Origin of the sequence: Aedoeadaptatus coli (assembly GCF_900343085.1) — a bacterium.
Classification (GTDB): domain Bacteria; phylum Bacillota; class Clostridia; order Tissierellales; family Peptoniphilaceae; genus Aedoeadaptatus; species Aedoeadaptatus coli.
The window spans coordinates 1-57,106 of sequence record NZ_OPYI01000008.1; the positions used below are offsets into that span (position 1 = coordinate 1).

General features: G+C 35.3%; 68 protein-coding genes (1 of these 68 cut by a window edge). 59 read left to right on the forward strand and 9 right to left on the reverse strand.

What is annotated here, in order from left to right:
- The first annotated feature begins 250 nt into the window (after positions 1-250).
- Positions 251-892 carry a hypothetical protein gene (locus tag DG046_RS05205; RefSeq protein ID WP_108831499.1) on the forward strand — a complete coding sequence of 214 codons (642 nt, stop codon included), beginning with the start codon at positions 251-253 and terminating at the stop codon, positions 890-892.
- Between the two features lie 60 nt (positions 893-952).
- Here the strand turns inward: DG046_RS05205 and DG046_RS05210 are convergent, their stop codons facing one another.
- The 3 genes from DG046_RS05210 to DG046_RS05220 form a co-directional block, all read right to left on the reverse strand.
- The gene (locus DG046_RS05210; protein WP_234411462.1) at positions 953-2,164 is read right to left on the reverse strand and encodes a carboxylate--amine ligase; all 1,212 of its coding nucleotides are present in this window, start codon (positions 2,162-2,164) and stop codon (positions 953-955) included.
- Positions 2,164-2,841 carry an aspartate/glutamate racemase family protein gene (locus tag DG046_RS05215; RefSeq protein ID WP_108831501.1) on the reverse strand — a complete coding sequence of 226 codons (678 nt, stop codon included), beginning with the start codon at positions 2,839-2,841 and terminating at the stop codon, positions 2,164-2,166. The genes DG046_RS05210 and DG046_RS05215 overlap by 1 nt, the downstream gene beginning before the upstream one ends.
- An 84-nt stretch (positions 2,842-2,925) precedes the next feature.
- The gene (locus tag DG046_RS05220) at positions 2,926-4,326 is read right to left on the reverse strand and encodes a protein adenylyltransferase SelO (protein WP_108831502.1); all 1,401 of its coding nucleotides are present in this window, start codon (positions 4,324-4,326) and stop codon (positions 2,926-2,928) included.
- An 81-nt stretch (positions 4,327-4,407) separates the two neighbouring features.
- Here DG046_RS05220 and rlmD point away from each other — a divergent pair, with 81 nt between their 5' ends.
- From rlmD to DG046_RS05305, 19 genes are all read left to right on the forward strand, one after another.
- A complete protein-coding gene (gene rlmD / locus DG046_RS05225) occupies positions 4,408-5,736 on the forward strand; it encodes a 23S rRNA (uracil(1939)-C(5))-methyltransferase RlmD (RefSeq protein WP_108831503.1) in 1,329 nt (442 codons plus the stop codon).
- A 250-nt stretch (positions 5,737-5,986) separates the two neighbouring features.
- Positions 5,987-6,358 (forward strand): helix-turn-helix domain-containing protein, encoded by a 372-nt coding sequence (locus DG046_RS05230; protein WP_002834913.1) that lies wholly within the window; start codon positions 5,987-5,989, stop codon positions 6,356-6,358.
- Between the two features lie 2 nt (positions 6,359-6,360).
- Positions 6,361-7,146 (forward strand): ImmA/IrrE family metallo-endopeptidase, encoded by a 786-nt coding sequence (locus tag DG046_RS05235; RefSeq protein ID WP_044565537.1) that lies wholly within the window; start codon positions 6,361-6,363, stop codon positions 7,144-7,146.
- A 72-nt stretch (positions 7,147-7,218) separates the two neighbouring features.
- Positions 7,219-7,383, forward strand: a complete 165-nt coding sequence (locus DG046_RS09720; RefSeq protein WP_002834910.1) for a hypothetical protein — start codon at positions 7,219-7,221, stop codon at positions 7,381-7,383.
- 335 nt (positions 7,384-7,718) lie between these two features.
- The gene (locus DG046_RS05240) at positions 7,719-8,204 is read left to right on the forward strand and encodes a sigma factor-like helix-turn-helix DNA-binding protein (protein ID WP_108831504.1); all 486 of its coding nucleotides are present in this window, start codon (positions 7,719-7,721) and stop codon (positions 8,202-8,204) included.
- A gap of 20 nt (positions 8,205-8,224) precedes the next feature.
- Positions 8,225-8,596 (forward strand): hypothetical protein, encoded by a 372-nt coding sequence (locus tag DG046_RS09645; protein WP_044565540.1) that lies wholly within the window; start codon positions 8,225-8,227, stop codon positions 8,594-8,596.
- Positions 8,538-8,834 (forward strand): hypothetical protein, encoded by a 297-nt coding sequence (locus tag DG046_RS05245; protein ID WP_026074035.1) that lies wholly within the window; start codon positions 8,538-8,540, stop codon positions 8,832-8,834. Before DG046_RS09645 ends, DG046_RS05245 begins: the two co-directional genes overlap by 59 nt.
- A complete protein-coding gene (locus DG046_RS05250) occupies positions 8,834-9,952 on the forward strand; it encodes a DUF2800 domain-containing protein (RefSeq protein ID WP_108831505.1) in 1,119 nt (372 codons plus the stop codon). Before DG046_RS05245 ends, DG046_RS05250 begins: the two co-directional genes overlap by 1 nt.
- Positions 9,949-10,446, forward strand: coding sequence for an HNH endonuclease (locus DG046_RS05255; protein ID WP_049944435.1), 498 nt, complete (start codon positions 9,949-9,951; stop codon positions 10,444-10,446). Before DG046_RS05250 ends, DG046_RS05255 begins: the two co-directional genes overlap by 4 nt.
- Positions 10,436-10,981, forward strand: a complete 546-nt coding sequence (locus DG046_RS05260; RefSeq protein ID WP_044565544.1) for a DUF2815 family protein — start codon at positions 10,436-10,438, stop codon at positions 10,979-10,981. The genes DG046_RS05255 and DG046_RS05260 overlap by 11 nt, the downstream gene beginning before the upstream one ends.
- 9 nt (positions 10,982-10,990) lie before the next feature.
- Complete coding sequence (locus DG046_RS05265) at positions 10,991-11,191, forward strand: hypothetical protein (protein ID WP_002834902.1); 201 nt, start codon at positions 10,991-10,993, stop codon at positions 11,189-11,191.
- Entirely contained in the window at positions 11,166-14,024 is a 2,859-nt protein-coding gene (locus DG046_RS05270) for a DNA polymerase (RefSeq protein ID WP_108831506.1), read from the forward strand. The genes DG046_RS05265 and DG046_RS05270 overlap by 26 nt, the downstream gene beginning before the upstream one ends.
- Positions 14,025-14,037: 13 nt before the next feature.
- Positions 14,038-14,238, forward strand: coding sequence for a hypothetical protein (locus DG046_RS05275; RefSeq protein ID WP_044565546.1), 201 nt, complete (start codon positions 14,038-14,040; stop codon positions 14,236-14,238).
- Complete coding sequence (locus DG046_RS05280; protein ID WP_044565547.1) at positions 14,231-14,617, forward strand: DUF7768 domain-containing protein; 387 nt, start codon at positions 14,231-14,233, stop codon at positions 14,615-14,617. Before DG046_RS05275 ends, DG046_RS05280 begins: the two co-directional genes overlap by 8 nt.
- Positions 14,618-16,819, forward strand: coding sequence for a phage/plasmid primase, P4 family (locus DG046_RS05285; protein WP_044565548.1), 2,202 nt, complete (start codon positions 14,618-14,620; stop codon positions 16,817-16,819).
- Between the two features lie 264 nt (positions 16,820-17,083).
- Entirely contained in the window at positions 17,084-17,341 is a 258-nt protein-coding gene (locus DG046_RS05290) for a sterile alpha motif-like domain-containing protein (protein ID WP_019131836.1), read from the forward strand.
- Complete coding sequence (locus DG046_RS05295; RefSeq protein WP_044565549.1) at positions 17,299-17,580, forward strand: VRR-NUC domain-containing protein; 282 nt, start codon at positions 17,299-17,301, stop codon at positions 17,578-17,580. The genes DG046_RS05290 and DG046_RS05295 overlap by 43 nt, the downstream gene beginning before the upstream one ends.
- Positions 17,581-18,927 carry a DEAD/DEAH box helicase gene (locus DG046_RS05300; RefSeq protein WP_044565550.1) on the forward strand — a complete coding sequence of 449 codons (1,347 nt, stop codon included), beginning with the start codon at positions 17,581-17,583 and terminating at the stop codon, positions 18,925-18,927. It begins immediately after the preceding gene.
- 93 nt (positions 18,928-19,020) lie between these two features.
- A complete protein-coding gene (locus DG046_RS05305) occupies positions 19,021-19,422 on the forward strand; it encodes a DUF1492 domain-containing protein (RefSeq protein WP_044565551.1) in 402 nt (133 codons plus the stop codon).
- Between the two features lie 74 nt (positions 19,423-19,496).
- On the opposite strand, the gene DG046_RS05310 is transcribed toward DG046_RS05305, so the two are convergent.
- Positions 19,497-19,763 (reverse strand): type II toxin-antitoxin system RelE/ParE family toxin, encoded by a 267-nt coding sequence (locus DG046_RS05310; protein ID WP_044565552.1) that lies wholly within the window; start codon positions 19,761-19,763, stop codon positions 19,497-19,499.
- Positions 19,763-20,020 carry an AbrB/MazE/SpoVT family DNA-binding domain-containing protein gene (locus DG046_RS05315; RefSeq protein ID WP_002834889.1) on the reverse strand — a complete coding sequence of 86 codons (258 nt, stop codon included), beginning with the start codon at positions 20,018-20,020 and terminating at the stop codon, positions 19,763-19,765. Before DG046_RS05315 ends, DG046_RS05310 begins: the two co-directional genes overlap by 1 nt.
- Positions 20,021-20,167: 147 nt before the next feature.
- Here DG046_RS05315 and DG046_RS05320 point away from each other — a divergent pair, with 147 nt between their 5' ends.
- From DG046_RS05320 to DG046_RS05355, 8 genes are all read left to right on the forward strand, one after another.
- Positions 20,168-20,569: an HNH endonuclease gene (locus tag DG046_RS05320; RefSeq protein WP_470207166.1), complete on the forward strand. Its 402-nt coding sequence runs from the start codon at positions 20,168-20,170 to the stop codon at positions 20,567-20,569.
- A gap of 50 nt (positions 20,570-20,619) precedes the next feature.
- Positions 20,620-21,267, forward strand: a complete 648-nt coding sequence (locus DG046_RS05325; protein ID WP_044565554.1) for a P27 family phage terminase small subunit — start codon at positions 20,620-20,622, stop codon at positions 21,265-21,267.
- A gap of 5 nt (positions 21,268-21,272) precedes the next feature.
- Complete coding sequence (locus tag DG046_RS05330; RefSeq protein WP_044565555.1) at positions 21,273-22,055, forward strand: S-adenosylmethionine synthetase N-terminal domain-containing protein; 783 nt, start codon at positions 21,273-21,275, stop codon at positions 22,053-22,055.
- Positions 22,055-23,305 (forward strand): site-specific DNA-methyltransferase, encoded by a 1,251-nt coding sequence (locus DG046_RS05335; protein WP_044565557.1) that lies wholly within the window; start codon positions 22,055-22,057, stop codon positions 23,303-23,305. Before DG046_RS05330 ends, DG046_RS05335 begins: the two co-directional genes overlap by 1 nt.
- 43 nt (positions 23,306-23,348) lie before the next feature.
- The gene (locus DG046_RS05340; protein WP_044565558.1) at positions 23,349-23,564 is read left to right on the forward strand and encodes a DUF4314 domain-containing protein; all 216 of its coding nucleotides are present in this window, start codon (positions 23,349-23,351) and stop codon (positions 23,562-23,564) included.
- Between the two features lie 72 nt (positions 23,565-23,636).
- Positions 23,637-24,005, forward strand: coding sequence for a DUF7698 family protein (locus DG046_RS05345; RefSeq protein WP_044565559.1), 369 nt, complete (start codon positions 23,637-23,639; stop codon positions 24,003-24,005).
- Between the two features lie 93 nt (positions 24,006-24,098).
- Positions 24,099-24,386 (forward strand): hypothetical protein, encoded by a 288-nt coding sequence (locus DG046_RS05350; protein WP_044565560.1) that lies wholly within the window; start codon positions 24,099-24,101, stop codon positions 24,384-24,386.
- Positions 24,387-24,483: 97 nt separating this feature from the next.
- On the forward strand, positions 24,484-26,073 hold the full coding sequence (locus DG046_RS05355; RefSeq protein ID WP_044565562.1) for a terminase large subunit: 1,590 nt from the start codon (positions 24,484-24,486) through the stop codon (positions 26,071-26,073).
- A gap of 220 nt (positions 26,074-26,293) precedes the next feature.
- On the opposite strand, the gene DG046_RS10010 is transcribed toward DG046_RS05355, so the two are convergent.
- Positions 26,294-26,611, reverse strand: coding sequence for a DUF3800 domain-containing protein (locus tag DG046_RS10010; RefSeq protein ID WP_417878319.1), 318 nt, complete (start codon positions 26,609-26,611; stop codon positions 26,294-26,296).
- Between the two features lie 21 nt (positions 26,612-26,632).
- The gene (locus DG046_RS09725; protein WP_199909587.1) at positions 26,633-26,965 is read right to left on the reverse strand and encodes a DUF3800 domain-containing protein; all 333 of its coding nucleotides are present in this window, start codon (positions 26,963-26,965) and stop codon (positions 26,633-26,635) included.
- Positions 26,966-27,005: 40 nt separating this feature from the next.
- Between DG046_RS09725 and DG046_RS05365 the strand changes: the two genes are divergently transcribed.
- From DG046_RS05365 to DG046_RS05405, 9 genes are read left to right on the forward strand one after another with little or no spacing between them, the layout of a single operon-like run.
- On the forward strand, positions 27,006-28,274 hold the full coding sequence (locus DG046_RS05365; RefSeq protein ID WP_044566351.1) for a phage portal protein: 1,269 nt from the start codon (positions 27,006-27,008) through the stop codon (positions 28,272-28,274).
- Complete coding sequence (locus DG046_RS05370) at positions 28,261-28,947, forward strand: head maturation protease, ClpP-related (RefSeq protein WP_071027567.1); 687 nt, start codon at positions 28,261-28,263, stop codon at positions 28,945-28,947. Before DG046_RS05365 ends, DG046_RS05370 begins: the two co-directional genes overlap by 14 nt.
- Positions 28,948-28,951: 4 nt before the next feature.
- Positions 28,952-30,142 carry a phage major capsid protein gene (locus DG046_RS05375; protein WP_108831507.1) on the forward strand — a complete coding sequence of 397 codons (1,191 nt, stop codon included), beginning with the start codon at positions 28,952-28,954 and terminating at the stop codon, positions 30,140-30,142.
- Between the two features lie 10 nt (positions 30,143-30,152).
- Positions 30,153-30,425: a head-tail connector protein gene (locus DG046_RS05380; RefSeq protein ID WP_008901308.1), complete on the forward strand. Its 273-nt coding sequence runs from the start codon at positions 30,153-30,155 to the stop codon at positions 30,423-30,425.
- The gene (locus tag DG046_RS05385; RefSeq protein ID WP_108831508.1) at positions 30,425-30,757 is read left to right on the forward strand and encodes a phage head closure protein; all 333 of its coding nucleotides are present in this window, start codon (positions 30,425-30,427) and stop codon (positions 30,755-30,757) included. Before DG046_RS05380 ends, DG046_RS05385 begins: the two co-directional genes overlap by 1 nt.
- On the forward strand, positions 30,754-31,134 hold the full coding sequence (locus tag DG046_RS05390) for an HK97 gp10 family phage protein (RefSeq protein ID WP_002834872.1): 381 nt from the start codon (positions 30,754-30,756) through the stop codon (positions 31,132-31,134). The genes DG046_RS05385 and DG046_RS05390 overlap by 4 nt, the downstream gene beginning before the upstream one ends.
- Positions 31,127-31,453: a hypothetical protein gene (locus DG046_RS05395; protein ID WP_108831509.1), complete on the forward strand. Its 327-nt coding sequence runs from the start codon at positions 31,127-31,129 to the stop codon at positions 31,451-31,453. The genes DG046_RS05390 and DG046_RS05395 overlap by 8 nt, the downstream gene beginning before the upstream one ends.
- Positions 31,446-32,042 (forward strand): major tail protein, encoded by a 597-nt coding sequence (locus DG046_RS05400; RefSeq protein WP_019125124.1) that lies wholly within the window; start codon positions 31,446-31,448, stop codon positions 32,040-32,042. Before DG046_RS05395 ends, DG046_RS05400 begins: the two co-directional genes overlap by 8 nt.
- Before the next feature lie 2 nt (positions 32,043-32,044).
- Positions 32,045-32,401 (forward strand): hypothetical protein, encoded by a 357-nt coding sequence (locus DG046_RS05405; RefSeq protein ID WP_002834869.1) that lies wholly within the window; start codon positions 32,045-32,047, stop codon positions 32,399-32,401.
- 178 nt (positions 32,402-32,579) lie between these two features.
- On the opposite strand, the gene DG046_RS05410 is transcribed toward DG046_RS05405, so the two are convergent.
- The gene (locus DG046_RS05410; RefSeq protein WP_049690779.1) at positions 32,580-32,909 is read right to left on the reverse strand and encodes a type II toxin-antitoxin system RelE family toxin; all 330 of its coding nucleotides are present in this window, start codon (positions 32,907-32,909) and stop codon (positions 32,580-32,582) included.
- Entirely contained in the window at positions 32,906-33,229 is a 324-nt protein-coding gene (locus DG046_RS05415) for a type II toxin-antitoxin system Phd/YefM family antitoxin (RefSeq protein ID WP_108831510.1), read from the reverse strand. The genes DG046_RS05410 and DG046_RS05415 overlap by 4 nt, the downstream gene beginning before the upstream one ends.
- Positions 33,230-33,318: 89 nt before the next feature.
- Here DG046_RS05415 and DG046_RS05420 point away from each other — a divergent pair, with 89 nt between their 5' ends.
- The 22 genes from DG046_RS05420 to sat4 form a co-directional block, all read left to right on the forward strand.
- Complete coding sequence (locus DG046_RS05420; RefSeq protein ID WP_108831511.1) at positions 33,319-36,384, forward strand: phage tail tape measure protein; 3,066 nt, start codon at positions 33,319-33,321, stop codon at positions 36,382-36,384.
- Positions 36,385-36,485: 101 nt separating this feature from the next.
- Positions 36,486-36,848 carry a hypothetical protein gene (locus DG046_RS05425; protein WP_108831512.1) on the forward strand — a complete coding sequence of 121 codons (363 nt, stop codon included), beginning with the start codon at positions 36,486-36,488 and terminating at the stop codon, positions 36,846-36,848.
- Positions 36,848-38,719 (forward strand): hypothetical protein, encoded by a 1,872-nt coding sequence (locus DG046_RS05430; protein WP_108831513.1) that lies wholly within the window; start codon positions 36,848-36,850, stop codon positions 38,717-38,719. Before DG046_RS05425 ends, DG046_RS05430 begins: the two co-directional genes overlap by 1 nt.
- Positions 38,706-40,091 (forward strand): hypothetical protein, encoded by a 1,386-nt coding sequence (locus DG046_RS05435; protein WP_108831514.1) that lies wholly within the window; start codon positions 38,706-38,708, stop codon positions 40,089-40,091. Before DG046_RS05430 ends, DG046_RS05435 begins: the two co-directional genes overlap by 14 nt.
- Before the next feature lies 1 nt (position 40,092).
- The gene (locus tag DG046_RS05440) at positions 40,093-40,494 is read left to right on the forward strand and encodes a phage holin family protein (protein ID WP_108831515.1); all 402 of its coding nucleotides are present in this window, start codon (positions 40,093-40,095) and stop codon (positions 40,492-40,494) included.
- Complete coding sequence (locus tag DG046_RS05445; protein WP_108831516.1) at positions 40,495-41,304, forward strand: N-acetylmuramoyl-L-alanine amidase; 810 nt, start codon at positions 40,495-40,497, stop codon at positions 41,302-41,304.
- A gap of 123 nt (positions 41,305-41,427) precedes the next feature.
- Positions 41,428-41,622, forward strand: coding sequence for a helix-turn-helix transcriptional regulator (locus tag DG046_RS05450; RefSeq protein WP_108831517.1), 195 nt, complete (start codon positions 41,428-41,430; stop codon positions 41,620-41,622).
- A 358-nt stretch (positions 41,623-41,980) separates the two neighbouring features.
- Positions 41,981-43,561, forward strand: a complete 1,581-nt coding sequence (locus DG046_RS05455) for a radical SAM/SPASM domain-containing protein (protein WP_070611510.1) — start codon at positions 41,981-41,983, stop codon at positions 43,559-43,561.
- 45 nt (positions 43,562-43,606) lie between these two features.
- Positions 43,607-43,804, forward strand: a complete 198-nt coding sequence (locus DG046_RS09650; RefSeq protein WP_019131803.1) for a hypothetical protein — start codon at positions 43,607-43,609, stop codon at positions 43,802-43,804.
- A gap of 93 nt (positions 43,805-43,897) precedes the next feature.
- On the forward strand, positions 43,898-44,788 hold the full coding sequence (locus DG046_RS05460) for an ATP-binding cassette domain-containing protein (RefSeq protein WP_159082071.1): 891 nt from the start codon (positions 43,898-43,900) through the stop codon (positions 44,786-44,788).
- The gene (locus DG046_RS05465; protein ID WP_108831519.1) at positions 44,778-46,016 is read left to right on the forward strand and encodes a hypothetical protein; all 1,239 of its coding nucleotides are present in this window, start codon (positions 44,778-44,780) and stop codon (positions 46,014-46,016) included. Before DG046_RS05460 ends, DG046_RS05465 begins: the two co-directional genes overlap by 11 nt.
- A 76-nt stretch (positions 46,017-46,092) precedes the next feature.
- On the forward strand, positions 46,093-46,629 hold the full coding sequence (locus DG046_RS05470) for a hypothetical protein (RefSeq protein WP_148130089.1): 537 nt from the start codon (positions 46,093-46,095) through the stop codon (positions 46,627-46,629).
- On the forward strand, positions 46,616-47,170 hold the full coding sequence (locus tag DG046_RS05475; protein WP_019131799.1) for a hypothetical protein: 555 nt from the start codon (positions 46,616-46,618) through the stop codon (positions 47,168-47,170). The genes DG046_RS05470 and DG046_RS05475 overlap by 14 nt, the downstream gene beginning before the upstream one ends.
- A gap of 20 nt (positions 47,171-47,190) precedes the next feature.
- Positions 47,191-49,008, forward strand: a complete 1,818-nt coding sequence (locus tag DG046_RS05480) for an ATP-binding cassette domain-containing protein (protein WP_108831520.1) — start codon at positions 47,191-47,193, stop codon at positions 49,006-49,008.
- Between the two features lie 540 nt (positions 49,009-49,548).
- Positions 49,549-49,758 (forward strand): SHOCT domain-containing protein, encoded by a 210-nt coding sequence (locus DG046_RS05485; protein WP_108831521.1) that lies wholly within the window; start codon positions 49,549-49,551, stop codon positions 49,756-49,758.
- 59 nt (positions 49,759-49,817) lie between these two features.
- A complete protein-coding gene (locus DG046_RS05490) occupies positions 49,818-51,380 on the forward strand; it encodes a recombinase family protein (RefSeq protein ID WP_108831522.1) in 1,563 nt (520 codons plus the stop codon).
- On the forward strand, positions 51,373-51,789 hold the full coding sequence (locus DG046_RS05495) for a recombinase family protein (protein ID WP_108831523.1): 417 nt from the start codon (positions 51,373-51,375) through the stop codon (positions 51,787-51,789). The genes DG046_RS05490 and DG046_RS05495 overlap by 8 nt, the downstream gene beginning before the upstream one ends.
- On the forward strand, positions 51,782-53,344 hold the full coding sequence (locus DG046_RS05500) for a recombinase family protein (RefSeq protein ID WP_108831524.1): 1,563 nt from the start codon (positions 51,782-51,784) through the stop codon (positions 53,342-53,344). The genes DG046_RS05495 and DG046_RS05500 overlap by 8 nt, the downstream gene beginning before the upstream one ends.
- A gap of 719 nt (positions 53,345-54,063) precedes the next feature.
- The gene (locus DG046_RS05505) at positions 54,064-54,933 is read left to right on the forward strand and encodes a nucleotidyltransferase domain-containing protein (RefSeq protein ID WP_019131793.1); all 870 of its coding nucleotides are present in this window, start codon (positions 54,064-54,066) and stop codon (positions 54,931-54,933) included.
- Complete coding sequence (locus DG046_RS05510) at positions 54,914-55,648, forward strand: class I SAM-dependent methyltransferase (protein ID WP_019131792.1); 735 nt, start codon at positions 54,914-54,916, stop codon at positions 55,646-55,648. The genes DG046_RS05505 and DG046_RS05510 overlap by 20 nt, the downstream gene beginning before the upstream one ends.
- 32 nt (positions 55,649-55,680) lie before the next feature.
- Complete coding sequence (locus tag DG046_RS05515) at positions 55,681-56,589, forward strand: aminoglycoside nucleotidyltransferase ANT(6)-Ia (protein WP_001255866.1); 909 nt, start codon at positions 55,681-55,683, stop codon at positions 56,587-56,589.
- Positions 56,586-57,106 carry the 5' portion of a streptothricin N-acetyltransferase Sat4 gene (sat4, locus tag DG046_RS05520; RefSeq protein WP_000627290.1) on the forward strand. Its footprint extends 22 nt past the window's final position, so only the first 521 of its 543 coding nucleotides appear in the window; it begins with the start codon at positions 56,586-56,588; the stop codon falls past the right edge of the window. Before DG046_RS05515 ends, sat4 begins: the two co-directional genes overlap by 4 nt.

Consider the following 57,106-nt stretch of genomic DNA (forward strand, 5'->3'; position numbering starts at 1 on the left):
GCAAAACTTTCATCATTTCCGAACAAAACTGCTTTTTGTCTGTTCAAAAGATCGGTGATAGATGGCATTTGGGAAAACAAAAAGGAGCCTAGTTTTCACTAGACTCCCCAATGGTTGACATAGAACCTTTTTTTGTGCAAATTTGTAAAAAAATCGGCCGTCTCACACCTTTGGGCGATGTCTCCCGCGAGGGGACGTGGTAATTTATTGATAAGAAAAATTCCCTTGCACAAAAAGAAGGAGGCAGTACATGAAAAAGAAATTACTATGGATCGCCATGGCACTGATGCTTCTCGTGGCGCTTGGCGCCTGCAACAAAAAATCCGACACGGACATGGCGAAGGAATCCGTCGAAGGCTTTATGACCGCCCTCGGCCAATTGAAAATTGACGATGCGCAAAAATACGTCTTGGAAAAGGACAAAGATGCCTTAAAAGACGACGAATTCATGAAGGAAATGGACAAGCCGGAAAACAAATTCTTCATCGACATTCTTAAAAGCGCCAAGTTCGAATTTAAGTCCGGCGAAATTAAAGACGGCGCCGAAGAAGGCAAATTGGTTTATGCCATTACGGCGAAGGATATGATGAGCATCATTTCCCAATCCATGGATGACATTCTGGCAGGCAAGTCGGAAGAAGAAATCATGGCCGGCATCGACGTATCGAAGATGGAAGAAAAGACCAAAGATGTGGAAATCGAAGTGAAGAAAGAAGGCGACAGCTGGAAAGTTGCCGATCCCGAAAAGATTATGATGGAAATGGCCGGTATCGGCGATTTCGCAGGCCTTTTGGACGAAGATATGGGCGACGAAGATGCGAGCGAAGCAAATACGGGTAACGCAAATATGGCCAACGAAAATACGGCTAACGAAAATACGAGCGAAGAGTAAATTTCATCTCCTGCAACAAAAAAACCGAGGTGCGTCCTCGGTTTTTTTGCGTGTGTGAAATCAGTCATTTTGCCTTTGGGGCTCGTAGTGGGGATAGTATTTCCGCGTGGAGATGCGGCGGCGCATGTAGTCGAGCCAGCGGGGAAGGGAGCGGTCTTTTTCGTACCACTGGGTGAAGGTGAAGCCTTTTTTCAGGGAGGCCTCGATTAAATCCTTGTCTCTATCGCTGCCGTATTTTCTCAGCACGGCGGGATCCACAAAGAGCCACAGGCCACGCGCGTCGTGGTAATGGCAGGGCGGCGTTTCCCCGGCGATGAGATCCGTGACGGGATAAGTCATAAAATTGCAGCCGCCGGCGGTCATGTAGTAGGACGAGCGGCCCTGGCGAATGTTGATTTCGAAGACTTTGTAGGAATCGTCCCGCACGTCGTATTTCAAATCGAAATTGGCGAAGCCCCGGTAGTCGATGGCCTTTAAAAAGGCCTCGTACTGATCGTAAAGGGCCTGATCCCCCATGGTCAAAAGGGCATTGTAATTGCCGATTTCATAGGGCAGGCATTCGTCCAAAAGGCATTTACCCAGGCACATCATGGTCACTTCGCCTCGCGTGTCCACGTAGGCGTTTAAAACGTACATGGCCGAGGAGTTGCCGGGAATAAAGTCCTGGGCGATGAGATCGCCTTTGTAGCCGGCAGCGTAAATGTCATCCACCACCCGAGCCAGTTCCTCGGCGTCTTCGATTTTGTAAAACTTCTTTTTCCCCTCGAAGTGCAGGTGCACGAAGGCGATGCTGTCGTTGGCCTTGAGACCGATGGGGTAGGTAAGGCCAAGGTCCAAATCGTGTTTGTTTTCTTCCGTAATGATCACGGTCTTCGGGTAATGAAGGCCGTATTCTTCGCAAATGGCGTAGAAATCTTCTTTGTTTTCCAGCTTTTGCTGCAGATCGTAGTCGATGTAGTTGAAGCGGAAGCGGTCCTTGAGCTCCTCCTTGTGCTTGGCGATAAGGGCCGTGTAGCCGTCGGAGCAGGAGGTGAGGAGCAGGGGCAGATTTTCCCCCTTGAAGCGATCGTAAATGGCCTCCATGATAGGCATAAAGCCCGCCTCCGTGTCGAAGCCCTCGTGCACTTCCACGTCCACGATTTTCGATTTCCGCGTAAAGCGCAGGGGCTTCACGCCGTAGGCATAGGAATGCACGCCGTAGGCCTCGTGAAGGGAGCGGGCCACGCCGTAGGCGTTGTTGTCTGTGCCTAAAACAATTGAAATAAATTCCATTATACCCTCTTTCTGCCGCAGCGTTCGATGATCACATCGCCTAAGACTTGGGTGGTGTCCACCACTTTTTCGTGGTGGATGCCGATGGTGGAAAGTTCCGTGCAGGCGAGGATCACCACGGCGTCTTTCGTGTATTTACGGATGATTTCGTCCATGACGGGGAAGCGGGTTTGGCCCAGTTCCTTTACATCGTAGATCACCCGGGTAATCTGCGCCTGTTCCTCGGCGTCGGGATAGACCACGGCGAGGTCGCGAGCTTTTGCGTAGCGATCGTAAAGCTTCGCCGAGGTGGTGCCTTCCGTGGCGAAGACCGCCACCTTATCGGCTCCCATGGATTTGCAGCGGGCCAGGGTTTCGTCGATCATATTAATGATTTTTCCGTCGGCCATGGCTTCCATGGCGTCGAAAAAGTAGTGACCCGTGTTGCAGGGAAAGGCGATGAGGGGCACGTTCAGTGCGTTTAAAATTTCGTAGTCGCCCTTCACGGCGTCGAGAAAATCCTCGTCTTTTCCGTGGAGAATCACGTCCGTGCGGTCGGGCAGAGTGGAGTGATTTAATATCAGAGCGTTAATGTGGTCTTGGTCTTTATTGGCGGTGGTGTGGCGGACGATGTAGTCGAAGAGGACGGAAGTGGCCAAGGGCCCCATGCCGCCGACGATGCCTAATTCATAGTTCATAGTCTCAGATCCTTTATCCTGTTTTCTTTATTGTACCACAGAGGCGGTGCCGCGCCGGTGAAGCGAGACAATCTTAGGCAAAGCTTAAGTCCCGCAAAAGGTCTTGTACATAGGAATGGCCGGGGCGTCACGAAGGGCCATTTGCTCCTCGTTGTGGGCGTAGGGCTCTTCCAAAAGCTTCATAAAATGCAAGAGGAACGTTTTATCTCCCGCCTCCGCTTCCTGAATGGCTCGCTCCACGAGGTAATTGCGGGGGAAAATGGCGGGATTGTTTGCGCGACGAAGGCGATCACCTTCATCCCCTGTGGCGGCGATGATTTTTTCGTAGAGTGCGGCGAAGGAATCGGACCAATGCTCGCGCCTGTCGCCGTAGGTGAGGCGAAGGAAGGATTCGTTGTAGTCCAGCTCCTCTTTCATCAAAAGATCCAGCCATTCGTTGATCAGACCGTAGACCGATTCGTCGGCATCGTCAAAGCCCAGGCGACGGGCCATGTAGCGGAAGTAAGCTTTTTGGAAAGTGTCGCTGTAGGTTTTAAGGGCAGCCGTGATTTTTTCCTCCCGCGCCTTTTCGTCGCCGAGAATATCCCCCAGAGACTCGCCCAGTTTTGAGAGATTATACACGCCGATCTGCCCCTGATTTTCGAAGCGGTAGCGGCCGAAGTGGTCGATGGAGCTGAACACCGTCTTGGGATTGAAGGTATCCAAAAAGGCGCAGGGGCCGTAGTCGATGGTTTCTCCGGAAATGGTCATATTGTCCGTGTTCATGACCCCGTGGACGAAGCCCAGGGCCATCCAGCGGGAGATGAGATCCGCCTGGCGCTCGGCCACGCGGACGAGCCACTTGGCTCCGCGGTTCGGTGCGTGGAGGAGATCCGGATCGTGGCGATTGATGGCGTAGTCCAAAAGCACGGCCACGTCGCCGCCGATGTCGGCGAGCCACTCGAAGGTGCCCACGCGCAAATGGCTATCGGCCACGCGGGTTAAAATGGCGCCCTGCTCCCGCTCCGTGCGCTGCACGAATTGCCCTGTCGTGACCACAGCCAGGGCCCGGGTCGTGGGCACGCCCAAATGGTACATGGCTTCGCTTAAAATGTATTCCCGGAGCATGGGGCCCAGAGCCGCCCTGCCGTCGCCCATGCGGGAAAATGGCGTCTGCCCCGCGCCCTTCAGCTGAATGTCTACGCGGCGTCCGTCGGGCGCGATCTGCTCGCCGAGGAGAATGGCCCGCCCGTCGCCCAACATGGCCGGGTAGCCGAACTGATGGCCCATGTAGGCCATGGCGAGAGAGGCGGCTCTCTCGGGCAGGGCGTTGCCGCTTAAATAAGCCAAGCCTTCCTCGGAGAAAAGGGCCTCGTCGCTTATGCCCAACTCCCGGGCCAAAGCATTGTTCGTAATAAAAAAAGCGGGATCCGCCACCGGTGTGGGCTCCACCTTTCGGTAAAACCGCCGCGGCAGCCGCGCATAAGAATTGTCAAAATTAAACATAATATCACCGGTAAATATATACCCAAAGACGGGGAAATTACAGGATTGTGGTATAATGCCATAGACAGAAAAGGAGGCATTATGGCGAAAAAATATGTAGAAGGCGAGATCATTCGGCGGCATTTCCCCAACAAATCCGTGGTGGAAGCGGAAGACGGCTCTCGGGTCGTGGTGAAAGGCGGCCTGCCCGGGCAAAAGGTGGGCGTGCGCATTACGCGAAATCGAAAAGACAACAAAAAGGGAAAGATCGTGGAGCTTTTGGCCCCGTCTCCCATGGAAGAGGCGGCGGATTGCCCCCACGCGGTGATTTGCGGCGGCTGCACTTACCAGAGCCTGAGCTACGAAAAGGAATCGGCCCTGAAAAAAGCCATGATCGACGATCTTTACGGCAGGGACGTGCCCTACACCCCGGCGCCGCGGGAATACCACTACCGCAACAAAATGGAATACACCTTCGGCGATGCCCAAAAAGGCGGCCCCCTCACCCTGGGTCTGCACCACAAAAAAGGCTTTTACGACATCGTCTCCACCACGGGCTGCCTCCTGGTGCCGGAAGACATGGAGGCCATTCGCGCCGCCGTGGAAGGCTACTTCCGCGAACTGAACACGCCCTTTTACCACCGCATGAAGCACGAAGGCACCCTGCGCTTTCTCGTCGTGCGCCACGCCCGGGCCACGGACAGCTACTTGGTGAACCTGGTTACCTCGTCAGATGAAGTGGACGAGGCGGCCTTCGTGGGTTTTTTGCGCTCTTTGAAGCTAAAGGGCAAAGTGGCGAGCATTTACCGCACCATCACCGACGACTGGGCCGACGCCATTAAGCCCGAGGAAGTGCGCCACCTCTTCGGCGAAGAAGTCATCGGCGAAGAACTCCTGGATCTGCACTTCGACATCGGGCCCTTTTCCTTCTTTCAGCCCAATCCCGACACGGCACAAATAATTTACGAAAAAGCCCGGGCCCTGGCGGCGGAGGAAAAAGGCGTGGTCTTCGATCTCTACTCCGGCACAGGAACCATCGGCCAAGTGCTGGCCAAGGCGGCGAAAAAAGTGGTGGGCATCGAAATCGTGGAATCCGCTGTGGAGGATGCCAATCGCTCGGCCGCGCGCAACGGCATCGACAACGCCCACTTCATCGCCGGCGACGTGCTGGAGATGATCGACACTGTGGATGAAACATGCGACCTCCTCGTCGTGGATCCCCCTCGCGACGGCATCCACCCGAAAGCCATCGGAAAACTCGCCGCTCTCGGCGCGGGACGCATCCTCTACATCAGCTGCAACCCCGTAACCCAAGTCCGGGATATTGAGCTACTGGAAAGAGAGGGGTATAAAGTGGAACACCTTGAGGCTGTGGACCAATTCCCCAGGACGGCGCACGTGGAGAGTGTAGTATTGATGTCAAGAAAATAGAATAACAAGCTATAAAACTGTTGAAACCAATGGCTTTTAGGATTTTAAAAGAAATCTTAAAAGCCATTTTTTTATTTGAAAAATACCTTGCGGGAACATATTAATAGTAAAAATCGTAGGGGTGTGTAGACAGGATAGATATTTATAGGGAGAGTGAACAGAATAGATATTAGGACTTGACACATCAATTAATAAGCTGTAAAATATAAACAAGTTAGCAGATTAGCTAATAATGTAATAGGAGGTAATCATGAACAATCACGAACTGACTTTTGGGGATTTTATTTCTCAGAAGAGAAAGGATTTAAGAATCACCTTAAAGGATATGGCGGACAGGCTTAATATTTCCTCACCGTATCTAAGCGATGTAGAGAAAGGAAAAAGAGATTCTTTTGACTTAGATAGGTTGAACCAAATTGCTAAAATATTAAACTTGGATGAAGAAGAATCATCCATTATGATGGATTTAGCTGGAAAGCAAAGAAATACGGTGGCACCTGATTTGCCAGAGTATATTTTAAAGACTAAAGGCTTAAGCGTAGCTTTGAGAAAGGCTAGAGACTTAGATGTCAAAGAAGAAGAGTGGATAAAATTCATTGAAGAAATTGAAAAAGAGAGGTAGGCATGTATCAATATAACTTCAACAAATCAAGTACAGGTGCTCCATTTATCACTTTAGATCAAATTGAATCACTGACCGAGCAAATTCTCAATAAATATTGTCCTTCTGCAATTGAAAATTTTGAAGCAGTAGATATTGAGGGGCTTGCAGAATTTGATTTAGGGTTTAATGTTGAGTATGCCTACTTATCTCATAACGGATGCTATGCAGGGATGATGGTCTTTAATGATGACCAAGTAATACGAACAATGAAAAGCCTAATGCCAAATATTGAAACTGGACAATGGGAACTAGAATATCTTACAGATAGAGCTAATACTATTCTAATAGATAAGCAATTAGATAATCCAAGAGATAAAGGATTTAGAAGATTTACCCTAGCTCATGAATGTGGACATGGTGTAATTCATCCGTGTGTATTCTATAGAGATCCAAACCAACTATCTTTTTTTAATGAAGAAGAAAAGCCTGCATCACTAGCTTGTAGAACTGGCGATGTTAATAAGAAGAAAAATAAACGCTGGGGATTTATGGATACAATAGAATGGCAGGCGAATACATTTGCTTCTTGTCTTTTGATGAATAAAAAAGCGATTATAAAGTATTTATACTATCTAGGTTATGATAAGCATATTAAGGATGAGACTTATCTATTTGATTTCATCATGAAAGTATCAGAGCAATTCCAAGTATCAAAAACAGCAGCATTAGTTCGATTAAAAGTATTAGGCTATGCACCTAATGACTTTGAATTAACAAAAGAACTATATAACGAATTTAGTTTTTAAAATATAGCTTAGCTATATTTTTTTAAGAAAGAAATTAGCAAAGAAGCTAACAAGGAAAGACAAGGAGGTATTATGGAACAAATGGCATGTCCAGTCTGTAAAAAGAGATTTTTTGATGTATCAAGAATTCCCTTAGAGAAAATAGAGATAGCAGCAAAATGTCCACACTGTGGGAAAATCTCAACACTGGAAATATCAAACAAAAATAAGAAAAAACCATACCGAGCAAAGAAGTAAATGTAACTATCAAATAGCCGGATGAGTATTCAAAAGGAAACTCATCTGGCTATTTTTATATTAAGGAGGTGATCCTATAGAAATAAGAAACAAAGAAGGAAAAAGAGTCTGTGATATTAGCGAAGACAAGAAAAAGCTAACTATCAGGCGAGGTAAAAGTACAACCATAGCCTATGTAGTTAAAGGCGAAATTAAAATTTTAAATAAGTAAAAGAGATATCCGCAAGAACGCTAGACGGCAGTCGGAAAACCAAACCATGGTTTTCTATTGCCGTCTTTTTTGTTTTTACGGATGGCCTTCTTGCGGATCTAGATATTTTGCAAGGAGGCAAAAGATGGCAAAGAAAAGATATTTAGAAATAAATGGCAAAGAAATCGAAGTTAGTGAAGAAGTCTACAAAGAATATATGAAACCAATCTGGAGAGAAAAAAAGAGAATCCAAAGAGCCTACAAGAATTTAGAAGAACTACAAGATAAAGACAGAATTAAAACAGTGGCTGAGAAAAATGGAAACTATGTCCAAGCAGGAAGTTTAGAAACAGGCTTTGTCGAAACAAAAGAATATGGTCTTCCCTTATCCCTTGATGTTGCTGAAGAGGAATACGACTTTGAAGTAACTAGCGTTAAAAATACTGAGGATATAGTAACGTACAAACTTCTAGAAGAAGCATTCTTAGAAGTCATTAGTGAATTTTCTGAAAGAGATAAAAAAGTTCTAAAACTACTTTTTCTCTACGAAATGAAAGAAAGAGAAGTCGCAGAAGTAGTAGGAATATCCCAAAAAACAGTTAATAACATCAAAAATAAGCATTTACCATAGATTCAAGAGAAATTGAGACCTTGGAAAAAATAATTACTCAAAAACTTACTAGATGTCCTAAGGAATATGAGGGAAGAAGTCTTACTCAAATACAAACAGGATGTCCTAAGAAGTATGAGGAGATACAACTTACTCAAAATGAAGGCAAATGTCCTAAGGAGTATGAGAGGAGAAATCTTACTCAAAAATTTAAAGAATGTCCCAAGGAGTATGAAAGGAGGAACAAAGTGGACTTAGTAAAAAACGAACAGATGGCAGAAAGTTTAATAGCCATCTCAATTGTTGCCAAGAAGATAGCTAAGGAATTAATGCAACCAGAGAAAGGAGAAAAAGATGTCAAGAATAAAGCTACTAATGGAAATCAAAGAAGATGCAGAGAATCTTGCATCTAGTATAGGTGTCCTTCTAACAGCACTAGAAAGTGATGAGGAACTGCCTAAAGAAGAGAAGGCAAAACAAGAAGAAAAGACCTATGAGATTGAAGATGTTAGAAAGATACTAGCCGACAAATCAAGATTAGGCCATACAGCTAAGATAAGAGAACTCTTAGAAAAGTATGGAGCTAAAAAGTTATCTGAGATTGATCCAAGTAACTATAAGGACTTGGTAGCAGATGTGGAGAAGTTGTAATGGGCGCTCATGCTATTTTATCAGCATCATCTTCTAATAGATGGATTCACTGTCCACCAAGCGTAAAGCTATCTCAAAAATATGAAGATGAAGTTAGTCCTTATGCACTTGAAGGTACCTCAGCTCATGCCTTAGCAGAATATAAACTAAAAAAGTTATTAGGCTTAGATGTAAAAGATCCAACAGAGGATTTAGATTTTTATGATGAAGAAATGGATGAGTTAACTGAAGGATATGCCTCATATGTAATAGAAGTAATAAGTAGTTATGAAAGCCCAGCCGTCTTTGTGGAAGAAAGACTTAACCTATCAGACTATGTTAAAGAGTCCTTTGGAACTGCTGACTGTGTAGTTGTTGGAGGAAAAGAACTTCATGTAATAGATCTAAAGTATGGTCAGGGAGTTTTAGTAGATGCTAAAGAAAACACACAACTCATGTTATATGGACTTGGTGCTCTGACTCTCTTCGATGGAATTTATGATATTGAGGAAGTAATTCTTCATATCTATCAACCAAGAAGATGCAATATCTCAACTTATGAAATTAAGAAGATAGAACTATATGAGTGGGGAGAAACCGTACGAGAGATAGCGGAGAAAGCATATAAAGGCGAGGGAGAATTCTCTTGTGGAGAATGGTGCATTTTCTGTAAAGCTAAGAATAAGTGTAGAAAAAGAGCGGAAGAAAACCTGAAACTAGCACAAGAAGAATTTACCCTGCCACCAGAACTATCTGATGATGAAATTGAAGAGATTTTACCAAGACTAGATGAGCTCGAACAATGGGTCAAAGACATCAAGGCTTACTCTTTAGAAAGAGCAATGAAAGGCCATAGATGGAAGGATCTAAAACTTGTCGAAGGTAGGTCTAATAGAAAATACCGAGATGAAGATGAAGTTGTAAAAAAAGTAAAAGAACTGGGATTCAATCCCTTTGAAGAAAAGTTACTTGGCATCACAGCTATGACTAAGTTACTAGGTAAAAAAGTCTTTGATGAAAATATCAGCGACTTATTAGAAAAACCAAAAGGCAAACTTACCTTAGTGAACATTAATGATAAAAGAGAAGAAGTTGTAATTGAAAATGTGAAAGAAGAATTTGGAGTGGTTAAGGAATGAAAAAAATACCACTTACAAAAGGATTTTATGCATTAGTTGACGATGAAGATTACAAAGAACTATCAAAATATAAGTGGTTTGCCAGCGGTCATCCAGGTCAGTTATATGCCTGTAGACACAATCCAGAGAATAAATCTCGCCATATTAGAATGCATAGGCAAATTCTAAATGCTCCAGAGAATATGGAAGTAGATCATATAAATCTGAATAGATTAGATAATAGACGATCTAATTTGAGGCTAGCAACTAGACAAGAAAATTCTTTTAATAGAAAAAAGTTTAACATGAAATCTCACTCTAGATATAAGGGAGTTACTTTTCATATTAGAGATAGATGTTGGCAAGCGTGCATCAGAATAAATGAAAAGCATATTTATTTAGGCAGTTTTGATAAAGAAGTAGACGCTGCAATGGCGTACAACGAAGCGGCAAAAAAGTATCATGGTAGATTTGCAAAATTAAATATAATTCAGGAGGAAAATTATGCAAAATAAAACAAAAGTAATTACTGGAGAAGTTAGATTATCATATTTTAATGGTTGGGAACCAAAGTCAATCAATGGTGGTAAAGAAAGGTATTCAGTATCTGTCATTATCCCAAAGAGCGACCAAAAGACAATTGAGAAGATTGAAAAGGCAGTAGATGCTGCTATTGATGAAGGACTTTCTAAATTCAATGGGAAAAAACCTAATAAGAAAGCTATCAAACTTCCATTAAGAGATGGTGACACAGAAAAAGATGATGAGGCTTATGCTGATGCATACTTCTTAAATGCTAACTCTATGACAGCACCTCAAATTGTAGATAGAAACGTAGAACCTATTCTTGATAGAAGTGAAGTCTACTCAGGAGTTTATGCAAGGGTATCTCTTAACTTCTATGCCTACAATGTAAATGGCAATAAGGGCGTAGCGGTTGGGCTAGGGAATATTCAAAAACTAAGAGATGGACAACCTCTAGGAAATAGGTCTAATGCAGCAGATGACTTCGATGCTATGGACGATGATGATGAAGATTTCTTAGCATAGGAGGTAGAAATGGACTATTTAATTACAGCAATAGTTTTAGCTATTTGGTCCTTTTTATGGTATAAGCTTGGATTTTTACAAGCTCAGTTAAAAGAACTAGATAGAGATATCAGAAAAATAGAAAAACAAATAAAAGAAGATAGAAAAAATAATTTAGCAGAATTAACAAAGCTTAGTGATAGCTATGAAGAGATTGTCCATAGATCTTGAGACCTATTCTTCAGTTGACTTAGGCAAAAGTGGTGTATACAAATATGCCGAGAGTGAGGATTTTGAAATCCTCCTCTTTGCCTATTCTATTGATGATGGAGAAGTTAAGGTAGTAGATTTGGCAAGTGGAGAGGTTATTCCTGAAGAAATATTATCAGCACTTAGTGATAAGAGTATAGAGAAGTGGGCCTTTAATGCGAACTTTGAAAGGGTGTGTCTATCTAGGTTTTTAGGTAAGAGACTAAAACCTCAAGGTTGGTATTGCACCATGATTTGGTCAGCCTATATAGGGTTACCTCTATCCCTTGAAAAAGTAGGAGAAGTTTTAAAACTAGATAAGCAAAAGATGAATGAAGGCAAGGCTCTTATAAGATATTTTTCTATTCCATGTAAACCAACTAAAACCAATGGTATGAGGACAAGAAATCTACCCCATCACGATTTAGAAAAGTGGTCTACCTTTAAGGAATATAACCAAAGAGATGTGGAAACCGAAATGGCAATTAAGAAAAAGCTATCAGCCTTTCCAATGCCTCATTCAGAATGGGAAAACTACTGGATAGACCAAAACATCAACGATAGAGGAATCTTAATTGATGAAGTTTTAGTTGATTCAGCTATTAAATTTGATGAGATATTACGAGAAGAAAATATGGACAGAGCCATAGAACTAACTGGTCTTGAGAATCCAAATTCTCCCTTACAGCTTAAAGAATGGCTAAATAAAAAAGGCTTAGAGATAGATTCCTTAGCTAAAAAAGATGTAGAGTCTGCTCTTAAAAATACTGAGGGAGATATAAAAGAAGTATTGGAACTTAGACAAGAATTATCTAAGTCTTCAGTTAGGAAATATGATGCTATGAAAAATGTAAAGGGAAAAGACAAACGTGTGAGAGGGCTCCTTCAATTTTATGGGGCAAATCGTACAGGAAGATATTGTTTAACTGGAGATCACGAAGTTTTAACTGATAAAGGCTGGGTTAGACTTGATAAATGGAATGGAGGGAACATTGCTTGTTGGAATACCATAGGAGAAAAAATATCTTTTCAAAAGTCTGAAATGGTTAAGTTTCCATTCAGTGGACAAATGGTTTTCTATGAAGATAAAAGAATATCTCAAATAAGCACAACTGAACACAAGATGTATTTTAAAAATCATTATAAGAGTGAGTGGAGAGTTGGAGAAATATCCGAGATGCTAAATTATGCACATCCAGCTATTCCATTTACTGGATATAGACAAGTTCAGTCAAATTTAGATCATATTCAGCTTAGAGTTCTTATTATGATTCAAGCGGATGGACATTATACTGCAGAAGGAAATATAAAACTTTCTTTTTCAAAACTTAGAAAAGTTGAAAGATGTAAAAGTCTTTTGAGAAAAGCAGAAATTTGCTTTAATTTGAAAGAATACATGGATAAGTCAAAGAAAAGATATGTTTTTACTATCTACTCTAGACACCTACCTTTGTGGCTTAGAATGTTTGAAAACAAAACATTTGACACATGGCTATTTGATGAAAGTGCAGACGTGTTCTTTGATGAACTTGTTCATTGGGACGGATATCAAAGTGCTAAAAACAGCATTCAGTATTCTACAGTAAATAGGAAAAATGCAGATATAATACAGGCCTTTGCTCATCTAAGTGGTAGAGCATGTCAAATGAGTATAAAGAAAAGATCGCAAGTTCATAACAATTGGCAAGATGCATATATATTAGACATTTGGTTAAGACCTAAAAACGCACATCAAATACAAAGAAAAGCAAAGAAAATAGACTATACGGGAATGGTCTACTGTGCTATGACTCCAACAGGTTTCTTTTTAGTGAGGAGAAATGGAAGAGTATGGGTTACAGGAAATTCAGGACGTCTTATCCAGGTACAAAATTTGAGGAGAAATAACCTACAAGATTTAGACCTTGCAAGAAGTCTTGTAAGAAATAAAGAATACGAAAGCTTAGAAATGCTTTATGACTCACCATCCGATGTGTTATCCCAACTGATAAGAACAGCCTTTATTCCAAAAGAGGGATGCCGATTTATAGTTTCCGATTTTTCAGCAATTGAAGCAAGAGTTCTAGCTTGGCTTGCGGGAGAAGACTGGGTGCTTAATGCCTTTAAAAATGGAGAAGATATCTACTGCTCTACAGCAAGTCAGATGTTTGGTGTGCCTGTTGTAAAACATGGAGTAAATGGAGACTTAAGACAAAAAGGTAAGGTAGCAACGCTTGCTTGTGGTTATGGTGGCTCTGTGGGAGCGCTTAAGGCTATGGGTGCTATAGAAATGGGGCTATCTGAAGATGAACTTCAATCAATAGTTGATTCCTGGCGAGAGGCTAATCCAAATATAGTGAGTCTTTGGTGGGACATAGATGCAGTCGTAAAAAGAGTTGTAAAGACTAGAATTAAAGAAAAATATAAGAATTTAGTTATTAGCTATGAGAAAGGCATCCTTTTCATAGAACTTCCTTCAAAAAGAAGATTAGCTTATCCAAAGGCAAAAATAGGAACGAATCGATTTGGTGGAGAATCAGTAGTCTATGAGGGAATCGTAGTAGGAAATAAATGGGACAAGATTGAATCCTATGGTGGAAAATTTGTAGAGAATATAGTTCAAGCCATCGCAAGAGATATTTTAGCTGAGGCTTTGATGAGACTTGAGGAAAAAGGATTTAATATCGTCATGCATATTCATGACGAAGTTGTTATAGAAAGTGATTCATCTAGCATAGAAGAAATAAATGAAATCATGTCCATAGTTCCTAGCTGGGCACCTGGACTTATCTTAGATGCAGATGGATTTGAAAGTGAATTTTATAAAAAAGACTAATGGAGGGTTATTCATGTTTTATGTTAAAGAAAAAATAAATGATGCCATGGAAGTAAGCATTGAAATAAATGATGAGAATGTATTTTGCACCTGTCCAAAGTGTGGAAAAGAAGTTCGAGTCGATTTAGTTGAAGTATTGGAAGAGGGAGATTTAGTTTCTACCCAAGTTTGCTGTAATACTTGTAGTGAAACAATGAGTGGTATTTATGAATAAGGAACTATACAACGGGAGTGGGTGCAAGGACCCCACTCCTTATCAAGCAATTAAAAATGCAGAGAAGAGATACTATCCCCTGGTATATATCTGCAGTCCATTTTCTGGAGATGTAGAAAATAATGTAATCAAGGCACAGAAGTATTCTCGCTATGCTTTAGATGAAGGAAATATTCCCATCGCACCACATCTTTTATTTCCTCAGTTTATGAGTGATGAAAGTGAGAGAAGACTTGCCATGCATTTTAATTATGTCCTTCTTGGAAAATGTGAAGAAGTATGGGTCTTTGGTGACAAGATAAGTCCTGGAATGGCTGAAGAAATAAAGATTGCTGAGAAGAGAAAAATGAAGATTCGCTATATAAAGGAGGTATCCTAATTGAAAATATACACCTCGAATTTAATAGGAGTGGAGTCAAATTGTGTTTATCTAAATGAGATGGATGCAGTAGATGTTAGGTCATTTGAGGAAGCAGCAAGTTTTGACCATGTAATGGCTAAGTATAAAAATTCCTACAGGTCCAACGATAATTTTATAGAGTCAGAATGTGTTCCCATGGATATAGACAACGACCATTCAGAAAATCCAGATGATTGGATTTCAGCTAATGATTTAAAGAGAATATTTGATGGAGTTAAATTTGCCATAGTTTACAGCAGAAACCATAGAAAAGAAAAAAATGGAAAAGCTGCAAGACCAAGAATGCACATATATTTTCCAATTCCTAAGATCACAAATTTAGCTGAATATGTAGGAATAAAAGAAAGCTTGGCGGAGGCTTATACTTTCTTTGATGGAAATGCCTTAGATGGAGCGAGATTTTTCTTTGGAGTTAAGAATCCTGCCGTTGAAATAGTTAGGGGAAGGAAATATATAACTGATATTCTAAAAGATGACTTTGAGGATTTTGATAATTCTCAAGACTTGATTCAGCAAGGCTCTAGAAATTCAACTATGAACCATTTTGCTGGTAGGATTTTAATTCGATATGGAAATACAGATGAGGCAAGAGAACTATTCGATAAAAAAGCCAGCCTTTGTTCTCCACCACTAGAAGATGAGGAGTTAGAACAAATATGGAAGTCAGCTTGTAAGTTTTATAAAAAGGTGGCGGCGAGTGAAGATTATGTACCACCTGAAGAATACAATGAAAGGTATGAGGAATATAAGCCTGAGAAACTTACAGATATAGCAATGGCTGAAATCTTTACTAAGCACAACAAAGGTAAAGCTATCTACACCATATCTCAAGGCTGGCTTTATTGGACGGGCAAGAAGTGGGAAGATTCTGAGCTAAAAGTAATGAGTCTTTATATGGAGACTGCCAAAAAAGTTTTAGAAAACGCAAGCATTGAATTTAAAGAGACCTATCAAGAATTAGCAGATGCAGAAATGATGGGAAATAAGGAAGAAAAAGTACAAGCAAAGTTAAAAGTAAATACTGCAAAAGCCTATCTTAATTTTGCTAAAAAGATGAACGACCACGGAAAAGTATCTGGAATATTAAAACTAGCCAAGTCTTTGTTAGAAGTTAAAAATGAAAAACTTGATGCAGATGCTTTTATTTTAAATACACCTGTTGGAGTTATTGATTTAAAAACAAGTGAAATAAAAGAGCATGACCCGTCTTACTATTGCACGAAGATTACTGCCCTAGCTCCAAGTAAGGATAATATGGATATGTGGATAGATACTTTAAGGGATGTAACTGGTGGAGATGATGAGTTTATTAATTTCTTAAAGTTCCATGCAGGGTCTACATTAATAGGTCATGTTTATGAAGAAGCACTCCTTATAGCTTACGGAGATGGAGGAAATGGAAAGTCTACTGTTTTTAATTCAGAGGCTCACGTTCTTGGAGACTATGCAGGTAAAATCCCAGCTGAGTCTTTAACAACAAGAGCAAAGAATGTGAAGGTTGATCTTGCAGAGTTATGTGGTAAGAGATTTATTCTAGCCTCTGAAACAGAAGAGGGTCAAAGACTGTCAAGTTCTATGTTAAAGCAGATAGCAAGTGTTGATGATATTTCAGCAGAAAGAAAATACTATGCACCCTTTTCATTTACGCCAACACATTCTACTATTCTCTATACAAACCATCTACCAAAGGTGGGCTCTAATGATCGAGGAACCTGGAGAAGAATTGTGGTGGCTCCATTTTCTATTGCCATTAAAAATCCTAAGACAGACTATATAGATAAGCTTATAGAAAAAGCAGGAGGAGCAATTCTACAGTGGATGATTGAAGGAGCAAAAGAATATATAGATGCAGGCTTTAAATATCCAAAATGTAATGTCGTAGATGATGCTAAAAGTTCATATAAAGAAGAAAATGACTGGATAAACCATTTTATTTCAGATAAATGCATAAAAGGAACAAATTATAAAGAAATGAGTGCAAGGTTATATCAAGTTTATCGTGAGTGGGCTGGTTCAAATGGAGAATATATTAGAAACAATAGAGATTTTTCACGAGCCCTTATAGCAGAAGGTTATGAAAAGAAAAGGACAAATAGGGGAATTGAATGGGGTGGTATAACCATCAATGATTTAATGGAGTCGGAAGACGACTTTTTATAAATGCATCTTAGTGTAGCATTTATAGGCTAAATAAAGATGATTGCATAGAAAAAAGTTTTTCTTAATTAATGAAAAGTGCATACACTAAACTACAAAAAGACATGACTATTTACACTTGACTTAACACTGAAATGGCTTAATATACGCATTTTGTATGGTGTGAATAGTCATAGCCTACTTTCTTTTATATATTATTTTTATTCTCTCGTGTAAAAGGTTTATATATAGCTACACTATACAACACTTTAGAAAAATGGAGGATTTATGAATTTCTATAACTACATGATGAAAAATCACTTAAATGAAAAGTCTCCAAGAGGAGATTTAGCAAGAGATATGAAGGAAGATAGAGACTTTCCTAAAAATAAAACAGGGAAATTTAAGGGCTGGAAAAGACTGATTAAAAATTATTTAAAAAGCCAGGGTGCTTGTTATGATTGTATGATGGCTTTTGAAAAAGCATGGAAGGAGTATGAAAATTGCGAGAGAAAGATATTGAATCTGCCCTTGTTAAAAGAGTAAAAGAGAATAAGGGTCTATGTCTTAAGTTTACATCTCCATCAATGACGGGAATACCAGACAGGATAATACTTCTACCTAAAGGAAAGATTGGATTTGTGGAAACAAAAAGACCTGGAGGAGAACCAAGACCAATTCAGAAAAAGAGAATAAGACAATTTAAAAACTTAGGTTTTAAGGTTTATGTTCTTGACTCAAAAGAAAACATTGATGGAATAATAAATAGAATCGGAGGTAACTAATTGGAATACACTCCACATAAATACCAAAACTATGCTACTGAATTTATAAAAGAAAATGAAGAATCAGCACTTCTACTGGACATGGGACTCGGTAAGACGGTTATAAGTCTAACAGCTATAAAAGACTTACTCTTTGATTCTTTTGAAATTTCTAAAGTTTTAATTGTAGCACCATTAAGAGTTGCTAGGGATACTTGGAAAGAAGAGATAGAAAAGTGGTCTCACCTTGATTTCTTAAAATATTCAGTGGTCGTAGGAAGTGAAAAAGAAAGAATAAAAGCATTAAATAAACAAGCAGATATCTATTTAATCAATAGGGAAAATGTAGACTGGCTAATAAATAAGAGCGAAATACCATTTAACTACGACATGATCGTAATTGACGAATTATCATCTTTTAAGTCTCATAGGTCAAAGAGGTTTAAAGCCTTGATGAAAGTTAGACCAAAGGTAAAAAGAATAGTTGGTCTTACTGGAACTCCATCATCTAATGGACTAATGGATTTGTGGGCTGAGTTTAGGCTCCTTGATATGGGAGAGAGACTTGGTAGATTTATTGGTCAGTATAGGGAAATATACTTCAAACCAGATAAGAGAAACGGACCAATCATTTATTCCTATAAGCCACTTCCTTTTGCTGAAGATGCAATCTATGAAAAGATATCAGATATCACAGTTTCTATGAAAGCTGAAGATTACCTAAAAATGCCAGAGAAGATAAACAATGAAGTCTTTGTAAATCTATCAGATAAAGAAAGAGATATCTACGAGACCTTAAAAAAAGACTTGGTCGTTAGTATTAAGGATAAAGATATAGATGCAGTCAATGCTGCAGCTCTTTCTAATAAGTTACTTCAAATGGCATCGGGTTCTGTTTATGATGAAGATAAAAATATGATTCATATTCATGATAGAAAGCTTGATGCCTTGGAAGATTTAATAGAAGGCGCAAATGGTAAACCAGTATTAATAGCTTATTGGTATAAGTCAGATTTGAAAAGAATAAAAGATAGGTTTGATGTAAGAGAACTTAAGACAAGTGAGGACTTTAAAGAATGGAATCAAGGTAAGATTCCAGTTGCCATTATCCATCCAGCATCTGCTGGTCATGGACTTAACCTACAAGCTGGAGGTTCGACACTTATTTGGTTTTCCCTTACATGGTCCTTAGAACTTTATGAACAAACCAATGCCAGACTATATAGGCAGGGTCAGAAAGAAACAGTTGTAATTCATCATATCTTAGCTAAAGGAACTATAGATGAAGATGTAATGAAAGCATTAGAAAATAAGAATAAAACACAAGCTGCACTTATTGATGCAGTGAAAGCAAATCTAGAGAGTTGATGTCATAGATTGTCACTATCAAAATTTGCTAAGATTAATGCAAGAGAAGAAGTTATATGGATAACTTACCTCAAAAACGTATGGAGGTAAGAAATGAATGCAAAAGAATATTTAAAACAAGCTTTTTATTTAGACAAGAGAATAAACTCAAAGCTGGAGCAAGTTGAATCACTCAACGCTCTAGCAACAAAAGCTACATCCACCTTATCAGATATGCCTAAGAGTCCTAATCGAGGATCATCAAAACTTGAAGATACTATCGTAAAGATTGTAGATCTCCAAGAAGAAATCAATAAGGATATAGATAAGTTGGTGGATTTAAAGAAAGAAATCGTAAGAACAATAAAAAAGATTGAAGATAAAGAACTTCAAGTCGTTTTAGAAAAAAGATATCTTTGTTTTGAATCTTGGGAGAAGATAGCAGTTGAAATGAATTACTCAATTCAGCATATTTTTAGATTGCATAGTAAGGCTTTAAAAAATATAGAAGTATAAAAAATCGGGTGACGCATAAATGCATCACCCGCAAAACTTCGTTTTCAATTCGTGTTTTTATTATAGTATTAAATTTAAAACTTGTCCAGGATATCGTGGTGTCCAATATCTAAAAGAAATATCAATTCATTATTTTCATAGAACCAAATAATGCGAATATCCATGTTAACAGAAGACTCCCATATTCCATCTGTACCTTGTATTTTCTTAGTTCTTAAAGATGGATGGGTAGGATTTTCTACGAAAAATTTAAGTTTCTTTTTCGTTTGTTTCTTTTCAGTATCAGATAGTTTTTTGTAATGTTTTTTAAAGGCTTTCGAATAAGCAATTTTATAGGACATTACTTGTCTAACTCTTCGAATAGAGAGTCGATAGAATCAAAAACAGGTTGAGTCCCATTTTTTATAGATTCTTTAATTTCTTTTACTTCAGCTTTTAAATTTTTTATGACGTGTTCTGGATAGATTGCAACTGGAACGAGTACAATTTTTCCGTTATCTTCTATGACTTCAAATTGATCGCCTTGATTTAATTCCATAGAGTTTACTATGTCTTTTGGTATAGTAACTTGTGATTTAGCTTTTAGTTCAACCAACATAACAAAACCTCCTTAGTTAGAAATTCATACTTTCTAACTAAATTATATTTTCTTCTGAGAAAAAAGTCAAGTGGAGAGTAAAGTTGATAGAATGAGAGTAAGTAGTTGTAGTATAGTTAGAATAGCAAAAGAATAATAAAACGAGCCTTGGAGATTAAATCTTCAGGGCTTTCTTTATGGAGTGATAAAGTGCCAAGTAAACCAAAGAGACCATGTTCACATCCAGGTTGTCCTGAATTAGTTGACGGACGATTCTGCAAGAAACATGAGAAAGAATACAACAGAAACTATGAAAAATATAAAAGAGATCCTAGAACTCATAAGCGTTATGGAAAAGCATGGAGACTTATAAGAAAAAGATATGTAGCAGAGCATCCACTTTGTGAGATGTGTTTAAAAGAAAATAGAATGACAAAGGTAGAGGAAGTACATCACATACTTCCTCTTTCTCGTGGTGGAACTAATGACGAAGACAATCTTATGAGTCTTTGTAAATCTTGTCACTCAAAGATTCATGCTGAGCGCGGAGATAGATTCGGACGAGAATAGTTTTGAGAGAGGGGGAGTCTTAATCTCTACTACTGAATTTTCTACCAACGGTGCCGCCCTCTCACGCACAAAAAAACGGGTTCAAAGACCCTATTAAAGAAGATGATGAATTAGGAGGTGATACTATCGCTAAAGACGGAACATATAGAGGTGGAAGAAGAGTAAAAGCAGGAGGCAAACCACAGCCTGCTGCTGAAAAAATAGAAAAAGGTAAAAAAGTAGAAATTTTAATGAATGATATTCCAACATTCACGCCAGAAGAAATAGATGCTGTTGACTTACCAGATGGGGCAGTTCTTGATGGAACCGATATGCCTACACCAAGTGACTATCTATCTGCAAAACAAAAGAATGGAATACCACTAGGTGCAGATGAAATATATAAAGAGACTTGGAGTTGGTTAAAACAGAGAAACTGTGAAAACTTAGTAAATCCAAGATTATTAGAATCCTACTCCCAGGCTTTTGCAAGATACATTCAATGTGAAGAGGCAATAAGTCAATTTGGACTTTTAGGAAAGCATCCTACTACGGGAGGAGTTATTGCATCTCCCTTTGTACAGATGTCTTCACAATTTCAAAAGACAGCAAATCTTTTATGGTATGAAATTTATGACATAGTGAAAGAAAACTGTACTGAAGTTTATGAAGACTATGGGGAAGATATGATGGAAAAACTACTAAGGCAAAGGAGGTAATAAATTTGTTTGAAAAAGTAAATCCAAAGCATCCTGACAAACAAGCAGATTGTATTGCAGGTGCAATTGTAGATTTAGCATATAAAGAAAAGGAAAATCCTAAAATAGCAGTCGAAGTTTTGCTTGGTCATGGTGATTGTCATGTGATTATTGAAACGGACTGCAAGTTAGATGTTGAAGAAATCAAATCAGCTATTAATAGAATAGCAGGAGAAGTAAAAGCCGATGTAAAAATTGTAGAGCAAGACATTCACTTATCGAACAATCAAAAAGAAAAGATTAGATGTGGGGATAATGGAATCTTTAAGGGAGTACCTACTTCAGACGAAGAAAAGAAACTATCTTTAATTGCTCGTGAAATCTATTCTAATTATCCCTACGATGGGAAATACATTCTTGATGGAGATAAACTCATCATCTGTCAGTCAAATGTATCTAGAGAAATTTTAAAATCAATTTATCCAAGAGCAATCGTAAACCCATTAGGGGATTGGACTGGAGGGTTTAATGTTGATACTGGAGCGGCTAATAGAAAACTCGGTTCTGATATGGGGCGAGCAGTAACTGGCGGAGGTCTTCATGGTAAAGACCTATCCAAGGCTGATGTATCAGTTAATATTTATGCCCACCTAAAGGAACAAGAGGAAAATAGAGAGATTGAATTATCCTGTGCAATCGGAGATGAAACTGTTGATGGTAGACCATATTCAGAAATTGTAGAAATTGCTAGAAACTACATTAACTCTATCGGTGGTTTTGAGGAATTTGCTAAATGGGGGTTCATCTAATGAAAGAAGGACTATTACAATATGAATTAAAAAATATAGATGAACTCATCCCATATATTAATAATGCTAGAACGCATACTGACGAACAAATTAATAAGGTAGCTGCATCTATAAAAGAATTTGGATTTTTAAATCCTATCTTAATTTCAGAAGAGAATGTTATTACAGCAGGACATTGCAGACTTCTAGCGGCTAAGAAACTAGGACTAAAGAAAGTTCCATGTATTTTAGAAAATCATCTCACAGAGGCACAAAGAAAAGCTTATGTTCTTGCTGATAATAAGTTAAGTTTAGATGCTGGCTGGGATGAAGAACTATTGAGAGTTGAAATTGAATCCCTAGAAGATTATGGATTTAATGTAGAGCTTACAGGATTTTCAACTGAAGAATTATCTTCGCTCTTTGACCTTGGTGTAGAGGCTGAAGAAGATGACTTTGATGTTGAAGAAGAACTTAAAAAGCCTATTTTTTCCAAGGAAGGAGATATTTGGACTCTAGGTAGACATAAAGTTATTTGTGGTGATTCTACTCAGTGGGATACTTTTGAAAAGCTGCTAAATGATACAAAGGTCAATTTAGTATGTACCGATGCACCATATTTTGTTGAATTAAAAAATAAATCGGGAACGATTAAAAATGACAACTTAAATGATAAAGAGGCCTATGAATTTTTAATGAAGGTCTTTACAAACTTTAAAGACGCAATGGCTAAGGATGCATCAATTTATGAATTCTATGCAACGATGAAAGCTAGAGTTTTCTATGATGCTTTTGAAGATGCAGGCTTTAAAGTTGGTGCAGGGCTTATTTGGAAAAAACCAAGAGCTCCTTTCATGAGAACAGATTGGAAATTTAATATGGAGCCTATTATATTTGGTTGGAGAAAAGATGGAAAACATAACTGGTATGGAGATCAAAAGCAAACAGCAGTCTTTGAATTTGATGGAATTAAAGATTCTGAAAAAGAAGGATGTGGTCATCCATCATCAAAACCAGTACCACTTATTGCTTATTTAATAAAGCAATCAACTCAAACAAATGGCTTAGTCCTTGATGGATTTTTAGGAAGTGCATCTGCATTAATTGCCTGTGAGGAGCTTAATCGAATCTGCTATGGAATAGAAATAGAGCCTAAATTTGTTGATGTAGCAGTAAAAAGATATTTAAATTTAGTTGGTAGTGATAAAGATATAAGCCTTTTAAGAGATGAAAAAAAATATAAGTATGAAGATGCTATTAATCTGACTTGATATAAATCAGTATTTGAGTGATATATGTATGTGAGGTGATTAGATGATTTCAAGGGAAATTATACAAAAATTAAAAGAGACGTATCCAGTAGGTACAAGAGTAAAACTAATCCAAATGGAAGATGGACAGGCTCCACCAGTTGGAACTTTAGGCACAGTTTATGGGGTGGATGCCATTGGATCAATCCTAGTAAAATGGGATAATGGTTCGATGTTAAATGTAATTTTTAGGGAGGATATAATTGAAAAATCTAATTAAATAACCATACATTGCTTGACTATTCCTCTATTGTACGGGAATATGTGTACAACAAAAGAGGAGGAACGAAAAATGAAAAAAATTGAACTGCTAGAAAATATAAAAGAAAAAGAAGAATTCGAAGAAAATAAAATAAGTTACAGATTTTATTGGGCATATAGAGAATCCCAAAGGATAGGTCGAGACATCCTAAACTTTGAAGACATTGGATTTGAAGATAATCACGAAGATATGATAGAGAATCTTGAAAGATTCGGGATACAAGAATTTACCATTTCCGATCAGTCAACAGGACTCATGAAAGGACTAAAAAGCTTTAAAAGAAAAGGTTACTTTCCTATAGACTTAATTGAAATAGATACAGGAAGGACTAATTGGAATTTCAAAGAAAGAAAAGAGGAAAAAGAGTATGAACCAGCCCTCCTTTTCAAGAGAAACTAAGAGAAAAAATAGAGAGTTAAGCAAGATAATTGCTTGACTTATCTCTTCTTGTACGGGAATATGTGTACAACAAAAGAGAAGGAGAACATTACCATGAAAAAAGACCTTTTAGAAAGATTAGAAACAGAAGTTACAGCTTGCAAAAGATACGCAGAAAGCTCAATAAAAAAATCAAAAGAAGGCAAGACTGGAGCAGCCATTAATCTTTTAGACATAGCGGGAACAGCAAAGAAATGTGCAGACCAAGTTCATGAAGAACTTTGGGAGGTATCAAAAGGAAATTTAACAGATGAAGAATTTCAACTTTTTGCAGAATCAGAAACACTAGAAAGAGAACTTAAGAAAGCATACAAAGAATTAAACATAGCAAGACAAAGATAAAATAAAATTCCAAATAGAGTTTAGGCTCTATTTGTCGTAGTAGAAGTCACTAGCAAGTGGCTATTTTTTATGCCTATTTTTAGATGAAGGAGGTCAAATGAAATATAAACCAACAAAATTTATGCTACCTACATCTCACTATGATAAAAACAAAGCAGACTATGCTGTCACCTTTATAGAATGCCTAAAACACACAAAAGGTAGATGGGCAGGTAAAGATTTCAAGCTTATTGACTGGCAAGAAGAAATCATTAGAGACTTGTTTGGAATTGTGAAAGATACAGGGTATCGACAATTTAATACAGCCTATATTGAAATACCAAAGAAAATGGGAAAGTCAGAACTTGCAGCTGCTGTAGCACTCCTTCTTACTTGCGGTGATGGAGAGGAAAGAGCAGAAGTTTATGGATGTGCTGCAGATAGGCAACAAGCAACTATCGTCTTCGATGTTGCAGCTGATATGGTAAGGATGAGCCCAGCCTTATCTAAAAGAGTAAAGATACTAGCATCTCAAAAGAGAATGATATATAAGCCGACCAATTCTTTCTATCAAGTTTTATCTGCAGAGGCTTATTCTAAACACGGATTTAATATTCATGGTGTGGTCTTTGACGAACTTCATACCCAACCTAACAGAAAACTTTTTGATGTTATGACAAAAGGTTCAGGAGATGCAAGAACTCAACCCCTATATTTTCTTATTACAACTGCAGGAACAGATACGAAATCAATCTGCTACGAAACTCACCAAAAGGCAGTCGACATACTTGAAGGAAGAAAAACTGATCCAACTTTTTATCCCGTGATTTATGGAGCAGATAGAGAAGATGATTGGACAGATGAAAAAGTATGGCATAAGGCTAACCCATCCTTAGGAATTACAGTTCCAATAGAAAAAGTAAGACAAGCCTGTGAATCGGCTAAGCAAAACCCAACTGAAGAAAATGCCTTCAGACAGTTAAGATTAAATCAGTGGGTCAAACAAGCAATTAGGTGGATGCCTATGGAAAAATGGGACTTATGTAACTTTGCTGTTAATGAAGAAGAACTAAAAGGTAGAGTTTGTTATGGTGGACTTGACCTATCATCAACAACAGATATTACGGCCTTTGTTTTAGTCTTTCCTCCATTAGATGAGGATGATAAATATCAAATATTACCCTACTTTTGGTTGCCAGAAGATAACCTCGACCTAAGAGTAAAAAGAGACCATGTGAACTATGACCTATGGAAAAAACAAGGCTATATTCAGACAACAGAAGGCAATGTAGTTCATTATGGTTTTATTGAAAAATTTATAGAAGATTTAGGTGATATATATAACATCCGAGAAATTGCCTTTGACAGATGGGGAGCAGTTCAGATGGTACAAAACTTAGAAGGAATGGGTTTCACAGTTGTTCCTTTTGGTCAAGGATTTAAAGACATGTCTCCACCAACAAAAGAATTAATGAAACTAACTCTCGAAAGAAAAATAGCCCATGGAGGTCATCCAGTTCTAAGGTGGATGATGGATAATATCTTTATTCGAACAGATCCCGCTGGAAACATTAAGGCAGATAAAGAAAAATCTACAGAAAAGATAGATGGGGTTATTGCTACAATCATGGCTCTTGATAGGGCTATAAGGTGTGGCAATGATACTAGTGAGTCGGTTTATGATGATAGGGGATTGATTATTTTTTAATCTCTCTATTTTTGATTTATCATAGCCAAATTTAGAAAAGTGGCGAGATTTAGAGTTAAGTAAAAATGCACGAAAAAAGCCACCATATAGGTGGCTAGAATATGTATACCAATTGCTTATGAGTGACGATAACACATATCGCTTACCTAGATAATGGCACTTGAATAAGACTTACTGTTGGTATAATCATGATACTTTAAAAATAGAAAAAAGTCAAGTTTTATAGGGGAAATTCAAAAATATATTTTAAGATACCATTGTCTCTTAAAGTTTTAAACTCATCTGCGTAATTACCTGTTTTAAGATGAGAATACAAGATATTTGAGAAAACATCAGCGATTTGAATATTTGAGTTATTGGCAGAGTCAAAATATGAAACCGCAAAATTTCCTTGATTAATCCCAGTTATGCAAAGTTCAGTGTTTAAATAGTCCTCAAGAAAGAATCTCGATTCGGTTCTTTCATTTCTTTCATCAAGTTGTAAAAGATGATTCTCACTTGGTATGTAATTATTTCTTATGAAGTAGTCCAGTGATATTTTTAATAGGTAATTGAAAACTCAAGATGTATTTGAACAAAAAGTATCTTTGAGTCTTGAATTGTCAACTTTTAAATAGAAAAGACTGAAGTTGCTTTTTCTGGCAAAGAAGTTTATAAATTTTTGTTTCATGGGTCTATCAAAAGCAGAACCTTTTAACTCATGAAATGTTCCATTTAAAAACATTTTTTGCCTATTGTCTATTCTTTTAAGCTCTTCAAGATTAGATGCTACAAAACGTTTATAGGATCTTTTTAAAGCATTAGAATTATCTGGAATAATTAACGTGATAATGAAGTATTCATTTTTAAGTTGATTATTAATTGTTCCTGATTCGTCGATATATATGTTCATAGTTTGTCCTTCCAGTAAATATATTAACATTATATCACAAATGATTAAAATTTTAGGAGGTGGTAATATAAACATTTTAAACTTAATATTCAAGTCGAGAGACAAACCTAAAGACGGGGAGAGGATATCTTCATCGTCTTTTTTATTTGGGAGAACAACAGCAGGAAGGAATGTCAACGAATTTACTGCCATGCAAATGACGGCAGTTTATTCATGTGTGAGAGTTCTTGCTGAAACCTTAGCAGGACTTCCTCTTCATCTATATAAAAGAGGAGATTCGAACTCAAAGGAAAAAGCAAAAGACCACGCCATATATTTTCTTTTGCACGATGAACCAAATACTGAAATGACTTCCTTTGTATTTAGAGAAACACTGATGACTCATCTTCTTTTATGGGGAAATGCCTATGCTCAGATAATTCGAAATGGAAGAAATGAGATCATTGGACTTTATCCCTTAATGCCAAACAAGATGACTGTTATGCGAAGTGAAGAAGGAGAAATCTTCTATAAATACAATCATAAATCAGAAGAAGTTTATCTTTTAAAAGAAGATGTCCTTCACATACCTGGACTTGGTTTTGATGGCCTTATTGGATACTCGCCAATTACAATGGCAAAGAATGCAATTGGTATGGCTATGGCTTGTGAAGATTATGGTGCTAGCTTTTTCCAAAATGGCGCACAGCCAGGTGGGGTTTTAGAGCATCCAGGTATTATTAAAGATCCAGAAAGAGTTAGAGCGTCATGGAATGCTGCCTTTCAAGGCCCTAAAAACGCCAACAAAGTGGCTGTACTTGAAGAAGGGATGAAATACCAACCCATAGCCATAGCGCCAAGTGAGGCCCAGTTTTTGGAAACTAGAAAGTTTCAGTTAAATGAGATAGCAAGAATATTCAGAATACCACCTCATATGATTGGTGACTTGGAGAAGTCGTCATTTTCAAATATAGAACAGCAGTCACTTGAATTTGTTAAATACACCCTTGATCCTTGGATCGTTCGTTGGGAACAATCTTTGGAAAGAGCACTACTAACAAATAAAGAAAAAGAATCATACTTTATTAAATTCAATCTTGATGGACTTCTGAGGGGAGACTATGAATCAAGGATGAATGGATATGCTGTAGGAAGACAAAATGGCTGGATGAGTGCAAATGACATAAGAGAATTAGAAAATCTAGATAGGATATCGGCTGAAGAAGGTGGTGACTTATACCTTGTAAATGGAAATATGCTACCACTTGATAAGGCAGGTAGTTTTTATCAGCAGAAAGGAGAAGTGATAAGTCCTAATGAAGAACAATAGAATATTTTGGAATTGGAAAAAGGATTCAAATGAACTCTATATAGATGGAGTTATTGCAGAAGAGTCTTGGTTTGATGATGAAATAACTCCAAGGCTCTTTTTTGAAGAATTAAAAAACAAAAGTGGAGATATAACTGTGTGGATCAACTCCCCTGGTGGAGATTGTATCGCAGCATCAAGAATTTACACCATGCTTTTAGAACACAAGGGAAATGTGACAATTAAGATTGATGGACTTGCAGCATCAGCAGCATCAGTTATTGCTATGGCAGGAACTGAAGTTTTGATGAGTCCTACATCACTAATGATGATTCATAATCCTTTAACTGTAGCAATTGGCGACTCAAAAGAAATGCAAAAAGCTATCGATATGCTTAAGGAAGTCAAGGAATCAATCATCAATGCCTATGAGATTAAAACTGGTTTATCCCGAGAAGAGATTTCTAATCTAATGGATGGAGAGACTTGGTTTGATAAGAATAAGGCCATTGAGATGGGTTTTTGTGATGGAACTCTCACTGACAAAAGAAAAGATGAAAAAGTTACGAACATGGTCTTTTCAAGGCGAGCAGTTACAAATTCACTTTTAACAAAGATAAATAAAGAAGTAAAAACTCATTCAATGAGCGAAGTAGAAGAAAGATTAAACAAAATTAAAAATACTTGGAGGTAAAGATATGAACTTAAAAGAACTAATGGAAAAGAGAACTAAGGCATGGGATGAGGCAAAGGCATTTGCTGAATCTAAGAAAGATGAAAATGGCCTAATGTCTGGTGAAGACTTTAAGACATATGAAGAGATGGAAAAAAACATCGAGAATTACACTCGTGAAATCGAAAGAAAGAAGAGGGAAGAAGAAATGGATAAATCCTTAGAAAAACCTACTACTCAAGCACTAACAAATGAACCTGCTACTTTTAATGAAGAAGATAAACCAATGAGAGCAAGAAATGTCTATAAGAAGTCTATGATGAAAGCATTAAGAACTAATTTTAGAGATATTTCTAATGAATTAAAAGTAGGGACAGATGAAAGTGGTGGATATTTAGTTCCAGAAGAAATGGAAGTAGATATTGTAAATGGGCTTGAAGATGAAAATATTGTAAGAAAATTAGCTACAAAAGTTCAAACTTCTGGACTTCATAAAATCAATATTGCAGCTACAAAGCCAGCTGCTCTATGGGTAGAAGAAGGTGGTCAACTTACCTTTGGAGATGGTACATTCGACCAAGTATCTCTTGATGCACACAAACTTCATGTTGGTATTAAAGTAACTGAAGAACTTCTCTATGATGCAGCCTTTAATTTAGAAAAATACATCACTGAAGAATTTACTAGAGCACTAGCAAATGCTGAAGAGGACGCTTTCTTAAATGGCGATGGAGTAAATAAGCCTACAGGAATTTTTGACTCTAAAAAGGGTGGAGAACTTGGTGTGACAACAAAGGCTCAAACAATTACTGCGGATGAACTAATTGATTTAGTTTACTCATTAGACAGACCTTATAGGAAGAAAGCGGCATTCATTTTAAATGATGCAACAGTTGCTCAAATTAGAAAACTTAAGGATGTTAATGGTGCATATATTTGGCAACCATCACTTAAAGATGGAGAACCAGATAGACTTTTAGGATATCCTGCCTACACATCAGCCTTTGCTCCTAAATCTGAAAAAGGAAAACTTGCTGTAGCCTTTGGCGATTTTTCTTATTACAAGATTGGAGACAGAGGAAATAGGTCTTTCCAAGACTTAAAGGAACTATTTGCAGGAAATGGCATGGTAGGTTTCTTAGGTAAAGAAAGAGTTGATGGAATCTTAGTTTTAAGAGAAGCAGTTAAACTTTTAAAAATCGGTGCTACTGCCTAAGGAGTAAATTATGATTACTCTTGAGGAGGCAAAGTCCTATTTAAGGGTGGATTTTGATGATGAGGATGAGATGATTGAATCTCTCATCCAATCATCAATCAAACACTCCATGGATGTAGCTAGGGTTAATAGTGAAGAAGAACTTTCTAAAAATCCAAATGGAAAGATAGCTGTCCTCTATATGACTGCTTATCTTTATGAGCATAGAGAAGAGGCAGATTATTCTGAACTAAACTTAACTCTAAGGGCTTTATTATTTGGAATGAGAAAGGCTGAGTTCTAATGAGGATATCAGATTTAAATAGAAAAATAACCTTTCAAAATAAAAATGTTGAGGTGGATGGAATTGGTAACCATAAATCAGTATGGACGGATTATCTAGAAACTTCAGCCTATATATCTTTTCAAGGTAAAGGCGAAGAAGTTTTTCTAGGGATGGAAGTAGACAGGTCAGATATTTCTTTTACTATAAGATTTCAAAATAGGTTAAAGAATATTAACACTTCAGAATACAGAATTCTATTTGATGATGAAAAGTACAATATCATCTCAATTGACTTTATGAACTACAAAAATAGACTTATAAAGTTTAGATGTAGGAAGGTGAGTAGATGAATGTAAAAATTGAAAACCTAGCCAGTGAAATAATGAAGGGCTTAGAAGAATATTCTGATATGGCAACAGATGAAGTCAAAAAGGAAGTCAAAAAAGCTGGTAGCAATATTAGAAAAGACATACAAGAAAATGCACCAGTTGGAGAAACAAAGAAATATTCTAAATCTTGGTCAGTAAAAACTATGAAAGAAACTTCAAACTCAATAGAACTTGTAGTTCACTCAAGAAATAGATACCAGCTGGCTCATTTACTTGAAAAAGGGCACGTCCTAAGACAGGGAGGAAGAGTATCTGCTAAGCCACACATCGGACCAGCTGAAGAGAAAGGAATCAGAGAATTGGAAGAAAATATTATGAGGAAACTAAACGATGGATAGGCTATTAAAAATAATTGAAGATATGGGACTTCCATTTGCATACTCTCACTTTGCTGAAGGAGAAAGTCCAGATCCACCATTTATGGTCTATCTATTTCCAAAGAATAAACACTTTGGTGCAGATGGATATGTATATTATAAAAACACCCAGATAGACTTAGAACTTTATACTGATAAGAAAGATTTAAAATTAGAAGAAAAGATAGAAGAGATACTTGATAGAGAAAAAATCTATTATGAAAAATCTGAAGTTTGGATTGAATCAGAAAGACTTTATGAAGTTCTCTATGAATTTACTATGGAGGTAAAAAATGGCTAATAAAGTTAAATTTAATATTTGTAACGTACATTACGCTCTCTTTGATAAAGTCGAAGAGGGCGTTATTAAATATAAGACACCAGTTCCAATGCCTGGTGCTGTTTCAATTTCATTGGATCCTAATGGAGAGCCTGAAAGCTTTTATGCAGATGGAATTGAATACTACACTATTTCAAACAATATGGGATATGACGGAGATTTGGAAATCGCTCTTATTCCAGAATCCTTTAGGACTGATGTTTTGATGGAAAAATCAGACTCCAATAAAGTTCTAATTGAGTCTTCAAACTCTGAAACTGCAAACTTTGCACTGTTATTTGAGTTTGATGGAGACCAAAAGAAAATCCGTCACGTCATGTATAACTGTTCAGCAGCAAGACCTACTCTCGAAGGAGAAACTAATGAAGAATCAAGAGAAGTTCAACCAGAAACCTTATCTATCCAAGCAAGACCACTTCCAAATGGAAATGTAAAGGCTAGAACAGGTGAGGAGACTACAAAGGAAACTTATGATGGTTGGTATAAGTCAGTCTATATGCCCACAGAAACGACAGTAACACCTTCAAGGGCAAGTGTTGGAGGTAAATAAATATGGCACTAACAAAGAAAATTCAGATTGACGGGCAAGATGTTATTTTTCGTGCATCAGCAGCTATCCCAAGAATCTATAGACTTAAATTTGGAAGAGATATCTTCAAAGACTTAATGGAACTTGAAAAGTCCATGAAGAAAAATGATGAAGATAAATCTAATCTAGATATAGGTTCATTAGAACTATTTGAAAATATAGCCTATGTAATGGCAAAGCATGGAGATAAATCTGTGCCAGATAGTCCAGAAGAATGGTTAGATAATTTCTCAACCTTTTCAATTTACCAAATTCTACCTCAGTTAATTGAGTTATGGGGACTTAACATCAAGTCGGAAGAAGTTCCTAAAAAAAAGTAAGACCGACAGAAAGACCAATGACTACACCCTTGTTTCTATTAAGGGCTGTAGAATTAGGTCTTTCTGTTTCTGATTTATCCCTACTAACAATTGGACTTGTAAATGATATGTTCACAGAAAAGAATAACGACGACTATAAATATAAAGAAGTAGCTACGCAAGAAGATTATGATAAGTTTTAATCTTCAAGCTTAGCTACTCTTTTTTCAGCATCTTTATAGACTTTGGATTCGGCTCTTGCACCGATAATAATGACAAGAACTTCGTCATCTGATTTTTCCAATTTATAAACGATCCTAAGACCTGAACTCTTAAGTTTAATTTTCATAAGACCAGCAAGCTTAGAATCAGAAAGGTTAGAAAGAGGCTTGCCATACCCACCTTCAGTATTAGGAAGAGGATTTATTAAGATCCTCTTAAGTGCTTTATCGACAATTTTTCTTTGAGATCCATCTAAGGCTTTATAGTCTTGGATGGCTTCTTTTATAAAGGATAGTTTATAGTTCATTCGATTTCGTCCTCATTAAGAGGAGAGACTTCATTTAAATCGATATGAAAGGCTTCTTCAAATTCATCTTGAGAAATTAAATCGGATTTATCCATTGATGACATCCTTGTATTGGCAAGCATAAGATCTCTTGCATCTTCGAGCTCATCAATGAGTTTCGTATATTCATCAGGGGAAACAAGAATGCACTCAGGAGTGTTGTTCTTTAATACGACCTTAGAACCGTTCACTTTGACATCATCGAAAATACGTCCAGCTAGGCCTCGATTAAATTCAGAAATGGATACAGTCTTGTTGGATAATTCTTTTACAAAATTCATACTTATCACCTCAAGATAAGTATAGCAAAAATTGATAAAAACATCAACAAAAACACTGATAAATATATCTCTAGAGAGGAGGTGAGATATTGGCAAATAGAATAAAAGGGATAACTGTTGAGATTGGTGGGGACACTACCAAATTACAGACTGCACTAAAACAAGTAAATACGGAGATTAAACATACTCAATCTGAACTTCGTGATGTCAATAAACTTCTAAAACTTGATCCTGGCAACACTGAACTTATCTCACAAAAACATAAACTGTTAGGTCAGACATTAGAAGAAACAAAGAATAAACTAACATCATTAAAAGAGGCACAAAAACAAGCTGAACAGGCTCTTGCAGAAGGTAAGATTTCCCAAGAGCAATATGATGCTCTTAAACGAGAGATTATTGAAACAGAACAAGCCCTTAAATCTCTAGAAAGGCAAGGGGCAACCACAAATCAGACTCTTCAAAACATAGCTATTACTGGAGAAAAATGGCAAAACACAGGGCAAAATATAGAAAACGTGGGAAGAAAAATGATGCCAGTATCTCTTGCAGTAGCAGGTCTTGGAGCAGCAGCTGTAAAGACTGCATCAGATTTTGATTCTGGTATGTCAAAGGTAAAAGCAGTATCTGGTGCAACAGGGTCCGACTTTGATGCCCTAAGGGAAAAGGCTCGTGAAATGGGAGCCAAAACAAAGTTCTCAGCATCTGAAGCGGCAGAGGCTATGAACTACATGGCTATGGCTGGTTGGAAAAGTAAAGATATGATTAGTGGTATTGAAGGAGTCATGAACCTTGCTGCAGCTAGTGGTGAGGACTTAGCTACTACTTCAGATATCGTAACAGATGCCCTTACAGCCTTTGGTTTAAAAGCAGAAGATTCTTCTCACTTTGCTGATGTTCTTGCTGCTGCATCATCTAATGCCAATACCAATGTTTCATTAATGGGTGAAACCTTCAAATATGCTGCACCTATTGCTGGGACACTTGGATATTCAGTTGAAGATACAGCAGTGGCTATAGGTTTAATGGCTAACGCAGGAATAAAGGGTTCACAAGCAGGGACAGCTTTAAGGTCTGGACTAACAAGACTCGCATCACCAACTAAAGAAGTTATTAACGGAATGTCTATGTTAGGCTTATCTATTGAAGATGTGCAGGGGCTTTCACTTGATGAGACTCTAAGCACCTTTAGAGTAGCCTTTGCTAATTTAGATGGGACTCAAAAAGCACAAGCGGCATCCATGATATTTGGTAAAAACGCTATGTCTGGAATGCTTGCAATTATAAATGCCAGTGAGAAAGACTACAACAGTTTGAGTGATGCCATATATAACGCAGATGGAACAGCAGAAAAAATGGCTGCTACTATGCAGGATAACCTAGCTGGTCAATTAAAGATCCTACAATCTGCCTTAGAAGAATTAGCTATATCCTTTGGAGAACTTTTAATGCCTGCTGTTAGAAAAGCAGTAGATATATTAACAAAACTGGTAAATGGACTTAATGCACTTCCAGGACCAGTAAAAGGTATTATTGCAGGAATCGGTCTTTTTATAGCTGCTCTTGGTCCTGTACTTATGATTGTAGGAAAACTTATCTGGTCAATAGGAACTATTATGACCAAAGGACCTCTAATAGTAGGAGGAATAACTAAGATAGTTGGAATCTTTACAGGTACACTTATACCAGCAATTACTGCAGTAGTATCAGCCATTGGGATTGTTCCTATTGCTATTGGTGCAGTAATAGCAGGTCTAGTTCTTTTATGGAAGAAGTGTGACTGGTTTAGAGAAGGTGTCATCTCTATTTGGGAAACTATCAAAGAATCAACTGTTGCCATTTGGAATGGAATAAAAGAATTCTTTGTAAACCTATGGCAAGGGATATCTGATTCATGGACAAGTACCTGGACTGAAATAACAAGTTTTCTATCAGAATTCTGGTCTGGATTTATTGAAGGTGTTAAGACTACTTGGAAAGGCATCAAGGACTTTTTTGCCAACCTATGGAATGGACTTTCTGAAGGATGGAATACTATCTGGACATCTATAACAACTTTTCTAACTGAATCTTGGAATACCTTTATTGAGGGAGCAAAGAGTCTATGGCAAAGTTTAGGAGAATTCTTTACGAGCCTCTGGACAGGAATTAAAACTATTTTTACCAATATATGGACAGCTATTTCAACTACAACTACAGAAGTATTTACAGCAGTTAGTGAGTTTATCAGGACTACTTGGGAAAGTATTAAGACTTTAATTTCAACAGTTCTAGATGCAATCAAAGTAAAAGTAGAGACTATTTGGAATGGACTAAAAGAGTTTTTAACAACAGTTATTACTGCTATTGGAGAATTTATTTCTACATCCTGGACAAACATAAAAACTACAATTGAGACTATCTTGACTTCTATTAAGGCAGTTCTTGAATCAATCTGGAATGGGATAAAGACCTTTATCTCATCTACAATGAATAACATAAAGTCCTTTGTTTCATCTGCTTGGAATTCTATAAAGTCGACTATTTCCTCTGCAGTGAATACTGCAAAGTCAGCAGTATCGTCTGCTTTTAATTCTATGAGATCAAGCATTTCATCTACCATGTCAAATATTCAGTCCACTATCAGAAATGGATTTAATAATGCAGTTAATCACATTAAGAATTTGGCATCTCAAGCTTATACATGGGGAGCTGATATGATTAATGGAATTGCAAGAGGGATTAGAAGTGCGATTAGCAATGTGACATCTGCTGTATCGAATGTAGCATCAACTATTAGGTCCTACCTGCACTTTTCAGTTCCAGATGTTGGTCCACTTACCGACTACGAATCATGGATGCCAGACTTTATGGAAGGTCTATCTAAGGGAATTGAAAAGAGCAGGAGATTAGTTCAATCTTCGATGGAAAATGTCGCAAGTGATATGGTTTTAAGTCCAAATATATCAGCTGTTGGCATAGGTGGATATGATAAAGAACCTGCTGTAAATGGAATTGATATAGGAAGACAAATATCCGATGCACTTGCAAATATAAATGTTAAATCGGAAAATGCTGGAGATATAGTTATCCCAGTTTATCTTGGAGGCACACTCCTTGATGAAGTTATTGTCAATGCATCTATGCGTAAGAATTTAAGAAGTGGAGGTAGATAATGACCTAACCCAAAATCTATGATTTTGTTGGTAGGTCAGATGCAGTCTCACCCCATGAACAAGGAGCAAAGCGACGCAGTGAATGGAGGTGTAGTCGTATAATGAAACATCAATCATATTTAATTATTGAAGGAGTAGACCTACCTCTACCAAATTCTTATGATTTGGAGTTTAGAGATATAGAGGCAGATACTGGAGGAGAAACAGAGGCAGGAACTATTCAGAGAGATATAGTTAGAAATAAAGTAGCAAGTATTTCTGTAAGTTTTTCTTGTAGTCCTAAGCTTGTGAAGATATTGAGTGGTCTTGCTAACAAGTCTAATCTAAAAGTTAAATACTTAGATACGGAAATATTAGAACTAAAAGAGACACAAATGTATATAGACAAGTTTCAAGTTAAACTAATAAAAGATACTTCTTATAAGGGATTGTGGGAAGTATCTTTTTCATTGGAGGAGTACTGATGTATCCAACAAGCAATGAATATAAAACAGCAATCAAAAAGAATTCTCGTAAATTTTACTGGACGGGAAATATCATCTTAAAAGATGAAACAATCATTCCATTTACCAATAAAGATATTCTTAAAGGGTCTGGGTACATCCATCGTTCCTGCTCTGGATCTTCTGAACTTGAAATAGGTACAGTTTATGCTGGAGAGTTTGGAATTAGCCTTTTTTCAAATATAGATAGGTATTCTTTAGAGGATTCAAAGATAGAGCTTTTTTACCATCAAGAATTAGAAAGCAAAAAGATAGAAACCATACCAATGGGAATCTTTGATGTCACTGAGGCAAATAGGTCTAAGAAAATTTTAGAACTAAAAGGTTATGACTATATGCTTAGGTTTGATAAGAACTTTCCTGTAACAGATACCTTTGGTACAGCCTTTGAACTACTAAGTTTTTCATGTGAGAAGTGCAGGGTAGAACTAGGTATGACAGAAGATGACGTGAAAGCTTTTGTTAATGGTGAGGAAGTTTTGGCGATTTATCAAGACCATGATATAGAAACCTATAGAGACTTTATTCACTATATAGCATCGACTCTTGGTGCTTTTGCTGGGGTCTCTCGTGATGGTAAGTTGGTTTTAAAGAAGTATGGAGAAAGCATATCAACTGAAATTAAAACGAGAGAAAGATTTTCTTCGTCAATATCAGATTTTAAGACAAGATATACAGCCATCAACTCAACAAATGCAAAGACTAAAATAGCTGAATACTATTCTTTAGAAAATGATGATGGATTAACTATGAACCTCGGAATAAATCCATTAATGCAATTAGGGCTTCCAGAAAAAAGAAAAAGAATGTGTGAGGTTCTTCTTACTGAAATTTGTAAGATTCACCACACACCCTTTGACATGGTAACTATAGGAGACCCCAGTCTTGATGTAGGAGATAGAATAGCTATTTCTTACGAAGAAGAAAAAATTGAAGGGCTTATTACCGACATTGAATACAAAATAAATGGAAAGCACAGGATTTTAGGAGTTGGAAAAAATCCATATTTATCTAAAGCTAAGAGCAAGAATGATAAAAATATAGTAGGACTTTTAAATCAGATTGAATCTGAAAAGTTAGTAGTCCATGCCTATTCTAATTACTCTGCTTTTAATCTTTCCTCAACAGATACGCCGGTAATTCGTATAGAATTTGCCTCCAATAAAGAAACGGAGGCAATTTTTAATGCATCTATCTTGTTAAATATAATTTGTGATACTGAAGAAAAGACAAGAAAGGTGTCAAGAAAAGTAAAGAAGCAAGTAGAGTTATTAAATAACGATGGAAAATCCTATATTCCTCCAAAGTTTGAAGAAAAAGAGGAAGTAGAAGAATTAGACTTTATTGAAAACATAGAAATACCAACAAGGCTAGTTATTACCTATGTTTTTAATGATACGAAAATAGAACATCACATTCCAAAAGAAACTTACTTAAGTGGCGACCACATTCTAAATCTTTTTTATCCATTAACTAAACTTCAGGAAAAGACGATGAACAACTTCTCAGTATTAATTAGACTCGAATCAGGACAAGCAATGATAGGTAAAGATAATGCTATTGCAGCTATATCTGGACAATCTCTAGGTTCTACAGAGGCTTGGGATGGAAAGCTTAAGATTGATGAATCTTGGAAGAAGATAGAACTTAGTCATTCATTCCTGCTTAGGAAATTGAAGGCTGAATACAAAGTAGAAAGACAAGTCCCAAGACCACTAGTATTTGATGAAAAGGTAGGAAGATTTAAATATCAAGGATTGATGCTTGGAAAATATACGGAAGAAATTAATACAGAATTTAAAGATAAGGAGGAAGGAAATGATCAAGGGTAAATCAGTCATTGAACTAACTGATGTGAGGACAAATACGAAGGAAATATATGAAGATGAAAACTTAATAACGAATGCAGTTCCAGATTTATTAAGACTCAATCCATCAGGGCTTATGTATCCAGTCGGAGAGGAACTTGTAACAAAATTTCACGAAGAGATTTTTCCAATTGCCAATAAGTGCTATGGTGGAATCTTATTATTTGAAAATCCTCTTGATGAAGATCCAAATAAAATAATTCCGCCATCTGAGAATAAGATTATAGGATACGCATCAAATGATGTTAATTCAACAGATGCATCTAAAAGGGGGTCGGCAAACTTAACTGAATCTTCTCCCATAGAAAATGGATATAAATTTGTATGGGATTTTTCTACATCGCAAGCTAATGGAAGAATATCGTCACTGGCGTTGACCCATTATAGAGGAGGGAAATACTTCTATGGAGATACTCATGGAAGAGACCCATTCCTACTTTTAAATAAAACAAAAATGAATTCTGATAGAAATATTACTGATATTTACCAAGGTTGTGTGGAATACGATATTGAAAACAGTACACTTATATCAATCTGGCCTAAAAACAAGACTTCTATAGATATTGTCAAACTTAGAGAATCAATTACAGATATCGGTTTAAATGATCCAATATTTACAAAGGGAAATTATCAAGAAGAAAGAACGATTGTAGATGCAAAGGAGTTTTTTGAAAAAGTATATTACTGGAAAGAAACTTGTTTTTATAACGGACCAGATGGTTATTGGTATGGATTTGGGACTAAGTACAATAAGTTAATAAGGATGAAGATTTCCAAAAAAGATTATTCTACTACTGTGGATGAATGGTCTTTAAATGACATTAGCTTATATAAACTTGGAGATTATAAGGACCAAGATTCTAGTTATTGCGAAAGGAGAGTATATAGCTGCATAAAAGACGGATATCTATATGCTATTGGTGCTGGAAATGATGATAACTTGTTATACAAGATTAACATCAATAATCCTGTTGATATTAGCAAATTTGATTTGGAATATGATATTCAAAGAATTACTTATTCTGGTGAATATATGTATTTATTTAATTGGGGAGATTATATTCTCGGGCATAAATTTTCAATAAATAAGAATGACGAAATTATTCGTAGAGATGATAAAACAGAGTATGAAGGTAGGAGCATTCCGTATCTAATGTCCACACCTATTCAATTAGGACCATTAATGCTTGGCTATGGAGGCTATGAAAATTCGTTTTATAAACTTCTATTTCTTCATACTCCATATCTTGGAACAATTAATAACCTATCAAGTCCAATATTAAAAACGGCAGATAAGACAATGAAAATAACTTACACATTAACAGAGGAGGAATAAAATGAATAAGTTTTTAGAAATACTAAAAGTATGTTTTACGGCTATCGGAGGATGGTTGGGATTTTATCTTGGAAGTGTAGATGCTTTTATTTACACACTACTTGCTTTTGTAATAGCTGACTATTTAACAGGCGTTTTAAGAGCGGGCGTAGAAAGAAAGTTAAGCTCATCCATAGGATTTAAAGGGATAGCTAAAAAGATTATGATTTTTATAGTTGTGGGAATAGCAAACCTATGTGATGTAAATTTAATTAAAGGTGATGGAACAATGATAAGAACAGCCATCATCTTTTTTTATATAGCAAATGAGGGACTTTCTATTTTAGAAAACTCTGTAGCACTAGGTTTGCCAGTACCAGAAAAGTTAAAGACGTTATTAGAACAATTTAAGGAGGAAAAATAAATGAGTAATAGCCCGTTAGTACAAGCAACAATTCTTTCACCTAACCATAGTGGAAGAAGAAATCAAAAGATAACAAAAATTGCTATTCACCATGCTGCAGGAGTTATAAATGGTAGAAACCTTGCAGGAGTATTTGTACCTAGAGCAAGACGTGCATCTGCGAACTATAACTTAGGATCTGATGGAGTTATTGTTTTAGGGGTTGATGAATCTAACAGAGCCTGGACAACTTCATCTTCCTGGTGTGACAACCGAGCAGTAACAATTGAAGTAGGGAACTCTACGAGGGGACCTCAGTGGTTAGTTTCTGATTATGTTTTAAATAGACTAATTGATTTAGTAACAGACATCTGTAGTAGAAATGGAATCTATCCTTGTACCTATACTGGAGGCAAAGATGGTGTCCTTCAAAAACATGAGTGGTATAAAAGTACTAACTGTCCAGGACCATATCTTGGAAACAAGTTTCCATATATAGCAAGCGAGGTCAATAAAAGACTAAGAGGCAATAAGACTGTTAGCAAACCAAAAAATGGATTATATAGAGTTAGAAAATCCTGGTCTGATGTTAAAAGCCAGAAAGGTGCATTTAGAAATATAGAAAATGCTAAAAAATGTGCCGATAGATTTGGATTAAAAGTATTCGATGCTAATGGCAAGATAGTTTATCCAGTTGGAAAGACAATCGACCAATTAGCAAGAGAGGTCATTAGAGGAGAATGGGGGAATGGAGAAGAAAGAAAAAGAAGGTTAACTCAAGCTGGATATGATTATTATGCTGTTCAGAAAAGAGTGAATCAATTAATTTAATATATAAAGTTAGAGGGATCAATTCTTATTTTTTATTATAGGCAACAATTGTTGACAATGCCGTTTTACTAACTTAAAATATTAAGGAATACATTAAAAATTAGAAAGAGGTAATTAAGCTAAGTGGGTAATAATATAAAGAGGATTAGAAAACAAAAGGGCATGACACAAGGTGATTTATCAGAAATGGTAGGCGTTACTAGACAATATATAAGTGATGTGGAGAATCTAAAAAAAATACCATCAGTCAAGATTGCGTTTGATATTTCAAAAGCACTTGAAACCAATGTATACGAATTATTTTATTATTTAGGCTAATATTATATAAGATAATATTTATCCTGGAGTTAAGTTATATACATCTAGTATAAATAGGTCAGTTATGTCTTATTTAGTTTAAATTAAACACGATTAAAAATATATATATCCATTAAATTCTCTAGATTAATATGAGTTTTTACTTTTTAATGGTGTTACGTTTAATTTTGAATCTATCAGATAATATTGATTTAGAAATTAATGAAGTTCACATATTTTTATTATTTATTTTTATAATCTGGTTTATTCAAAAATTAATTAGATAATACTAAAAACTACAATTGATTAAAATAGATTGTTTGGTGTATAATTATGTCAACAATAGATGACAAACATTATGTGTCTTAGGAGGTTTTTCATGTGTAGAAATAATTTAATTCAAATTATTAATAAGGAAATGAATAATAATACAGCAAAAAGATTAGGTACAATATTCGATACTGGAAATAGTAGCTACTTTTATGATACTGGAACAGGAAAAGTTATCACACTTGATAAAGAGTCTAAACATATTCTTAGTTCCATACTTAAGTCTACAAATGATTCAATAGAAAAAATTGACACTGATAGAAATTACTTGAATTATTTTTTAGATTTTATTGAACAAGAGAATTTATTACAAGCAATAGAGCCTCGTAGTTTTTCACATCAAAATCATTCGAAGTTTAAATTAGAAAAAATTTTAAATAATGAAATGGAACAGTTGATATTAAAGGTTACAGGCAGATGCAACTTTAGATGTAAGTATTGTATATATAATGAAGAGTTTCAGCATAATTGTAATTTTGAAAATGAAGATATGAGTTCAGAGATGGCCAAAAAAGCGGTAGATTTCTATTATGATCATTCATCAAATAGTAAATATACAGCTATAACTTTTTATGGAGGAGAACCTTTAATAAAGTTTGATTTAATAAAAGAAGTAATTGACTACTCCATTTATAAGTTTCGAGATAGATCAAACATGTTAAGTTTTTCGTTAACATCTAATTTGTCACTTATAACTGAAGAGATGATTGATTATTTTATAAGTGTACCAAACTTTAATTTGGTTTGTAGTTTAGATGGTGATAGAGAAAGTCAAAATTCATATAGACAATTCGCTGATGGAACGAATACATTCGAAGTAGTATTTGAAAAATTTAAATTAATTTGTGACAAGGCAAATAAAGAACCTGATAGTTCATTTTCTTTATCAGCAAATATGGTTTTTACTCCACCGTATACATTTGAAAAATTAGATCGTGTCAATAATTTCTATTCAAGTTTAAATTTTCTACCTAAAGATTTCTCTATTATGATTACTTACCCAGATGAAGGTAGTTTAGATGATGGTGGCTTTTTACAAACATTAAAAGACGACGATAGATACATAAAGTACTTTGTGAATGAATCAGATTTAGTATACTCAGATCCACTACAACAATGGTCTGAGGAAAAAACCATGAAAAACAAAGGACTTGACTCAAATAATAAGAATAATTTATATTTTAACTATATCAAGAGTCAATTAATTAGAATTAATACTAGATACATATCTGACAATGTATCGGCCAACTATCCATTTAATGGATGCTGTTTACCAGGTATGCGTAGATTATATGTAGATACTAAGGGTGTTTTTTATCCCTGTGAAAGGGTTGGAAAGTCCCCTAGTATAGGCAATATAGATGATGGCTTAGATTATGAATCTATTGAAAAGTATTATATAAATGAATATGAGAGCTGTTCTCTAAAGTATTGTCAGAATTGTTGGGCAATAAGACTATGTGGAACATGTTATGCTGTAAATATGTTGGAGAATGGAATAGATAAAGATTACCATGAAAAGAAATGTGATTTAAATAGATTGAGAATAAAAAATCAATTGGCTTTTTATCATGAGGCTCTTGAAAAAGAATTGGATTTTTCTATTCTTAAAGATGAATTTTTGTATTAAAAAGGTATTAACTAGACAGATATTGCCTAGATAAGGAGGATTTTTATGTTAAAAGTTGTAGATCCTATGTATAAAAAAGAAGTTACTGATGATGTAGCATTTTCATGCAGATGCTATTGTAATGTTCAGGCACAAAACCATTCTACTGGTAAATCTGGTGCTTGGTGGCCTGGAGATTGTGGGTGTGCTTGTGCACCTGGAAATGTACGTAATCACAATTCAAATAGTGCTGTAGTTGGATAAAACACAATTAGTTTTAAGTTGAAAGTTTAGTAGTTTAACGTCTAAAAGGCGATTCTGTTTGGTTAATACATACATATTTTGAGGAGGTTAGTTTTGGAAATTACAGGAAGTAAAGTATTAAAAAAAATATCAAATGAGCCTATAATAAAGTCTGTTAATTTCAGTTTTAAAGAGGGGGTTAATGGCTTAATAGGAGCAAATGGTGCTGGAAAAACTACGCTAATTAGGTTAATTACAAAATATTACAAATTAACATCTGGAAAAATAAGAATCAATTTAGAAAATGATACTGATTTATTCGATAATGAAACGATGTATTATGATAATTTAGGATATTTACCACAGGATTTTAGAGGGATTGGTGAATTTACCGTAATCGAATTTTTAAATTATATAAAAAGGACAAAAAATATCTCTAATAAAAATAATACTGTTATAGGAGATTTAGTTGATACATTATCTCTTGATAAATTTCTAAAATATAAATTAAAAAATTTGTCAGGGGGAACTTTAAGAAGAGTTGGAGTTTTACAAGCTTTAATAAACAATCCAAAAATACTAATTCTTGATGAGCCAACGGCTGGTCTAGATCCAAGTGAACGTATTAATTTAAAGAATTATTTAAATGATATAGCTGAAAATAGAATAATCATTGTTTCAACTCATATAATACAAGACATAGAAGATATTGCTAATAATGTAGTAATTATAGATTCCGGAAAAGTTGTTTTAAATGAATGTGTGAATAAGGTTGTAAGTTCCATGAACGGAAAGACATGGAGGGTTAAAACAGATGCTAAAACATTGCAGGTTCTTAGAGACAAATATCCGATAAGAAAAATTAAAGAAGATGAAAGTGGGTTTTATGAAGTAGTTTTATTATCTGAATCAAAGCCGATAGATAATTCAATAAAAATCAACGCAAATCTTGAAGATGTTTACTTGTATTACTCAGAAAAAAAGGATGATAGTTATGAATTTTGAATTTAGAAAACTATATAGAAACAAGCTATTTAAAATTTCAATTTTTTTGATCTTAATTTACATAGCTGTAATTTCTTTTAAAAACATAAATGCGAGAAATTATTATGTATATAGAAATGATGGTTTAAGTTATTTGACAGGATTATCAGCGACGAAAGCTGAAAAAAAAGATAGAAGTTCGATATATGGCAAATTTATTGATGAAGAATTTTTAAGCAAATATCTTTCTATACACAAAGATGTAATTAGTGGGAAATATGATAATTTAGATGATACATCAAGATATGTTAAGTATGAACAAAAATATAATGATATTATGATTTTAATAGCAAAGTCTTATGCTCCTTTTAATTCTTTTGATCTCAATATAGCTGATACCCTTTCTTTTGATGATCTTGATACATTTTATACTAATAGAAAAGCTAAGCTTAATACCTATTTAGATAAAACAGAATTTAAAAATTACAAATTTACCGATGGAGAAAAAAATTTTTTATTAAAAGAAAATGACAAATTAAAAACACCAATAGAATACACTTATTATAAAGGATGGGAGATTTTATTGAGCGATTTCTTTATAAGTTCAATATTGTTTGCCATATTTAGTAATGTGGTGGTTTCCAATACCTTTACAATGGACTATTCAAATAATATGAATGAAATTTTATTTGCTACAGTGGGTAAAAAAAGAATAATAAAAAATAAGATTAAGTCAGGCATATGGACAGGAGCTTTGATGTTTTTATTACCGCATTTACTCTATGCTTTTGTAATTCTATTATTATTTGGAATAGATGGATTTAATGCACCAATACAGCTATATCAAACGTATTGGAATAGTGTGTATAATTTAACTTTTTTACAGGCTTATTTGTTGATTCTGATGCTAGGAGTTTTAATAACAGTTTTTTCAATTATAATAAATATGATTGTTTCTATAATATCAAAAAAATCATTAATCTCAGTTTCGATAGTTTTAGCACTTAACTTTATCCCTTTAGTCTTATATGAAGGGGCAGGTAGAGTTCTAAAGAAAATATTATCTGTATCAATGATAAATTTATACAACGGGGAGTCTTTATTGATAAATTACAGGCCTATATTTAGGATTTTTAATATCCATATATTGCAAGCATATGCAATGGTGCCGATATGTTTAGTAATAATAATTATTTTTAGTATTATATTAAATATCCTTGCTATAAGAAATTATGAAAATTATAAATAATCATATGCTTATATTAGATAACCAAGGGTCAATTATTGTAGATTCTAAATCTAAGAACTATAGGATTTCTTTTATTATGAAAATTAGAGAACCTCATGATGGCTGGGCGCATTTGTTGGAACATTTTATTATAAATATGATTGAAAGTGAGGAATATTTCAATAAATCATTATTTATTGAAGGAAAGACTGATTATGTGAGTATAGAGATAATTATAGGAAAGATTGATGTATTTGAAGATTTGTTATTTATAATACAATCCTTTTTTTTCACACTTGGAATCATAAATAATAGTGAACTTTATGAAAGAAAAGTAGCAATAAGGACTAATATGTGTTTTATAGAATCTAAGAAGGAAGTGTTAAAGGAGATAGAAAAAAAGTTTCTTTCTAATAAGAGACAATTGAAAATTAATGAAGTTTTAATAAGTCAAAAACTAGATGAATTGCCCATAGGGAGTTCTAATTCAATAAGATCATGTAGTTTAAAGAAGATTAAAAAATATTTTCAACTTAATATTGTGGATATATTTTATATAGGAATTGTGAAGGATGTGTTGGAAAGTAAGAAAATACAAGAAAAAATTACGAGGTTGTACAGTGGAAAATATTGATGTATATAGTTTTAATAAAATAAGAGACGATGAACTTTTTGAATTAAAAATCTTATTGGATATTGGTTCTGTAGTAGGTAATAAAGAGATAGAATTGTTATTTTTAATTTACGAAGAAATATTAAAGGACCGATTAAAAAAATTGCTAAAACATATAGATTTGAATACTATAAATTGCTTTATAAATTTTAATATAAAGGCAATAATGATAGGAAATATTTTCACTGAAATTAATATATGTTCTGATATAGATTTGTCCTCCATAATATTAGAAAAAGCAAATTCACTCATCTATGATGAAGCAGGAATTCGGGAATTCGATAAAGGATTAAACAATATAAGGGATTTTCTTAAGATGGATTTATCTGATACTTACTATTTGTTTAACTCATATTCGTTATTTTATAAGTATGGATTAATTCCGATAAATCACATAAATAAAGAAAAATTTGTTTTGCGTCTTGAAAATATCACTATAGAGTCCTACAATTTATTTCAGTCTCAATACATAAAAAATGCAAAGATAATTATTATTTCATAGTAGACTTTGGGGGATATATTATGAAGATGTATAAAAAAATCATTTTTATTATTAGGTATGTATACTTAAGTATTGGCCTTATGTATAAGGCGAGTAAAATCAGATTTTTGATTATACTAGTGAGTAGTATATTTTTGGGAATACTAAATTCTACTATAGTTATTGCTTATAAATATCTTATAGATGGGATTTCATTTTATATCAAACACTTTACTATTGATACGTACATATTTGTAAGAGCAGTTTGTGTATATTCAATGGTAAAGTTATTAATACGTGTTATTACGCAAATAAATGATTATTATAGTTTTCAATACTTTAATGAGCTAGATAAATTTTTTACTATAAATATAAGTAAAAAGATTAGCAGATTAAAGATGGAGAGTTTTGATAATTCGAAGACTTATAATTTAATACAAATGGTATACAAAGACTCTACTTCTAAAAATAAAATGATGTTAGATATAGTTATGGATATGATACGAAATCTTATTACAATGGTCAGTGTATCGTATATAATAATTAAGTTTAGTATGTTATGTTTTTTTGTTTGTATAGTTAGTTCAATTCTTAATATTATAAATGAATTTGATGCTTTAGAAAAACTATATAATGAATATAATAAACAAATAGAAAGTATTAGATATATTGAAATTTTAAAGTCTATTTTAACAAAGTATAATTGGATTGTCGAAACAAAAGTTTACAGTTCTGTCAAAATACTAATAGGTAAAATGACAATAATATATGACAATAATTTAAAGAATAATAAATCTATAAAATCAAAATATTTTAAGCGATCAATATGTATTTCAGTATTAGAAGAGATAACAAATACTGTGAATATAATTTTGATAATATTAAGATGTTCTAAACTTAAAATAAGTATTGGGTCAGCAATAATGTATTTTCAAACCATGGAATTAGTTAGGCAATCACTTACAAATTTATTTAGTTCAGTGGAGAGTTCATATGAGAGTTGTTTATATATTGAAAAGTATTTTGATTTAATGAATTTAAAAGAAAGTAATGAAGGAACTGTTAATTTGAATAGAAAAGTAGAACAAATCACTTTTGAAAATGTTAGTTTTCGATATCCAAACAGTAATAAATTTGCTTTGAAAAATTTTAATTATACTTTTAAAATAGGGAAAAATTATGGAATAATTGGTTTGAATGGATCAGGAAAAACAACTTTAACAAAATTAATTTTAGGTATGTATGACCCAACGGAAGGAGAAATTAAAGTCGATGGAGTATTAATTAATAATGTAAATAAAAATAACTATTATAAATATTTTGATACAGTACATCAAGATTTTATAAAGTATCCATTTTCGTTAAGAGAAAATATAAGTATTGGAAGCTCGCATTCAGGAGAATATGAATTAATTTCTGATAATGGTATAAATGAGATCCTCTCGCAAATTAATATTTATAATAATGAAAAAGATAAACTGAACTTTGACTATGATAATGTACTTGATAAGAGTGTAGCTGGAGGGATTGAATTATCTGGAGGAGAATGGCAAAAAGTGGCTATAGCACGAGCCTTGTACAACAGATCTGAAATTTTGCTTCTGGATGAGCCAACATCATCTATAGATTCATTAACTGAAGAAAATATTTTTAATCTGATAAATAAAAATAATGGTGAAATAATGAATATTATAATATCGCATAGGTTGAGAAATCTTGTAAAAGTTGATGAAATAATATTGCTTGATCATGGTGCGATGGTTGCTAGTGGTTCTCATCAGACGCTTTTAAAGAATGAACTGTATAAAAAACTTTATAATAGTCAGGATTATAACATCTTAAACGACATAAAAAATTGACCAAAACATTCAGAAAACTGAGATTCCATTCAAGTGAATATTTCAAATGAAAAATAAAATATTTACAATTTCACTTATAACAATACTAGCGTGTAGTCCGATCTTTTTTGTAGGTAAATATCAATTATATGGATTTTTAGTGGAATTAAATTATATTGATAGTATATTTTATTATTTCCATTAGTATGGAATATATTTTTATTTTTATCTTTTTGATGATAAACCTTCTAGTTATGTAAGTATAATTTTCTATATAATAGGAATCCTAGCGTCTTTATATTTTAAAAGAATATTCAAAAAATGATGTAAATTTATTATCAGATAAAAATAAATTAATACATAAAAATACAATTAGCTATTTATACCTATTGGTACTTCAAAACGAAATACTAATAGGTTTTTTTGTGTTCGATATTTTATTTTATACTTAAGAAAACTTCTTACTCAAAAACACTTCCTTTGTCCTAAGGAATATAGAGGAAAGAAAATTAGGGTTAAAAATAACCTTAATTTTTTTGCCTGTGATACAGGAGGTGGAGTATGGAAGTAAAGAAGTTTGAAGGTGAAAAAGAAGTCGTAAAGCCTGAATACACTGAAAGGGATTTAAAGGCAGAGCTTAATTTCTATCTATCGGATAAGTTCATCCAAGATCTATTTCTGTTAGACGAAATCAGCCTTGAAGAATATAGAAAAATTAGGAGAGAAAATATTAAAAAATTCAGACCTATTCTTTCGGAATTACTGCTATAAGACTTGATAAATACTCACTTGTACGGGAATATAGCACTAGCAGAAAGGAGGTTGAATGGATGAAAAAGATAACAAAAATAGAAGCTAATCAAAAAGAAGAATCTACATTAAGAGTTGCTGCCTATGCAAGAGTATCGACTGATGAAGACGCTCAGCTTGTAAGTCTTAAAACACAAAAGGCACACTATGAAAAGATTATATCTGAGAACAAGTCATACACTTTTGCAGGCCTATACTTTGATGAAGGCATAACTGGAACAAAGAAAGAATGCAGAGACGGTCTTTTAAAAATGCTAAAAGATTGTGAAAATGGGAAGATAGATTTTATCCTAACGAAGTCAATATCTAGGCTTGCAAGAAACACGACAGATTGTTTGGAAATCGTAAGAAGACTCCTTGACCTAAACATTGGCATCTATTTTGAAAAAGAAAACATTGATACCAGGACAATGGAAAGCGAGTTGATGTTATCCATACTTTCATCCCTTGCAGAAAGTGAATCCAGGTCTATTTCAGAAAATAACAAGTGGTCTATAAAGAAAAAATTTCAAAATGGAACTTTTATCATATCAAGCCCACCCTATGGCTATGAGAATATAGACGGGAAGATGGTAGTTAACGAAGAAGAAGGAAAAATAATAAAAGAAATATATGAAAAGTATCTTTCAGGTAAGGGGACACATAAAATTGCAGAAGACTTAAATAAGAGAAAAATTAAAGGACAAAGAGGAGCAAGCTGGCATGGGTCAACTATAAACGGAATCTTAAAAAATGAAAAATATATAGGCGATGTCATCTACCAAAAGACCTATACAGACGATACTTACAAGAGGCATAAAAATAAGGGAGAAGAAGACCAGTATAAGATAATAGATAACCATAAAGCTATTGTAAGCAGAGAGGACTTTGAGAAAGTACAAGAATTAATAAGACTTAGGGCTATAGCAAAAGGAAATGGAAAAAATACTAAAAGATATCAAAATAGATATAGCCTATCTGGAAAAATTAAGTGTGGAGAGTGTGGTTCAAGCTTTAAAAGAAGGCATCACTATAACGGCAAAGATAAATATATAGCCTGGACTTGCAGTGAGCACCTAAAAGATATCAATAAGTGCTCCATGAAGTTTATTAAAGATAAGGACATTAAACTAGCTTTTGTGACTCTAGTTAATAAGCTAATCTTTGGAAAAGATAGTATCCTTACACCACTTTTAGAATCCTTAAAGAGAGTGGACAGCAGGGAAGAAGTCGAGAAGATAAACAATATAGAAGAAAGTTTAGAAAAGCTAAAAGAAAGAAAAGAGGTTCTAAACAAACTAATAACTTCAGGGGTTTTAGATGCAAGTATTTACACAAAAGAAAGCAGTGAGATTTCAAGCGAAGAAAGAAACTTACTTAAGGAAAAGGAGAGAAGCAAAAAAGCCATCCTTGGAAACGATGAAGAAATAAGAGAACTTGAAAAGCTAATAGAAATCTTAGATAAAAGCGAAATGATAGATCACTTTGAAGATGACTTGTTTGAAGAAATCATTGACCACATTCAAGTTGTTAATAGAGAGACCCTAGATTTTCATTTAAAATGTGGACTTGTACTAAGAGAGGAAGTGAAAAATAATGTCTAGACTATGTTATGGCTATACCATAAGAGACGGAAGATTAGAAGTTCAAGAAAAAGAAGCGGAGAATATAAGAAAAATCTTTAAAAACTATCTTGCTGGCAACGCCCTTATTAAGTCGGCAGACCTTGCAGGCTTAAAGAAAAACAGCTCAAGCGTAAAAAGAATATTAACCAATAAAAAGTATTTAGGAAATGACATCTATCCCAAGATTATAGATAGAGAAAGCTTTGAGAAGGCAGGTCAAATGTTAAAGGAAAGAGCAGTAGCTATGGGGCGAGTTTGGGAAAAGGAAGAAGAGATTATTAGAGTTCCATGTAAGTTTAGATATAAAGAAGAAGGAGTTCTTCCAATAGATCCCTTTGAACGAGCGAGCCACCAGTACAATTTAATCGAGGTGATAGATGATGAATAGCAAGGTTATAGTCATACCAGCTAAAAAGAAAAAGGGAAACTCAATCAAGGAATCAGAAAAGAAGAAACTAAGAGTGGCAGCTTATGCGAGGGTATCAACAGATAGCGATGAACAAGCAACTTCTTATGACACTCAAGTAGACCATTACACAAACTATATTAAGAAAAATCTAGATTGGGAATTTGCAGGAGTGTTTTCTGACGAAGGAATCAGTGGAACTTATACCAAGAAAAGAGCTGGCTTTAATAAAATGATTGAAGAAGCTATGGAAGGAAACATAGACTATATCATCACAAAGTCCATATCTAGGTTTGCCAGAAACACACTAGACTGTTTAAAGTATATTCGAAAACTTAAAGAAAACAATATCCCAGTTTACTTTGAAAAAGAAAACATCAATACCATGGACGCCAAGGGAGAAGTCCTCCTTACCATTATGGCATCCCTTGCACAACAGGAAAGTCAGTCCTTATCTCAAAATGTGAAGTTAGGCTTTCAATATAGATTTCAACAAGGCCAAGTCCAAGTAAATCATAATAGGTTTTTAGGCTATACAAAAGACGAAGATGGAAAACTTGTCATCGTTCCTGAAGAAGCAAAAATAGTAAAGAGGATCTACAGAGAATACTTGGAAGGGGCAAGTCTACGAGACATAAAGGTAGGACTTGAAAAAGAAAAGATAGTAAATGGAGCAGGAAATAAGAAGTGGCATGTATCGAACCTCAATCAAATATTAACTAATGAGAAATATATGGGGGATGCCCTCCTACAGAAAACCTATACGGTAGATTTTCTAAATAAGAAAAGAGTAAAGAATGATGGGATTGCACCTCAATATTATGTAGAAAATAGCCACGAAGCCATCATACCAAAAGAAATCTTCATGCGAGTTGGAGAAGAAATGTACAGACGAGCTAATATGGTAAGTGGAAAAGGGAAAAGAAGAATTTATTCCAGCAAATACGCCCTTTCAAGTATTGTCTATTGCTCTAAATGTGGGGATATTTACAGAAGAATTGCTTGGAACAACAGGGGAAACAAATATATAGTTTGGAGATGTTGCACAAGAGTAACTCATGGACCAGATGCCTGCAATGCAAGAACCATAAAAGAAGAAGACTTACAAGAAGCAGTTGTGGAAGCCATCAATCAACTTATATCTGAAAGCAATGAAGTAAAAGAAATAATAAAAGAGAACATTAAAAAAGTCATCACAGGTGATGAAAGCAGCAGGATTGAAGAAATAGACAAAGAAATGCTGGAGGTTCAAGAAGAACTTTTAAAAGTAGCTAATGCCAAGAAAGACTACACAGACCTTGCAGATAAGGTGGAAGAGTTAAGGAATGAAAAAGAAAAGATACTCCTAACTATGGCGGAAGAGAAGAATGAACAAATTAGACTAATGGAATTAGAAGAGTTTTTATACAATCAAGAATTCGAAATAGAAAGCTATGATGAAGAGTTGGTAAGGAAACTAGTGGAGAAGATGGTTGTTTATGACGATGATTTAAAAATAGTATTTAAATCAGGACTTGAGGTTGAAATAGAAAATTGACAAGGATAAAAAGTAAATATACAATATAACTAACAGCACCCGACACGCCTCTTAACAATGCGAACCATGTTGAAGCCCTAGCCCTACTTGTCAAGGAGCGAAGCGACGCTGAAAAGTAGAGGCAGGTCTCATGCAAAGATTTCCCAAGAGAAGCGACCGAATAGGGAGCTTCGATTGGCAGAAATCGCCTGCTGAGACGGTATGTTTGATGTCAAGAAAATAATGATATAGCAATGTTTTAAGAAGAAACATCTATTTTATCAACTCGGAGAAATGTGTGTTTCTTTGTTTGTGAGAACAGATCGAGAGTGTCAGAAAAACAACCAGATTGAGTAAACAGTAGCAATAATCAATTAGGGAGTGGATAGAACAGATATTGACTTCAATTTAACGGCTGCTCTTTTAAATTAATACATTAATCTGTATCATTACGTTATAAAAGAAATATTATGATTGTTTTGTTGTATATTCATGGTCTGATAATTATTTTACTTTTCTTATTTGACAGATGGTAAGTAGGGCAGTGAAAAAGATTATGGATTTTATCTAAGCACTAAGTAGTTTAGATCACTAATCAGGGAAAATAAGGCCTTCAAGATGAATTCCGAAGGCCCCCTTTCCTTTCCATATAAATATACGTAAAGCATAAGGAACATATGGCAAAAAAAGTGTTTCTCAACATGAGATATAGCTTTTGATATTGAAAGGAGAGATTCAGTATGATAGATAATATTATTCAATCAGTGACAGACAAATTATCCTCTTTGCCTTATATAGAAGGCATTGTATTAGGGGGTTCTCGTGCAAGAGGCACACATACAGAGGATTCTGATATAGATATCGGAATCTATTACAAATCAGAATCATTTGACATTACAGCGATTAATCAAATTGCTACAGAGTTGGATGATGAGAATAGAAATAACCTTGTTGTACCTCCCGGAGCGTGGGGTGATTGGATTAATGGCGGCGGATGGTTAGTTATAAATGGGTATCATGTTGACTTGATTTTACGTGATATAAAACGGGTGGAACAAATAATCAAAGATACGGAGCAAGGAATTGTTACTACTAATTATCAGACGGGGCATCCCCATGGATATATAAGTGCTATGTATCGTGGAGAATTGGCGATCAGCAAGATACTATATACTAAGAATGAAAGCTTATGCGAATTAAAAAATCAGGCAGAAATTTACCCTGGTGCTCTAAAGAAGAACTTGATAAACTTTTTTATATTTGAAGCAGAGTTCTCTTTAATGTTTGTAAAAGCAAATGCGGGAGCAGAGGATAAATATTATATTGCAGGCCATGTTTTTCGTATTATTTCATGCTTAAATCAAGTACTATTTGCATGTAATAATGCTTATTGCATTAACGAAAAGAAAGCTATAAAACTGATTGAAACCTTTGAATATAAACCTGAAAAATATGCTGAAAGGGTTAATCATATTTTTGAAGTACTCGGTCTTTCACTTTTTGAATGCTACGATCTGACCGAGAAGCTTTATAAAGAAGTGAAAAAAATTGCAACGGAGATGAATAACTTTTTAAACGAGGGGAATTCAGATGAAAGAAAACAAATATGATGATAATATATTTTTTCAAAAATACAGTCAAATGAGTCGATCACAGCAGGGACTAGCCGGTGCAGGAGAATGGGAAACATTGAGAAAGCTGCTGCCGGATTTTAAAGATAAGCTTGTGCTTGATTTAGGATGCGGCTATGGATGGCATTGTATTTATGCGATGGAACACGGAGCGTCTTCTGTTGTAGGTGTTGATATTTCTCATAAAATGCTCAAAGTAGCAAAAGAGAAAACGCATTTCTCACAGATTGAATATAGATGTTGTGCTATAGAAGATGTGGATTTCCCAGAGGAGAGCTTTGATGTAATACTAAGTTCGCTTGCGTTTCATTATGTAGCAGACTATGAGAATTTAATAAAAAAGATATATAGGATGCTGAAGGCTGGTGGCAATTTAGTTTTTACAGTTGAACATCCTGTTTTTACTGCTCATGGAACACAAGACTGGTATTATAACGAAAAAGGAGAAATACTGCATTTCCCGGTGGACAATTATTATTATGAGGGCAAACGGACAGCTATGTTTTTGGAAGAAAAGGTTACAAAATATCATAGAACACTGACCACATATCTAAATACACTGCTTTCAAATAGTTTTATAATAAATCAGATTGTGGAGCCACAGCCGCCAGAGAACATGATGGATATTCCGGGGATGGCGGATGAAATGCGACGCCCAATGATGCTGATTGTATCGGCAAAAAAGAAGATGTAATAATATAGAAAAAATAAACGAGGAGTATGTAAATGAGATCAGAAAAAGAAATGATGGATTTAGTACTTTCTTTAGCAGAACAGGATGAACGTATTCGAATTGTGACCCTTGAGGGGTCACGCGCAAATATTAATATACCTAAAGATGAATTTCAGGATTATGATATTACATATTTTGTAAGTGATATAGAACCGTTTATATCTAATGATGACTGGCTTAATCAATTTGGGAATATAATAATGATGCAAAAGCCGGAGGATATGGAATTATTCCCACCTGAAGAAAAGGGATTTTCCTATCTTATGCTATTTGATGATTACAATAAAATTGATCTTACCTTATTGCCCTTGGAAGAGTTAGATAATTACCTAAAGGGCGATAAATTAATAAAGGTTCTAATTGATAAAGATTGTAGAATTAAAAGGGACATAGTTCCGACTGATATAGATTATCATGTAAGAAAGCCAAGCGCAAGGGAGTATGATGATTGCTGCAATGAATTTTGGAATGTAACACCTTATGTTATTAAAGGATTGTGCCGTAAGGAAATTTTATTTGCTATTGATCATTTTAATCAGATTGTTCGCCATGAGCTGCTGAGAATGATATCATGGAAGGTCGGCATCGAAACAGGCTTTAAATTAAGTGTAGGCAAGAACTATAAGTTTATTGAAAGGTATATATCCGAGGATTTGTGGGAGAAACTTTTGTCCACCTACCGGATGGATTCCTATGAAAACATATGGGAAGCATTATTTCTATGCCATCAATTGTTCAGGGCGGTATCCGGTGAGGTGGCGGAAAGGCTTCATTATGCCTATCCGGAGTATGATAGGAATATAACAAAATATACCAGGGACATGTATAAAAAATACACTGGTAAAACCGGCTGCCTGGATAGCACATATGCCGCTGATATAGAAGAGAGGCGGGAACAGTGATTACAGAAATGAAAGCAGGGCACCTGAAAGATATCGATAAACCCAGCGAACCATTTGAGGTGATAGGTAAGATTATACCGAGGTATGAAAACGAGAATTGGACCTTTACAGAATTACTCTATGAAGCGCCATATTTAAAAAGCTACCAAGACGAAGAGGATGAAGAGGATGAGGAGGCAGATTGCCTTGAATATATTGACAATACTGATAAGATAATATATCTTTACTACCAAGACGATAAATGCGTCGGAAAAGTTAAACTGCGAAAAAATTGGAACCGGTACGCTTATATAGAAGATATCGCCGTATGTAAGGATTTCAGGGGGCAAGGCATAGGCAGCGCGCTTATCAATATATCTATAGAATGGGCAAAGCATAAAAACTTGCATGGACTAATGCTTGAAACCCAGGACAATAACCTTATAGCTTGTAAATTCTATCATAATTGTGGTTTCAAAATCGGCTCCGTCGATACTATGTTATACGCCAACTTTGAAAACAACTTTGAAAAAGCTGT

What these genes read in the sequence shown, in the direction of transcription:
- DG046_RS05345 (WP_044565559.1), top strand. Translation starts at nt 23,637, where the DNA reads ATGAAAAAAATTGAACTGCTAGAAAATATAAAAGAAAAAGAAGAATTC.
- DG046_RS05510 (WP_019131792.1), top strand. Translation starts at nt 54,914, where the DNA reads ATGAAAGAAAACAAATATGATGATAATATATTTTTTCAAAAATACAGT.
- DG046_RS05390 (WP_002834872.1), top strand. Translation starts at nt 30,754, where the DNA reads ATGAATGTAAAAATTGAAAACCTAGCCAGTGAAATAATGAAGGGCTTA.
- DG046_RS05480 (WP_108831520.1), top strand. Translation starts at nt 47,191, where the DNA reads ATGAAGATGTATAAAAAAATCATTTTTATTATTAGGTATGTATACTTA.
- DG046_RS05440 (WP_108831515.1), top strand. Translation starts at nt 40,093, where the DNA reads ATGAATAAGTTTTTAGAAATACTAAAAGTATGTTTTACGGCTATCGGA.
- DG046_RS05335 (WP_044565557.1), top strand. Translation starts at nt 22,055, where the DNA reads ATGAAAGAAGGACTATTACAATATGAATTAAAAAATATAGATGAACTC.
- DG046_RS05465 (WP_108831519.1), top strand. Translation starts at nt 44,778, where the DNA reads ATGAATTTTGAATTTAGAAAACTATATAGAAACAAGCTATTTAAAATT.
- DG046_RS05355 (WP_044565562.1), top strand. Translation starts at nt 24,484, where the DNA reads ATGAAATATAAACCAACAAAATTTATGCTACCTACATCTCACTATGAT.
- DG046_RS05395 (WP_108831509.1), top strand. Translation starts at nt 31,127, where the DNA reads ATGGATAGGCTATTAAAAATAATTGAAGATATGGGACTTCCATTTGCA.
- DG046_RS05230 (WP_002834913.1), top strand. Translation starts at nt 5,987, where the DNA reads ATGAACAATCACGAACTGACTTTTGGGGATTTTATTTCTCAGAAGAGA.
- DG046_RS05515 (WP_001255866.1), top strand. Translation starts at nt 55,681, where the DNA reads ATGAGATCAGAAAAAGAAATGATGGATTTAGTACTTTCTTTAGCAGAA.
- DG046_RS05270 (WP_108831506.1), top strand. Translation starts at nt 11,166, where the DNA reads ATGAAGAGATTGTCCATAGATCTTGAGACCTATTCTTCAGTTGACTTA.
- DG046_RS05385 (WP_108831508.1), top strand. Translation starts at nt 30,425, where the DNA reads ATGAGGATATCAGATTTAAATAGAAAAATAACCTTTCAAAATAAAAAT.
- DG046_RS05210 (WP_234411462.1), bottom strand. Translation starts at nt 2,164, where the DNA reads ATGGAATTTATTTCAATTGTTTTAGGCACAGACAACAACGCCTACGGC.
- DG046_RS05265 (WP_002834902.1), top strand. Translation starts at nt 10,991, where the DNA reads ATGGACTATTTAATTACAGCAATAGTTTTAGCTATTTGGTCCTTTTTA.
- DG046_RS05255 (WP_049944435.1), top strand. Translation starts at nt 9,949, where the DNA reads ATGAAAAAAATACCACTTACAAAAGGATTTTATGCATTAGTTGACGAT.
- DG046_RS05350 (WP_044565560.1), top strand. Translation starts at nt 24,099, where the DNA reads ATGAAAAAAGACCTTTTAGAAAGATTAGAAACAGAAGTTACAGCTTGC.
- DG046_RS05380 (WP_008901308.1), top strand. Translation starts at nt 30,153, where the DNA reads ATGATTACTCTTGAGGAGGCAAAGTCCTATTTAAGGGTGGATTTTGAT.
- DG046_RS05485 (WP_108831521.1), top strand. Translation starts at nt 49,549, where the DNA reads ATGGAAGTAAAGAAGTTTGAAGGTGAAAAAGAAGTCGTAAAGCCTGAA.
- DG046_RS05280 (WP_044565547.1), top strand. Translation starts at nt 14,231, where the DNA reads ATGAATAAGGAACTATACAACGGGAGTGGGTGCAAGGACCCCACTCCT.
- DG046_RS05455 (WP_070611510.1), top strand. Translation starts at nt 41,981, where the DNA reads ATGTGTAGAAATAATTTAATTCAAATTATTAATAAGGAAATGAATAAT.
- DG046_RS05445 (WP_108831516.1), top strand. Translation starts at nt 40,495, where the DNA reads ATGAGTAATAGCCCGTTAGTACAAGCAACAATTCTTTCACCTAACCAT.
- DG046_RS05215 (WP_108831501.1), bottom strand. Translation starts at nt 2,841, where the DNA reads ATGAACTATGAATTAGGCATCGTCGGCGGCATGGGGCCCTTGGCCACT.
- DG046_RS05470 (WP_148130089.1), top strand. Translation starts at nt 46,093, where the DNA reads ATGAAAATTAGAGAACCTCATGATGGCTGGGCGCATTTGTTGGAACAT.
- DG046_RS05315 (WP_002834889.1), bottom strand. Translation starts at nt 20,020, where the DNA reads ATGTTGGTTGAACTAAAAGCTAAATCACAAGTTACTATACCAAAAGAC.
- DG046_RS05310 (WP_044565552.1), bottom strand. Translation starts at nt 19,763, where the DNA reads ATGTCCTATAAAATTGCTTATTCGAAAGCCTTTAAAAAACATTACAAA.
- DG046_RS05400 (WP_019125124.1), top strand. Translation starts at nt 31,446, where the DNA reads ATGGCTAATAAAGTTAAATTTAATATTTGTAACGTACATTACGCTCTC.
- DG046_RS05365 (WP_044566351.1), top strand. Translation starts at nt 27,006, where the DNA reads ATGATTAAAATTTTAGGAGGTGGTAATATAAACATTTTAAACTTAATA.
- DG046_RS05375 (WP_108831507.1), top strand. Translation starts at nt 28,952, where the DNA reads ATGAACTTAAAAGAACTAATGGAAAAGAGAACTAAGGCATGGGATGAG.
- DG046_RS05250 (WP_108831505.1), top strand. Translation starts at nt 8,834, where the DNA reads ATGGGCGCTCATGCTATTTTATCAGCATCATCTTCTAATAGATGGATT.
- DG046_RS05305 (WP_044565551.1), top strand. Translation starts at nt 19,021, where the DNA reads ATGAATGCAAAAGAATATTTAAAACAAGCTTTTTATTTAGACAAGAGA.
- rlmD (WP_108831503.1), top strand. Translation starts at nt 4,408, where the DNA reads ATGGCGAAAAAATATGTAGAAGGCGAGATCATTCGGCGGCATTTCCCC.
- DG046_RS05410 (WP_049690779.1), bottom strand. Translation starts at nt 32,909, where the DNA reads ATGAACTATAAACTATCCTTTATAAAAGAAGCCATCCAAGACTATAAA.
- DG046_RS05205 (WP_108831499.1), top strand. Translation starts at nt 251, where the DNA reads ATGAAAAAGAAATTACTATGGATCGCCATGGCACTGATGCTTCTCGTG.
- DG046_RS05340 (WP_044565558.1), top strand. Translation starts at nt 23,349, where the DNA reads ATGATTTCAAGGGAAATTATACAAAAATTAAAAGAGACGTATCCAGTA.
- DG046_RS05495 (WP_108831523.1), top strand. Translation starts at nt 51,373, where the DNA reads ATGTCTAGACTATGTTATGGCTATACCATAAGAGACGGAAGATTAGAA.
- DG046_RS05275 (WP_044565546.1), top strand. Translation starts at nt 14,038, where the DNA reads ATGTTTTATGTTAAAGAAAAAATAAATGATGCCATGGAAGTAAGCATT.
- DG046_RS05505 (WP_019131793.1), top strand. Translation starts at nt 54,064, where the DNA reads ATGATAGATAATATTATTCAATCAGTGACAGACAAATTATCCTCTTTG.
- DG046_RS05220 (WP_108831502.1), bottom strand. Translation starts at nt 4,326, where the DNA reads ATGTTTAATTTTGACAATTCTTATGCGCGGCTGCCGCGGCGGTTTTAC.
- DG046_RS05235 (WP_044565537.1), top strand. Translation starts at nt 6,361, where the DNA reads ATGTATCAATATAACTTCAACAAATCAAGTACAGGTGCTCCATTTATC.
- DG046_RS05435 (WP_108831514.1), top strand. Translation starts at nt 38,706, where the DNA reads ATGATCAAGGGTAAATCAGTCATTGAACTAACTGATGTGAGGACAAAT.
- DG046_RS05415 (WP_108831510.1), bottom strand. Translation starts at nt 33,229, where the DNA reads ATGAATTTTGTAAAAGAATTATCCAACAAGACTGTATCCATTTCTGAA.
- DG046_RS05290 (WP_019131836.1), top strand. Translation starts at nt 17,084, where the DNA reads ATGAATTTCTATAACTACATGATGAAAAATCACTTAAATGAAAAGTCT.
- DG046_RS05430 (WP_108831513.1), top strand. Translation starts at nt 36,848, where the DNA reads ATGTATCCAACAAGCAATGAATATAAAACAGCAATCAAAAAGAATTCT.
- DG046_RS05405 (WP_002834869.1), top strand. Translation starts at nt 32,045, where the DNA reads ATGGCACTAACAAAGAAAATTCAGATTGACGGGCAAGATGTTATTTTT.
- DG046_RS09650 (WP_019131803.1), top strand. Translation starts at nt 43,607, where the DNA reads ATGTTAAAAGTTGTAGATCCTATGTATAAAAAAGAAGTTACTGATGAT.
- DG046_RS05240 (WP_108831504.1), top strand. Translation starts at nt 7,719, where the DNA reads ATGGCAAAGAAAAGATATTTAGAAATAAATGGCAAAGAAATCGAAGTT.
- DG046_RS09720 (WP_002834910.1), top strand. Translation starts at nt 7,219, where the DNA reads ATGGAACAAATGGCATGTCCAGTCTGTAAAAAGAGATTTTTTGATGTA.
- DG046_RS05260 (WP_044565544.1), top strand. Translation starts at nt 10,436, where the DNA reads ATGCAAAATAAAACAAAAGTAATTACTGGAGAAGTTAGATTATCATAT.
- DG046_RS05370 (WP_071027567.1), top strand. Translation starts at nt 28,261, where the DNA reads ATGAAGAACAATAGAATATTTTGGAATTGGAAAAAGGATTCAAATGAA.
- DG046_RS05425 (WP_108831512.1), top strand. Translation starts at nt 36,486, where the DNA reads ATGAAACATCAATCATATTTAATTATTGAAGGAGTAGACCTACCTCTA.
- DG046_RS05245 (WP_026074035.1), top strand. Translation starts at nt 8,538, where the DNA reads ATGTCAAGAATAAAGCTACTAATGGAAATCAAAGAAGATGCAGAGAAT.
- DG046_RS05500 (WP_108831524.1), top strand. Translation starts at nt 51,782, where the DNA reads ATGAATAGCAAGGTTATAGTCATACCAGCTAAAAAGAAAAAGGGAAAC.
- DG046_RS09725 (WP_199909587.1), bottom strand. Translation starts at nt 26,965, where the DNA reads ATGAACATATATATCGACGAATCAGGAACAATTAATAATCAACTTAAA.
- DG046_RS05490 (WP_108831522.1), top strand. Translation starts at nt 49,818, where the DNA reads ATGAAAAAGATAACAAAAATAGAAGCTAATCAAAAAGAAGAATCTACA.